Genomic DNA, 57,022 nt, shown 5'->3' on the forward strand with positions numbered 1-57,022 from the left:
TCGATCCTGCATTCGATCTGGCTGAACGAGATCCGCTCCCGCCGGGTGCGGCAGGGCCAGGGTTTCGTCGATGCCGGGGAGACGCTGACCTTCGACGGCGCACACGACACCGAAACGCATGTGATGGCCCATCAGGTACTGAAACAGGTGAATGCGCTGCCCGAGGCGCAGAGGACGGTGGTTTTCCTCGCCTATGTGGAAGGACTTTCCTATCGCGAGGTTGCAGGCATACTGGATATCCCGATCGGAACCGTGATGAGCCGGCTGGCTGCTGCCCGCGCCAAGCTCTCCGGCGCCGGACCGGAAGGGGGACGGCAATGAACACGAAACACACCATTCCCTCCGACGAAGAGCTGACCGCCTTCATCGACGGCGAACTGACGGCCGAAGAGGCCGCGCGCATTCAAACCGTGATGGAGGAAGACGAGAGCGTCGCCGAACGGCTGGAATTCCTGGCGCGCGCCAGCCTGCCGTTCAAGCAGGCCTTCGCCCCGCTGCTGTCGGAAGCCCCGCGCGAGAAGCTGGAGACGATGCTTGCCGTCATCCCGGCGCAGCCGAGCGCAAGGCCCGCCTCCACGCCCGCATTCGCTAGCCGTCGCCGCTTCCTCGGCGCGCTCGCCGCCTCGCTAATCGCCGGCATCGCGATCGACCGCGCCGTCATCGGCATCGGCAAAGGCTTCGCGGCAAAGGACGAAAACAGCGAATGGCGCGCCGTGGTCGCCGATTATATCTCGCTCTATACCGCGGAGACCCTGGCCGGCCCCGTTCCTGGCAGGGAGGACCAGGCCGCGCAGCTCGGCCCACTTGACGAAAAGCTCGGCCTCTCGCTCTCCCCCGAAGCCGTCTCGCTCCCGGGGATCGATTTCAAGCGCGCTTTGCTGCTGCAATATGACGGCAAGCCGCTTGCCCAGGTCGCCTATCTCGACCCCGAGACCGGCCCGATGGCGCTCTGCATCGTCCGTTCCGATGCCGGTCCCAAATCGCCGGATCTCGAAAGCCGCAAGGGCATGAACGTCGTCTACTGGTCGAACGGCACGCACGCCTTCATGCTGATTGGCCATGCTGCGGCGGATCGGATGACGGCAATTGCGGAAGGGGCGCGGGGGAAAGTGGCGGTCTGACCTGCTATTGGCCCGGCCCGAAATCGGGGCTTGATAAATCCTGCTATCGATTTCGTTTCACGAACTGACCGAGGCGGTTCACAAGCTTCGATGCCCAGAACATGAGGGTCGAGGCCCTTAAGCCGTGGTCGGCAAGGGCACGCAGCACTTCCTTGTTCTGACGCGATATGTTCTGAATGTTTTTGTTTGTAGCGCCCCCCAAGCGCATCCTCACCAACACGCGGGGGATATAAAGGCTCCTGATGCGCGCGACTTCCAGAAATCGCATCATAAGTTCGACGTCGGCTGCCAGCCGATAACGCAGATCGAACGTCCCAAACCGTTCATAGATGCGACGCCGAACATAGAATGTAGGATGTGGCGGACACCAGCCGCGTCCAAAAGTACCGGGTTCAAACGCACAGGATTTCCAATAACGGACCTTGCGATCGGGATGCTGGTTGGAAACATAGATGAGATCGCCATAGCAGCCATCATAGGCTTCATCGTCCAGCGCGGCCGCCACGGTTTCGAGGGAGTCACTGCTCTCGAAAGTGTCGTCCGCATTCAAGAAGCCGATGATGTCGCCGCTCGCAAGACCAATCCCCTTGTTCATGGCCTCATAGATACCTCCGTCCCGTCCCGAAAGTACGCGGCGGTTGTCCGCCGGCGCCAAAGCGATGATGGCGAGCGTCGAATCACTTGAGCCACCGTCAATGATGATGTGCTCGAAATCACGGTAGGTTTGCGTGTCGATGGACCGCAGCGTCTCGGCAATGGTCCGCTCGGCGTTCCAGCAAACAGTGATGAGGCTTATCCGGGGAGTATGTCGATCGGCAGTGTTTGCGGCCATTTTGACGAGTGTCTTGCTTCCATTCTAAGGGGCGAAATCTGGCCAACCCGTAGCAGACGGAAAGGCGGCGCCGCAATCCAGTACTGCAGATTATCCTTGATCAATGCTGGAGGTCCCTTGTCTTCGAAGAAAAAGCTGCGCAAGGGCATCTTGCTAGCCAGGGCTCGAGCACCGGCTCCTTCCTGAGCCCCTCGACATTTCGAAGCAACCTCTTCCGGTTCTTGACACGCCATACCTCATTGTATCCAGGCCTTGCGGCGTGATCTTGAACTGCACCCGCGCCCGCATATCCGCTCCTATGCAGTTGGAGCGTTCCGTTGAATTCTCCTACGTGCGATCGCCTGACCTTGCGGGAGAGCGGGCCGGAATTTCTAGATCGGCCTTAGCACGAAGAGAAGGCTGTCGCCCTTGCCCGCGGCATCCAGAATTCGATTGCCCAATCCCATCACCATCCCGACCCCACGTGCGCCACGCGATAGGGCTACGTTCTTCAGCCGAATGAAGAACGGTGGCCTGACTTGGATTGCATCAGCATTGTGCGTCCAGGTGGATGATGACTTGCCCTCCTGCTTCCGCTCGCGTGCGGTGCGTAATTGCAGGACCGACCAGAGATTAGGCGTAACCGTTCTGACGTTCTCGACCTTGTAACCAAACTTGCCGGCGAGTTTTGTAAAAGAGGTGCGGTTGAAATGATTTTGGTGATAGGGAATGTGCCAATTGATCCAGCGGTCTTTCCAGATCTTGTGATGAAACGAGCCCGTATTGGGGAACGCCATGATCACGCGACCTTGGGGGGTGAGACGTTCTCTTACCGCCTGCAGCATGGCCGAGGGATCCGGGACATGTTCGAGCACCTGATTCAATACAATAAGGTCGAACTTCATGTCGGGAAAAGGCAGATCGTAAATTTTGCCGATATGGACTTGCAAGCCGAAGTGATCGGCAATCGTCCGTACATTCGGATCGGCCTCAATCCCCCAGCTTTCGATACCTTTGTTCTTCATTTCGAGCAGCGAAATGCATGAGCCGCAACCGACATCCAGTACTTTCTCACCAGGCTGCGCCAGATAGTGGCCTTGATGATCGGTGCCGGCCATCCAACGATTGAAAGCGGCGAAAGGCTTGTTTACCAGCGCAGCTTCTCGCTCTATGGCGGAGAAATCAACTTCCCGGCGTGGATAATACGTACTGTAAAGCCCAGGTAGGTCCTCTTCCGTCAGCGGCGGTGTCGTCGTCATATGACCGCAAGACACGCATCTCTCGATCGAATAGACACCGGGGCAGCCGTATCGATCGTCGGATATGCGCTCGATAAATGTTTCCATATTCGAACCGCAGGCAATACACTGCATCTGATGATCGCTCTTCATCGCGTCGTTATTGTCCTTTTTCATTTCTTCGCTCGCAGAGCATGGGCCGTCCGGATAATCATGAAGGCCCCCATGCGCAATGGCGCTGTCATCCGTTGCAAGGGTGTGCCGATCAAAGAATAGAACGCGACCCGCTGAAATACATTGTGGGGCGAGCGCCGGCCAAAATGTTTCTTCCACGAAGACGTATTCGACACGTGAGCGCCGTAGACGGGCGGTGAATAAACTATGGCTTCGCTGGAAACAAGCAGTTGTACGCCCGTTCGCGCGAAGCGCATGGATATTTCGTAATCGGCCATATAATGCGGCAGGAAACGCGGACGCATGGTTCCATGCCGTTTGAACAGTTCCGCGGGAAACAACGTTCCGCGACCGCTGAGCGCATCCGCCTGATAGAGCGGCTTAGGATTCCGGCGCTCCCCTTCGCTCAACTCGGCGAGAATGTCCCATACTGCAATGCGATTTATGTTCAAGCGCGGTCCAACGCCCGTCAAAGGCGGGTCGCTCTCCTCCTCGTGAACGACGCTGCCGACAATAGCATCCCGATTTTCGCGTGAACACCGTATCAATGTCTCGACATAGGTCGGGCCAAACCACGTGTCATTGTTGACGAACAGGATGTAGTCTTCGGGGCCGCAGTCGGGCAGAACCCGCTTCAGGCCGACTTCTATGGCTCCGCCCCACCACAGATTGCCGTCGCCTCTTATGCTCGTCACGTCAGGCTGCGTCGCGAGGAACTCAGCCGTTTCATCGGTGGAGCCGTCATCGATGATAACAATTCGAATATTGTCGACAACCGTTTGGGCCCTCAAGGCCGCGATGACTTTGCGAGTGTGCTCAAGTCGGTTGAAGACCGGAATTAGGACGTTTACACGCATCAAATATTGTCGTCTTTCGTTACGAACCAACAGAAATCTGGCCGTTGCACAAAAGACACATCGGTGACAGCGAACCGCGCGTTTGTTCTATCAACCAGTATTGACGCAGGATGAAGGCGCTTCATTCTTCGAACCAAGCCTGGAAAGGCCGCCTCTCAAATTCGTCCAGTGCTCCGCCGGGTGTGGAATTGACGATGCGGATACCATTCGATTTGGCAATATTTGAGATGGCTCGATACTGCCGCCACAGTCGCGCCAGCTGTTGGAACTCATCGTGAAGGGTCCTCGTCAAGGTGCCGTCCGCATTTACGGTGAAGTCTTTTCCCTTTTGCACCTTGAGGTCGAACGCGTATCTATAGGTTGACGACAGGAAACGATCGTGGTCGACGCCGAGCAGGATGATCTCTTTGAAACCAAGATACATCGCTATCATCAAGGCCATCACCGGCACCGACTCGACACGAGGGACCGGTTGAGAGATATCGACGATTTCCTCTGATGTTCTTTCGTCGAAGCTTTCACCGAGCACGAGATACCGAACCGTTCGCCCTGAAAACAGATTGTGTTTTCGAACCAGCTCCGCTTCAGTGGAACTGAGAAACAGTTCCGCGGCGCCCAAGTGCGAATGCATCTCTTTAAACCAGTCGATCACATCCTCCGATGTCATCGATACGTAGGTAATTTGCGGAACACAATGATAACGAGACTGGAACTTGTCGAAATCGGAGTGCAGGTAACCATTGGAAACGGTTATAACGGTTTCGCCCTGAAGTTGCGACAGATCCAGGCCCTTGACGCTCGGGCCATTGCCTAAAATAAAACAGCGCTGCCCCGCGTGCAGACCAGCAAGCTGTCTATTTTCTGCCAGCGAACTCGCGACATCAGCAGAGAGATTGTGACGATTTTTTAGCCTGCGCTTCAGCTCATGCACACCATAGGGGAGCAGCATGGAGCCAAAGGTCAAAATCTTCCTCAAAGCTGCAGCCACTTTACCACCTCAAAAACCTCCGCGTATTTTACACCGATGCGCTGGCCGGCATTCTCGGCTTCGTTGCGGAAGAAGCTCACCCATTTCCGCCCCGTGCGCTCCATCTCGGATTCATGGGCAAGGATCGCCTTCTCCTTCTGGTCCCAATGGGAGGTGATGTCGACGTAGAAATTCCCCCTGAAATCGACGGTCGAATGATACCAGTTGCTGCGGTACATCAGGAGGCGGGGCACATGGCGGCAGCTGTGCAGTGACGCCCGCGACAAGGCCAGATGGTCATGGTGGATGTCTCCGACCCAGTGGGTGTAAACCATATCGATCTTCAGATCCTGGACGAGCTTGAGGATCTCGATATTCAGCGGGTCGACGAATTCGATCTGGAGCGTTTTGAACTCGCCGCAGAACATTTTGTGGACGCCGAGAATTTCCATCGCGGCATCCGCTTCCGCTCTGGCGACCTGGCTGCTGCGCACGGACTGATCATACTGGTTTGAAAAGCCGGATACGGTCGCGACATAGACATACACCGTGTCGCCGTTTACAGCATGACGTGCCAGTGCACCGCCACAGCCCAGTTCCACGTCGTCAAAATGGGCACCGATCGCGAGAATATTCATTTGCAACTCCAGAGCAGGTCACGCGTGCCTGCAATACCACAATTCAGCAGTGTGTCGAGAATGCTGAGATAGGGCATGAACTCGCCGAAGGGCTGCGGATAGACGGGATGGACGAAATGCTGCCATTCGATCTCGATCCCGGCTGCCTCGAACACCTCAGACCGCATGTAGTCGCGCGCGCCCAGACCTGAGAGGTAACGCGTTGCTCCGACTTTCCGCAGCAGTTCGACAAGCAACTCATTCTTATGCCCCTCAGGGCTTAACGTGCTCGCCCGCACCGTCGGCATGGTTATCTCAAGCATCTCCAGAATGCCTTCGAGGAAATGCATGTTAAAATCGGCCAACAGCTCGAACCGCTTGCCGTAGAGGGCCTCGATACGGGGAAAGACCTCGCTCCAACCGGCAGACTTGCGATAATTTTCGCGAAGCAGGGAAAGGTTTTGGTCTATCCAGCCGGTGCCGGGCGCCAGTTCCACGGCATTGATCGCAGTGCCGAGACTTGGCTTTCTGATGCCAACGGTGAGCCACCGATCGCCCTGCGCCGTCTTTATCTTATCCCGATGCGTCCAGCTTTTGCTCGTGCCATGGACAAACTGAACGTGATCCAGAACGATATAGAGGTCGGCGTTCAGAAAACGCTGGAAAAAGCCGAGATATGAAGCGAAGTCTGGTTGATGGATAACCGCTGTAATGGTCATGCAGCCAATCTTTCCAGCAAGTCGGCAACGCGGCCGACCCCGCCAAGGTCGACCTTGGTCATAGCAGTCTCGCTCATGCTCCGGATGGGGATCGGCGTTTCCAGGATGCCGAGATCGAACGCCGAGTGATGCCCGGCAAAGAACGCCACTCCCAGATCTTCGAGCGCCCGCCCGACCGGGATTTCAAAAGGTTCGTTGGCGATCACCACACACGGCAGGCCCGCCGCACAGGCTTCGAATGGGGTAACACCGCCGCCGGTAATCGCCAGATCGTGCCCATGCATCTCTGCCGCAAGCGATGGCACCTGGTTGAGCAGTTTGAACTGACCCGGTGCAGCGGTCGCGACGACCTCTTCAAGCTCCCTCATGTGTTGGAAGCTCGGGCCAGTGACGATGGTGACGGGAAAAGACTTGCTGCTCAGCCATTTGGCAACGCGGACGGTCACTCCGTAGGTATCGGCGCCGCCGAGCGTGACAAGGATCGATGCAAGGCTTTGCCGACGTCTGCGATAGCTAGCGATTTCAGGATTGAGTATCATATACTCCACCCCCAGCCGAACATCCTTGCCCTTGAGACCCTCGGTCTCTTCGAACAGGAGAGCGCAGATATTCATGTCGGCAAGCTCCGCGCCATCACCACGATCATCAAAGGTAACGAGCTTTGCGCCCAAACGCTTAATCGCCTCGCTGTGGGATCGCTGCGTGTTCAGGCGGTCATTAATCCAGACTGAAGATGATGCATCGGGTTCAATAAAGCCATTCTCCCATCCGGTCACGGAGGCGAGATCATAAAGCGCCACATCAAAGCCGCGCTCTCGGATGACCCTCAACGAATTCGGATGATCGTTCGCTAAAAATAGGACCGGATGACCGCGTGAACGCAGTTCGGTGGCGAGCGTCAACGACCGAAACAGATGCCCCATGCCGCGTGCATGTGAACTTTCTATGCAGAAGACGAACATAGTCTGATCGCTTCTTCTGTCCCAACCCAGTTCCCACCCCCCCGCGCTGCCAGAGCACAAGCACGTCTCCAGTCTTCCTCAGTATCTACCGTCAGGCGCAGATTTGGGGATATTTTGGCTGGAGGCACATCGAGCTGGCCAATCTTGAACAACTCCGGCCGATCCGTGAAGTATTCATTCACGTGCTCGCGATGGTGCGGCAGCATCCCCTCTCGATGACTGCGTGAGAGCGCTTCGAACGTAAATATCTCGGCGCCGACACCGATGGGCAACTGACCGAACGCGTGCGTGTAGTCGAATCCCTGCTTTTGGTGCAGGTCGATCAGCCTCTCCAACTCCTCGATATCAGTGAAGGGATTGTCCGCCGTCAATCGCACGATATCCGACATCCCAAGCGATCTCGCACATTCGAAATAGCGATCGAGAACATCGGCCTCGTCGCCGCGAAAGCAGCTGACGCCGTGCTTGAGGCACCAAGTTTCGATAATGTCGTTCTCGCCGGCCGATGATGTCGCGACGACGATCTTGGCCGGCCGCTTCAGCATCTGAAGCCTGCCAAGGACATGTGCGAGAAGCGGCTTGCCGGAAATGTCGCGAAGCACCTTTCCCGGCAATCGGGTGGATCCCATTCGCGCTTGGATGATGATTCCAAGCCTCACGCCAGATCGCTCCACTGGAGGACGGCATCGCCATCGAGATCCCTTATCAATCGTCGCCCGGCGAGAGTGTCGAGATGCTTAGGCTCGATTCCCGTCCCCGGCCGCTTAACCGAAATGTCGCCGGGGGAGATGAATTCACCGGCTTTGAGCGGTCGATTGAGAACGACGCTCTTGCGGTTATTCAATCTGGTTGTCGCCTCGCTTGCAGCCGGTTCCTTGCGACCACTGCCTTTCATGACCTCGAACGCACGTATCGCATCCACAAGCCATTTCATTTCTGCCGGATCGGCCGAGAGCATGTGGTCGGGACCATCGGCGGCCTTGTCGTAGGTGAAATGCCGCTCGATGACCCGGGCGCCCATCGCGACCGCACAAAGGCTCGCGACAGGGTTCAATGTATGGTCGGAATAGCCAACGTCGAGATCCGGAAACGCCTCCATCATCGTTTGCATTGCACGCAGGTTCACATTTTCCGGATGCGTCGGATAGCTTGTGATGGCGTGCAACAGGATGAGCTTCTGATTACCCGCCTCCTTGATTGCGGCAACGGATTCCCGAACCTCTTCGAGCGTCGACATCCCCGTCGACAGGATTATCGGCTTGCCCGTTTTTGCCAGATAGCGAAGAAAGGGAATGTTGACTGCATCGTCCGAACCCACCTTGTGGGCACCAACCCCGCACTTCTCCAGCAGATCGACATCCGTTTCGTGTGAGGGCGACGAAAACCAGTCCAGCCCGTGCTCCTCGGCATAGCGGAAAACCGCTTCGTGAAGCTCGTGACCGATTTCATATTTGCGGAAAAGCTCGAATTGCGAGGTAACGCCGGTGTTTTCCATATCGAACATGGCGTTGCGGCTCGACAGGGTCTCTGCCCGATAAGTCTGGAGCTTGACAGCGTCTACGCCGGACGACTTTGCCTCGTCGATCAGCCGTCTTGCCTGGTCAAAAGTCGTAAAATTCCCGCCGATTTCGGCGATAATATAACACCGGTCAGGTCGGTAGTTCCGGAACATCTGCTACTCCCGCAATTCACTATACAGCCGGCGTTCCAATAGCGGTAACACAGCTCAGTTCAGCTCTGTGCGATGTCATCCCGCACACGACCGGTATACAACTCCCGGCTGCTTCTCTATTTTCCGATTTCCTGAGCCCGATCCACGTAATTTCGGACAACCACTTTCCGGCCGCAGATTTCGGTCGGCTCGTCATCCGTCAGGCGAGGCAGGTAGCATCGCCGGCATACTTCGCTTTTCAAGAAGCCCTGCGGTTCTTTGTGCAAGGCGCGGACTGCATTCATTTTTTCGCCGTGCCAAATCTGGTGGACCGTCTCCGTCGTCGCGTCACCAATGACTTCGCGATTCTCCTCGTCGTTCGAGCACTTCATCACAAGCCCGTCGGCCCCGATAACGAGGCGCTGGTATTGCTGTGGGCAGGTGAAATTATCCAGATATTGAACGTCAGAATCGTTTCCGAGGTAGTCGATCAGCGGATTGAAGGCGACAAGATCCACGTGAGGCGCAAAGGTTTCATAATAGAGATCCGGATTTTCCCTGATTGCTGGCCAGATGCCCTGCACCTTAATGACCGGACGGTGGAGCCCGCGCTCGTCTTTGTACTTCTTGATGTCCTTGATCTTGTCGAGTAGCGCCTCGAACTTGATCGGCTTGCGGATCTTTTCGTAGGTCTCACCGGTGCCGTCGATCGAAACGGTGATCCAGTCGATGCCGGCATCGACGAGCTGAGCGAAATAGTCTCTGTTGAGCTTGAAGCCGTGCGTCAGGGTCGAGACTTCCTTGATCCCACGGTCCTTGGCATAGCGCACACAGTCGGCGAAGCGCTTGTGCAATGTGGCCTCGCCCCGCAGCGACAGACGGATCGCAGGAACCTTGCCGCCGATCTCATCGATGATACGGCAGTAGAGATCCCAGTCCATCCTCGTCGTGTTCACACTTTTCTTGAACTCGTCGCTGATCGTATAGCACATCGGGCAGCGCAGATTGCAGATCGACGCCAGCTCGAGATCGACCAGCAGCGGATAGTCCGAAACCTGCTGGTTCAGGGCATATTCCGACCATTTGCGACGGTAATCCGCGTATTCTGCTTCCCACCCTTCGCCCCGGAATTTGTCGAACGCGGCTTCGCGCTCGTCCGTGTCCATCGAGTAGTTGCCCTTGTTGATCGGAACGTAACGTTCGTTCAATTTACGACTCCTTCATCATCGCGCGCATCCCGGCCGGCAGATCCCATTCCGGCCGCCATCCGAGAACCGTGCGAGCCCGCGTGATATCGGCCCGCACGTCAGGTATTTCATTCCGCCGAACTGTGCAAGATGACACCACAGGTAGAGCAGTGCCGGCAGCTTCTTGCAAGATGTCGATTATTTCCTGCACCGAATACGACATTCCGGAGCCGATATTGATACAATGGTAGCCTTCCGCGACGTCCATGGCCTTGGTAAAGGCGCTCAGGACATCTTCAACAAAGATATAGTCACGCCGGGGACTGAGATCCAGGACCTGTATTTCCTGCTTGGTTCGTATCTGGTTCAGAAGCGTCGGTATCAGAAATTCGGGGCGCTGCCCTGCGCCGTATATATTGAAAAGACGCAATACCACCACCGGTATCTGCTCGTGCGTGGCGGCGAACTCACAAAGCTGTTCGGCAAGATGTTTGGAAAGAGCATAAGGGTTGTTCGGCCTGACCAGATCGCTTTCACGGATCGGCAGCCGGTCAGGCACTCCGTAAACATAGGCGCTTGCGAACACGAGTTTGGCCTTGTGCCGCTTGCACCAGTTCAAAGCATGGTGCGTTCCGAGGACGTTGGCGGCCGTGAAACTCGGTCCTTGGCTCCAGCTATCTGGAACAAATGTCCTGCCGGCAAGGTGAAACAGCGTGCGCGCCGGGGGAAGCTCCTGCCAAACCTTTTCTTCGCTTATATCACCATGCGTTCGGTCAAGCGCAAGCACGTCAAAACCAGCCTGCTCAAGCCGTCTGACCAGACGACTCCCGAGAAAACCGCCAGCACCGGTGACGATGGCATCAACCATTCAGGAACCTGGAGCGCATGGATTCGAACTGCTCGATCGCCAAGGCATAATCGTCAGGCCGTCCGATATCGAGCCAATAGCCGCCAAAATCTCGAACCGTGGCCGGCTTGCCGGCCGCAAGAAGTTCAAGCATCAACTGATCAAAGCCATAGGCGCCACCTTGTGGTATGTGCTCGACGGCCCTCGAAGACACCATGTAGACGCCCATGCTGACTTTGTATTCGGCCGTCGGTTTCTCTCGAAAACCGGTCAGCAGCCCGGCCTCGCCGGTGTCCAGAACGCCATAGTCTATGCGATGCTGGCGCGTCTTGGATGAGATCGTGAATATATTCCCGTCGCGGACGTGCGCATCATGAAAATCGGCATAGTTGAGATCCGTCAGAATGTCGCCGTTCATCACCAGGAAATTCTCCGGCAGATCCTTTATCAGCCGCAGCGGCCCCATGGTGCCGAGAGGCTCGTCCTCGAGCGAATAGTCGATGCGGATACCCCACTTGTCGCCATCCTGGAAGAAAGCCTTGATCAGCTCGGCCTGGTGGTTGACGGCAAGTGTTATATGCTGAAATCCGCCTGATATCAGCTGACGAATGATCACCTCAAGAATAGGATAGTCGCCGATCGGCATCAGAGGCTTCGGAAGCACGACGGTATAGGGCCGCAACCGCGTTCCCATCCCGCCCGCCAGAATGACTGCGCGCCTAGACATTGAAGATATCCGCCTTGTATCTCGCCAGATTCTGCGGCTGACGCAGCCAGTCGATCGTCGCTTTCAGACCATCTTCCAAGCTGTAACGCGGCGAAAATCCTGTCAGAGACTTGATCAGGCTGTTGTCGCAGCACAGACGCTCCACTTCGCTATTTGCCGGACGCAAACGCTGTTCGTCGCATTCGATCTCCACGCTGACGCCGATGATGTCGGCGATCAGGCGAACGGTATCGCCGATCGATATCTCGCTGCCCGAGCCGATATTGACCGTCTGTCCGATGGCTTCGTCGCAGGCCGCGAGCGCCAGAAAGCCGTCGCATGTATCCTGGACGAAATTGAAATCCCTGGTGGGCGAGAGCGCACCAAGCTTCAGCGTCGTTCGTCCACTCAGAAGCTGTGAAATCACAGTCGGAATAACCGCCCTTGCAGATTGTCGCGGGCCGAAAGTGTTGAAGGGCCGTGCGATCGTCACCGGTAGGTCAAAACTCGAATGATAACTGTATGCCATCGCGTCAGCACCGATTTTTGACGCCGAATAGGGCGACTGTGCCTGCAGCGGATGACTTTCGCTGATTGGGACAAAGCGAGCGGTTCCGTAGACCTCGCTGGTCGAGGTCTGAATGACGCGGCCAACGCTGGCATCGAGAGCGCCCTGAAGTACATTCAACGTGCCATTAATGTTGGTGTCCACATAGCTGGACGGCGCCTGATAGGAATAGGGAATAGCGATGAGAGCGGCCAGATGAAATATCGTGTCAACGCCTTTTGCGATGGCACGCATTTGCGCCGGGTCGCGAACGTCGCCAAGAATGACCTCGAACTCGCCGCGATATTCAGACTGGTCCAGCCAGCCCCAGCTGGAAAACGAGTTGTACTGGCAAAGGGCGCGGACTTCGACGCCTGCCCTTGTCAGGGTTTCAACGAGATGGGAGCCGATGAAGCCGTCCGCGCCGGTCACAAGTACTTTCTTCATTTCAATAAGCCCTCAGAATCGCGGCGGTAGAGCATCTTTACATCCCAGGGGAGCTGGATTGCCGAAATTGATGGTTTTCGTTGCTGGCCCAGCATCTGGATGATCCCGACATTGTCTTCGACTTCGAACCGAATACCCTCAACCACCGAATAGATCGAAAAACGGCTGGAAATGCCGGCGCGGAGATAAAAGGTTCCGGTGTTCAACAAGCCAGCCGGAATGATTACTCGCGCCCGATAATAACCTGGAGGCCGGGTGTCGAGGCGGCTTACGTCGAGTTCCGGATCGGACAGGCTGATGATCGGGGAATAACCATCCTCCATCATGATCTGCAGCCCGACGGAAAGCCCTGTCAGTGGCTCGCGCAGTTCATACTCCATCTCGACGATAAAATTCTTCGTGAGTTCAACGGTTTGTGCTAGCTCGCCGTCTTCGTTTCGGATGGAAAGGCGAGAGATCACCGCCTTGCCGTCGACATCCTGTGGGTCGATTTCAAAATCTATCTTCCCGCTCAGTTCAGGCCGGTCGAGATAGGCGCGAATGACATCGGACGTACTGCCCACCGCAGCAACGCGACCGTCGGACAACAGAATGGATCGAGGGCAAAGACTGCTTACAGCCGTCATATTATGGCTGACGAACATGATTGTTCGGCCCGCCTTGGTCACCTCCCGCATTCGGCCCATACATTTGTTCTGGAAGTTGACGTCGCCAACTGCCAGAACCTCATCGACAAGAAGTATTTCGGGTTCCAGATGTGCCGCAACGGAAAAGGCAAGTCGAACATACATGCCTGAAGAGTAACGTTTGACTGGGGTGTCGATGAATTCGCCGATTTCTGCGAACTCGACAATTTCATCGAACTTCGTGCGAACTTCGGAGTGTGTCATTCCAAGAATGGCACCGTTTAAGTAAACGTTTTCGCGGCCCGTGAGTTCGGGGTGGAAGCCGGTTCCGACTTCCAAGAGGCTCGCAATCCTGCCTCGAATGCCAATATAGCCCGAGGTTGGACGCGTTATGCGAGACATCAGCTTCAGAAGGGTCGACTTGCCTGCCCCATTGCGACCGATGACGCCAACGATATCGCCGCGGGAAATCTCGAAGGAGACATCATCCAGGGCGTGAAAAATATCGTTCTTAAGCCGAGCCTTGTTCTGTCTGTCGGAAGCGTAATCCGAGACGGAGGCGTTGGGGTCCGGCAGATTGCGGAACCGCGCCCACCAGCTTTGGAGGTCACGGTACAAGGTGCCGTGATTGATGATACCCAAGCGATAGTGTTTGCTGACATTCTCGGCGTGTATAACGATATCATTCATCAAACGGTATCCATAGCGGTTGCCTCAGCCCGCGCAAAAAGTATCAAGCCGCCAATTATAATAGTCAGAGTGGCCGCGACATTCGCCAGGCAAATGCTCAGAGGAAGCGGCGACGCGTCGAAAAGTGCCCAACGGAATACCTGAACCGGAGTCGTCATCGGGTTGAGGTAGTAAAACCATTGATATCGTTCGGGAACCTGGCTGAAAGCATAGACGACGGGTGTCGCATACATCCAAAGCTGCGTAACGAAACCGACGGCATAAACCAGGTCACGATATCGAACTGTTAGCGCGGAAACCAAGAGTCCCATTCCCACACCAAGCGTTGCAACGTATAGCAAAATCAATGGTGTCGCGAAAACGAAACGCAGGCTGATCACTATAGCATCCTGGCTAAGCCAGAGAACAAACGAGATCGTAAGCAGAAGCGTGAATTGGATGGCAAATGCGACCAGGCCGCTCATCGCGACTGCGAGTGGTACGACTAGCCGGGGGAAATACACTTTTCCAAACAAGTTCGAGTTTTTCGAAAATGTTTCTGAGTTATTGGTGAGGCAAGCTGAGAAATAATTCCAGATAATGGTGCCGGACATATAAAAGACAAGCGGGGAAATTCCATCGGTGGAGAGATTGGCAATCTTTCCGAAGACGACGTAATAGGTGATCGTCGTCAGTATCGGTTGTATGAGATACCAAACCGGTCCAAGCACGGTTTGCTTGTAGAATGTCGTGAAATCTCTTTTGAAGAACATCCAGATAAGTTCACGATATTTCCACGCAGTCGTCAGCCCGACGCTGATGGTGCCGGACGGCTTGATGACTATATCCCAGGGTTCGGTGCCGCTTTCCCTTTCCTGTTTTGTCACGTGACCTGTCATATTAATGCGCTCAAACTCTCCGTTAGCCGTTGCTCGTGCCATATTTTCTAGGGCCTGAGGGGACCGCATGGACCGACGCCATGTATCACGCGACTCGATCGAGGACACGCCCCAAAATTTCTCTCAGACGGTGGTCGAAATCTTCTTGCTTCCACAAGGAGGCTCTTTCAAGCCCCTTTTTGATCAAAGAGGAACGTAGGTCTTCATCTTCCCACAGGCGGCTCATTGCCCCTTGTATTTCCTCGACGGATTGCGGCGAGAAATAAAGCGCTGCGTCACCGCACTGTTCCCGCATACCATACTTGTCTGATATCAAGACGGGACAACCGCACACCATCGCTTCAAGGGGCGGAATGTTTGTCGGGCCAAAAAAAGTCGGCATGACCAACCCTAAGGCACGACGATAAAACCCAGCCAGATCCGAATCCGGCACATAGCCGACGAAGTGAACCGCTTGGGATAGCCCGAGCTCGCTTGCCATCGTTTTGGCGGCCGCATATTCGCGCTTTGTGTTGCCCGCCAAGACCAGTTCCATGTCCGGATGCGTCCTGCGCGCGGCTGCCAGCGCTTGTATGAGCCGCAAGTGATTCTTGTGAGGCCAGAATTGCGCCGGATAAAAATAGAATTTTTCCGGAAGTCGGTAGCGTTCGGCGAAGGCGGACCTCTCGACCGAATCTGTAAGATAGATCGGAGCGATATAAGGCAGCGGATATATGTGATCTTCTGGCGTGCCGTAGCTTTCCATGACATGCCGCCGCCCGGTTTCGGAATCGACGAGCACGGCAGCGCTCTGGTTCGCAAGGTGACGGAACCGGCTTTCTCTCAGTTGAAAGCGCAACCAGCTTCCGGCTTCTGGAAAGCTGCGTTCATATCTATGCATCAAATCGTGAACGGTTGCGATCGAGGGCTGCTTGATCTGCCAGGTCAGGGCGTCTTGAGCCGGAAAAATCCACAGATCACATTGGAGAGATGCCAATTCCCGCACGATTGGGTTCACCCATCTCGCGACGACGCGCGCTACGGACCCAGGCAGAACCATGAACAGCTTGGCAAGTGTCTCGCCCCGCTTCCAGTGCTGCAGCGGGACGGCCTTCAGCGGGCTGGCATCAAGTTCAGAGCGCCAGGCTTCGTCCCCATAGGCAACGATGACCTCCACTTCCGTGCCGTCGATTGAAGACAGGGCCTGCACGAGGCTTTGCGCGTACTGGAACATACCACCGGCATGGCGGCTTACTCCGAGATAGAAGCCAATCCTCTTCCGACGCAAGGTAATTCGGCTGTCCAAATGTATCGCCAACAGTCAGCCCGCGTTCTTGCGCGCTACGACACAGACGCCCCAGGTTTCGGTCCCCGGTGTCGAACTGGACATCCACTCTTCGGCAATCACACGGCTCATCCCAGCATTCGTCAGGAGGCGATCTATCTCGTTCAGGAAGAGGTAGCGCATGCGGTGGGTTTCGCAAACCATTTCGGTCTTGGCGCTCAGCTTCTCCGTCGCGAAGATCGTGTAATTGACATCCACGATATTCTCGGCGTCATGCACCACCGACTCTGCGACGCGAACGACGGAAATCTCGTCGTTTTCCAAGCGTTTGACGCGCGTACTCGGCCGCTGCCAAAGGACTGCTGGTCCGTACCAGAAGTCGAATATGAAAATTCCGCCATCTTCGAGATGGTGGGAGACAGTCTCCATCATCGCTTCGAGATCGGCATCGGACGTCTGATAGCTCAGAACATGAAAAAGGGAGATGACCGCCTGGAATCGCCGATCCGTCCGGAATGTGCGTGCATCGCCCAGCGTGAAATTAAGTTTGCCGCCCGACTGTGCCGCCTTCGGCATGGCCGCCGCAAGCATGGTTTCCGACAGCTCTACCCCCAGCACCCCATATCCGGCTTCTGCGATCTTCTCGGCGTGAATGCCGGTGCCGGAGCCTAGCTCCAGAATCTGCGAGATCGGGCCGGTGGCATAACGCCCCAGCAGAGCTTTCACATAAGCTGTTTCGCCCTCGTAATCCTTGTCCTTATAGAGAAGGTCGTAATACTGGGAGTACAATCCGAAACTGGTCGTCAACGGATGACCTCCGCTACGATACCCGCGACTTCGCGAATTTGATCTTCCCTCAACGCCATGCCGCTTGGAATATAGAAGCCGCGGCGCGCAAGCTTTGCGGCGATGGGAAGACCTGCATCCTTGAAGAAGCCCATCTTCTGCAGAACGGGCTGCTCGTGCATCGGCCAGAAAAACGGACGGCTGCCTACGCCTTTAGCCGCCAATCGCTTCATCGCTTCGGCTGCGTCGAAATCGATCTCGTCCTTCAGAACGATGCCATAGACCCAATAGATATTCCGGGCATAGCTTGTTTCGGGCAACGGCAGTTGAATGCCGGGCAGGTCCTGAAGCAGATCGGTATACAGTTTGCCCATCGCACGTTTGCGCTCGACGAATTCCGCAAGGCGCTCAAGCTGCGCGCAACCCAGAGCCGCCTGCATATTCGTCATACGCATATTCCAGCCCAGTTCCTCGTGAACGAAGCGGCGGGCAGGCAGGAAGCAGAGATTTCGCAGGCTCCGAGATCTGTCGGCAAGGGCGTCGGAATCGGTGACGATCATGCCACCTTCGCCCGTGGTAATGTGCTTATTGGGATAGAAGCTGAAAATGCTGACATCGCCGAAACTGCCGCAAGGCTGGCCGTTATATGTCTGTCCATGCATTTCTGCAGCGTCTTCGATGATCTTGAGGTCGTGGCGGCGGGCGATCTCGTTGATCGCGGTCATATCGCAGGGCAGGCCGTAGATATGTACCACCATGATGGCGCGCGTCTTCGGCGTAATAGCTGCTTCGATCTTCGTCGGATCGATATTCCAGGTGAGGGGATCCGAGTCCACCGCAACCGGCACACAACCGGCTCTCACGATGGCTGCGGCACAGGAAATGATCGTGAAGGACGGCATGATGACCTCAGTGCCTTCCTCCAGGCCAAGCGCCATCATGCCAGCGTCGAGAGCCATCGAACCATTCGCAACGGCGATTGCGTGCTTGCGGCCGACAGTCGCGGCAAACTCACGCTCAAAGCGTGTGATGAAGGGGCCCTCGGAGGAAATCCAACCGGTCTCGATGCATTCCAGCAGATACTTACTCTCGTTACCGTTCAGCAGCGGCTCATTAACCGGAATCATTCGGCATCCTTTATCTTCAGTTCGCGCACTGACGGTACAAATCGCGTCTTGTCGGATTCCCCGGCATAAGGCCCCTGCTTGACTTCGATGATTTCAGCTTCTTCGATAATTTCAAAACCATGTCCGCCGAAGGCGAGCAGTATGACGTCGCCTGCGCGCAGTATGGCGCTTTCGTAATATTCCTGCGCGTCGGAATAGAAGTCCACGCGGACTACGCCCGACTTTATAAGCAGGACTTCCTTCGTGTAGAGAACCTCGCGCGCGACGGCGTTGTGAACATGGGGTTGGATGACATAGCCCGTCGGTCGCTTCATATAGGCGAGTTGCTGCGAAAATTCGTCCGGCGTGAAGAATTGGATGCCATCGAACGTGTAGTTCGACCGCAATATCATGGCCTGCAGTTCGCCACCGTTCGTGATCTTTTCTATCATGTTTCTCTTTCCCAAATCGACCGATGCGTCAGGATGCCGCCAAACCGACTACTTTGCGTATGCGCTTGACCCCGGCCGAGAATACAAGCTTGTAAAAATCATTCATCCGCCGGCGGCGCATCTTTGCGAAAAAGCCCAACACGCGCAGTCGCATTTGTTCGTTAACTTCAACATCGATCTTTTGCAATTTCCCCGGCGCATGCCCGAGGTTGCCCGCGTAATAATCGACATCGCTGCAGTGGACTCCGCTGTCGTCAAACCCTGAGTTCTCCACAAGGCTCTGGCGAGGATAGAGGGTCAGCATATTGTCCAGATAAGCGCTGGCATGCCACCTGATCGCCCAAGATTGATTCTTGCCTTTGACTTGATTGCGCAGCATCGCGATGAAAAAGGCGTTCCCACCGTAGTCGAAAGCTTTGGCAAGGCCTTTCTCTTTCAGGCCCATCAGAAGCTTAGCCCCATTGGGTTCGAAATGTTTCCATGCCCGGGCCCACGTGGCCCATCCCCAACAGTCCGCCCCACGTAGGAAATAGCTCTCTGGAGCATCGTCATTGGGGACTGGATAGGCGTAACCGTGAATGCTGGCGACGCGCTCCTCATCCGCATAAAGATCCAGCCCCTGGTTCATATAGCGCAAGAAGTCAGGCGAGGTTATCAGGTCATCCTCGACGACGATGACGCGGCCATATTGTTCGCACAGACGGCCCACGCCATCGATGATAGAACCTGCAAGGCCATAGTTTCTTTCACGTTCGACGAGGGTGACCGACTTGAAACCCGTTACCGTCTTTGCCTGTTCACGGACTTGGCGCACACGCTCCGCTTCTTTTTCATTGCGCTGACCGTCGCAAAAAATGAACAGCGGCGTCTGTTCCGCCAATTCGTTTGCCTGCAATGCAGCGACGGTCCGCGCCATATGCATGGGACGATTGAAGACAAAAAGTATGACTGGTGCGCATTCCATGATTATTCCCAGCATTTCCTGCGTTGCGCAAATTGCTCGAGTCTATGTACGAATAGGGTCTCGGCTTCGAGCCGCTCCGTGTCGATCGCCTTTAGCTGCTTACGCCCTTTTTCGATCAGATCAACTGCCACCGCAGGATCCCGAATGCGCAACATTGCTTCGGCCCACTGCTCTGCGTCATTAGCGTCGGCAAACAACGCCGCATCGCCGACCTGTTCATTGAGATGCGCCGAATAGATCAACGGGCGGCCGACTGCCCAGGCTTCCAACGGCGGTAGATTGGTCGGGCCAAAATAAGTCGACATCACGACGGCCAGAGCGCCTTCGTAAAGCGCGCGCATGTGATCAACCGGCACAAAGCCGAGAAACGTCACATTGTCAGAGACGCCTAACCGCTGCGCTTGCTGCTTGATCCGGGCCAAATTACCGCTGTCCGCACCCGAAAAGACCACGCGTATGTCGGAATTAACGGCCGCCTTTTTCTTTAACAACGAGACCGCTTCAAGAATGCGTATATGGTTCTTATGAGGCCAGAATTGCGCCGGATAGAAATAATAGCCATCCCTCAGCCCGTAATTGCCGAGCACGGCAGTCCGATCGATCGAATGCGCTTCACTTAAGAACGGAGAGGGCTCGAACGGCATCGCAATCATGCGCTCTTCGTCAATTCCGTAGCGAACGACGATTCTCTTCAGTAGCTGATGTGATGCCACCATGACGGCGACGGCACGTGGCAGGCATGTGGAAAAGTGCCGCTCTCGTTCTTCGAATCTGCCATCGGAGCTCACTTCTGGAAATTCGAGATCGTCCCGATGACAGAGATCAAGGACGGTCGTGATGTAGTTGAGCTTGCGGAAATAGTTCGGAGTTGAGGAATGGGTAACGAAATACGCTAGATCCATGCCTACTTTCAGCAGCGCATTTTCGATTTTGCTTGCCATCCACGCTTTGCCAATTTCCTTGCGGCTCAAGCGGCGCAAAACGGCGAGTGCAATTCGAGATAGCCTTCCGGCGGCAGGCAGGTATTCTGCGGGAACTTCAAGCCGCTTGAGATGCTGCAGATTGGCTTTGATCGTCGTGAAAGCCACGACCTCATGCTGTTTTCCGATGATACGCTGGAGTTGTACGATCGCATTGATTGCTTGATTGAATCCGCCACCGACCTGAATCGGGTTTTCTAACAAGATGCCAATTTTCATGCTTTGACTAACCTCGGCGTCTGCGCCGGCAGACGGCTACTTCACATTTCGATCAGGCCGGAGAACCGCGTCGTTTTTTCACAGATAATCTGACACTGCGGATCTCGCTCCTCAATTTCTCGTCCCCATTGTAAGAGGGTCACAGCCAGCGGATGCTGTCACGAATTGATCGTCAGGGAGATCCGCAAAACGGCGCTCTCACCAATTGGCGCGAGGGGGCATCCGCGTCATCCATTCAGTTGCACCTAATTAATTCCTGGTATTCGCCTTAGCATATCCTGCGATCACGACAACACCCACAACGGCCCGGTCACAAGCAAAGTTGGACCTGTGTGGAGGGTGTCGTTGCAATCTTGAGACGGTGATCGACAATTTCTTCTATGGTGCTTGAATGGCCATCAAAATCTGGAGCGGGAAAGCAAACTGAAGGGCAAGGTGACCTCTTGCCCGATGTGTGCCAACCTCACGTCAACCGCGGAGATTGACGATACTCATTTCGCCGGCCTGGCCGCAGTTACATGGGGGTTGCACTCGTTCGGCCGTTTCCATAAACACGACCCGAAGATTGTATCGAAAGACGATGTGAAAAAATGACAAAAACCGCGCTTATTACTGGGGTGACCGGTCAGGATGGTGCCTATTTGGCCGAATTGCTTCTGAGCAAGGGCTATACGGTGCACGGTATCAAGCGGCGGTCATCGTCTTTTAATACCGGCCGCATCGAACATATCTATCAGGATCCGCATGAGACACATCCTCGTTTCATCCTCCACTATGGCGACATGATCGACTCGACCAACCTGCTGCGGATCGTCCAGCAGACGCAGCCCGATGAAATCTACAATCTTGCCGCACAAAGCCATGTAGGTGTCAGCTTCGAAACGCCTGAATATACGGCGGATGCCGATGGCGTCGGGACGTTGAGGTTGCTCGAAGCGATCCGTATCCTGGGCCTCGAGAAAAAGACCCGGTTCTACCAGGCATCGACTTCGGAACTCTACGGTCTTGTGCAGGAAGTGCCGCAGAACGAGAAGACGCCCTTTTACCCGCGTTCTCCTTATGCCGCAGCCAAGCTCTATGCCTACTGGATCGTCGTGAATTATCGCGAGGCCTACGGCATGCATGCGTCGAACGGCATTCTTTTCAATCACGAAAGCCCGCTTCGCGGCGAAACCTTCGTCACGCGCAAGATCACGATGGCGGTGGCTGCCATCCACCTGGGGCGGCAGGATAAGCTTTTCCTCGGCAATCTCGACGCCAAGCGTGACTGGGGCCACGCGCGTGAATATGTCGAGGGCATGTGGCGCATGCTGCAGCAGGACAAGCCGGATGACTACGTCTTGGCGACCGGTGAGACGACGAGTGTCCGCCAGTTTGTGGAGTGGGCTTTTGCCGACGTAGGCATTGCTTTGGAATGGAAGGGGTCCGGCGTCGATGAAAAGGGCTATGACGCCGCGTCCGGTGCGTGCCTTGTAGAAATCGATCCTCGATATTTCCGCCCGACAGAAGTCGATCTTCTGCTTGGCGACCCGACCAAGGCACGTCAGAAACTCGGCTGGCAGCACAAGACGCCGGTTCGCGAGCTCGCCGCTGAAATGGTACGGGAGGATGTCAAGCACTGGAAGGCTCAAAACAGCCGGAAAGAGATCTGAGTGTACGACCTGTCCAACAAGAAAATCTGGGTTGCCGGCCATCGCGGTATGGTCGGCAGTGCTCTTGTGCGTCGGCTTCAATCCGAAGATTGCAATGTCATCACGGCCACGCGCCGGGAGGTCGATTTGACGCGGCAGGAGGAGGTCGAGAAATTTGCTGAAGCAACCCGGCCTGACGCGATCATTCTCGCTGCGGCCAAGGTTGGCGGTATCCTCGCGAATGACAGCTATCCCGCAGAATTTATCTATGACAATCTGATTATCGAAGCGAACATCTTCGAAGCCGCCCACCGGGCGGGAGTGGACCGGCTGCTGTTCCTGGGTTCAAGCTGCATTTATCCCAAGCTCGCTCCGCAGCCCATTCCCGAAGAGGCTCTGTTGACCGGTCCGCTTGAGCCGACCAACGAATGGTACGCGATTGCCAAGATCACCGGTATCAAGCTCGCGGAAGCATACCGGAAGCAATACGGCCACGATTACATTTCCGCCATGCCCACCAACCTATATGGCCCAGGCGATAATTTCGACCTGAATTCCAGTCACGTGCTGCCTGCGCTTATCCGCAAGGCGCATGCCGCGAAACTTCGCAATGACCCGCATATGGTGGTCTGGGGCACAGGAACCCCGCGCCGAGAATTCCTTCACGTCGACGACTGCGCCGACGCGTTGGTGTTTCTCCTCAAAACCTATTCGGGCTCGCAGCACGTCAATGTCGGCTCGGGCACAGATCTCGAAATTATCGAATTGACGCGTTTGGTATGCCGCGTTGTCGGTTACGAAGGTGAGATCATTCATGATCTTTCCAAGCCTGATGGCACGCCGCGAAAGTTGATGAGCAATCAAAAGCTGCAGGACATGGGCTGGAAACCGCGCATTTCGCTTGAGGATGGCATCCGCGCTACTTACGCTTGGTTCCTTGAGTTCGAAAGCAGATCTGATCCAGCGGTCTGATACCAGGTCGGTGATGACCGGCATTCCCTGTTCTAGGCTATCCCGCAGACCCGCACGGCAGCCGGAGCGAGGAATGCAGCGAAGGACTTTCCGTTTTGTCGTAACGGGTGGCGATGCGCCGAAATTGCTTGAGCCGGCTGAACAGAAGCCATCCGGGCTTGCCCGCCGGAATGGTCAGCAGGTCCGGAACGGCCTTGTAGCCTGAAGCTCCACCAGCCGTCAGGATAAAGCCGAGAGGGCGGTTCGATCTGCAGTTTGCCGACGAGGAAGAGCAACTCGAGTCGCGGCGGTCGGCAGGACAGTTCCGCCATTGAGGCGGGAGAGCCCGATAGGGCTAGCGCGGTAAGTATTGTGGAATATGCGAATATGCGCATATTCTGCGACTGGCGCTGCCAGACAAGACCGGTCGCGGGCCTCTGGGGGGATCCCATGGAAACAATCGTCGAGGACGCCCATGCTGGCGTCGTGTCGCCCGAACTCGTGGTCGATGCACTGTTTGCATGCCGGAAGACGGCAGCGATCAGGGCGGCCATCGAACTTGATCTTTTTACTCATATCGGCGAGGGCAAAACGGCCGCATTGCTGGCGTCGGCAATAAGCGCCTCGGAGCGAGGGGTGCGCATTCTGTGCGACTACCTCGTGGTCCACGGTTTCCTGACAAAGGAGAGCGGACAGTACCGAATGACGCCCTCGACCAGAATGTTCCTCGATCGCAATTCGCCAGCCTATATGGGCTCTGCCGTCGAGTTCGTCGCTGCACCCGAAATACTCGATAATTTTCTGCGCGATCCGGCCGCCGTCGTGCGAAACGGCGGTTCGGCCGGACTTGCAAACATTTCGGCGGACAACCCTGTCTGGCTGAAGTTTGCGCGTGGCATGGGCTCCTTCACGGGTCTCAGCGCCAAAATACTCGCTGACGAAATCTCCGGCTGGCCGAGCGCTCCCAAAAAGGTGTTGGACATCGCTGCAGGTCCAGGCGTCTTCGGGATCGAAATCGCCAAAGCCTTTCCATCGGCGGACATCATCGCCGTCGACTGGGGCGCTGTCCTGGAGCTGTCGAGGCAGAATGCGGAAAAATCAGGCGTGGCGGACCGCTATCGGACGATCGCCGGCAGTGCCTTCGACGTCGACTGGGGCGCCGGTTATGATCTCGTTCTGCTTCCGAATTTTCTGCACCACTTCGATTTGCAAACATGTGCCCAACTGTTACGAAAGATCGTCGCGAGCCTTGCAGAGGGTGGTCGGATCGTCGCGGTGGATTTCGTACCGAACGAAGATGGCGTGTCGCCGCCCTTTCCTGCGGCGTTCTCTTGGGAGATGCTCGCCAGCACGCCGTCGGGCCAGGCTTATACGCAAAGTGAGCTGACTGAGATGGCAGGACTGGCCGGTCTTGCCGGCGTCATCGTCAAACCCTTGCCGCCAACTCCGGCAAGCCTCATCCTGTTTGAATAGCAGCAAGAGGTTGGCGCTCCCATCGTCCTCTATTACACGGGTGTGCCGTCAGGGCTGGCAGATGAACGTCATTAACGCGATCCCGGGCTTCTACCCCGCTGACGCTCAGGTACCTGCTACAGGGCAACTATGCGACCGCTATCGGATCGAAGGTGACCCAAATGCACGCCGGCTCGATCGAGTTCAGCGACGTCTGGTATGAGGACGGGAAGTGGAAGGCGCTCATCGTCTGCTTCCAGTTCATGCGCGATGACAACCAGCTCATCGAGACGATGGCGCAGTTCACCGTCTTTCCCGGCGTCTGGCCGCTTAATCTGATGGAGAGGTGGAAGACGTTCGACCAGCGTTCGGCTGAGAACTTGCAGTTCGTTCGGATTGCCTGACGTGCGGCAGTACCAGGAAATTGAGGAGACCGCCCCCCCGTAGGTCGGCGCTTCTCTTTTCCAAAATGTCACCAATCAAGGTCGTCAGAAATTCTGCCGTCAGATGGGTCCAGTCTGTCATAAACGGAACACCCCCGCCGCTGGTGAGGCATTTCTCCTTGTCGTAGTCGCAGTGAAGCTTGATGATATCGACGTAGTTGAATGCAAGATCAGAAGGGAAAAATGGCAGTTGCGCTATGGTCTGGTTAGCTGGCGGATAGGTCGCCAATCGCAGGCACGTAGAGGCATCAGATTTTGTCTGAAGCATTAGCCCCAGGCACGAGTGCAAGTCGTCTAGCTGGAAATAATCTCCGAAGACGTAAATTCGCGCGTCATCCGAGTGGCTTTTCATCCAGGAAAGAAGCTCAAACCTAAACGGGTTGACAGTGTACTCGAAAGGCCGATGACTCGTGAGGAAAATCGCTTTCGTTCGGCTGAGCAATGACTTGTCGTTGATATATTTTTCAAAGGGAATGCAGTATTTGTCGTAAATGCTGGCGCGAGAGGGGGCCTTAACAATATCGTTCTTGATCTCCACCATGCAGTTTAAGTAGCTTATTGCCACGACTTGATATCGGTCGGCATCGATGTAATTTTTCAGCGCGACTGACCAGTTTCTGGCGTAAGAGTCCCCAATTATGAAGATAACGGGCTTCCCGGCTTGAATGTTGTTGTTCAAGCCTAGAAAAGTGCTTTCGAGTCGTGCTTCGTTCATCTGCGCGAAAGATGGATAGACTTGATCCAACCTGTGAGGAAAACCGGCCATAGAGACTGCTGACACAACAGCAGCCGTGATGGCTACAACTGATGAGCTTAGGTAGATCCAGAGAGCGCGGCTTCTCCTGGTGCGGCGAAGGGGCTTTTCGATAACGACAAAGCTGACGACCGCGACCAAGACCGTCGCTGCGATGGCAAGAACCTTATCGCTATTGTTGAAATTCAAGCTTGTCAGCCGCGCGAAGGCGAAGACCGGGTAATGCCACAAATATAAAGAGTAGGATACCAATCCGGTGAGCGCCGCAGGTCGAGAAGCCAACAGGCGCCCGACCGCGTCCTGCTGACTGGTGAATGCGAGCACCAGACAGGTCCCAATGACAGGGATCACAGTTACCAGGCCAGGATGAGCCGTGTCCTTTCTAAACAAGATGAGCGAACCAAGAACGAGGACAAGCCCGGCCGCCGCGAGCAACGGCCGAGGGCGAGTTCGTCCACGCCTCACCTCGTGATAGGCGAGAAGTGTTCCGGCCAGCAGTTCCCACGCCCGGGTGAGTGGCGAGTAGAAGGCTTGTTGCTGATCATACCGTACCGTTACGACACACAATACAAAGCTAAGGGATGCCACCAGCAACACGCATGGCAAAAACCTTGACTTCAGGTATCGGCGCACGATCAACAATAAGAGCGGAAACCCGATATAAAATTGCTCTTCGACGCTCAACGACCAGGTGTGAAGAAAAGGCTTGAGAAGGGTGTTGGGCTCCCCGTACTGGGCCGCAGTAAAATAGAAATAGATATTCGATCCAAATAGGAGCGACGAACCTATGGAATTCGCGAAATCAAGAAGTTCCGATGGTAATAAAAGGTAGTATGCGAAGGGAATTGTCGCGAAAACGACCGCAAACAACGCAGGTAGAATTCTCCGCGCGCGCCGAGCATAGAATTTAAGGAAATCAATACGCCCCGTTGCTTCGATTTCTTTCAGCAGAATTTGGGAGATCAGAAAGCCACTGATCACAAAAAACACATCGACGCCGATGTATCCGCCCTGCAGCAACGTGTGGCCGGCAACCGTGAACTCGGCGTGATACAGAATAACCGCGATCACCGATATGGCTCTTAAGCCATCGATCTCTGGTCTGTAAACCTTCAAAGCTAGCCCTGCCTTCGATATCTGTGCGTAACGTTGTCGCGCCCAACATTGGCGCTTTTGGGCTGCCTAACACAGAGATCTTGGAGGGAGAACAGTATAGCCTGATAAAAGATTTGCGGGCGCGGCCGATTTCAATCTTTATTTTCGGTGCTGTTGTAAATCAGCATTCCGGAACCTCATTGGTTTGCATGTGTTTTCCAATCGCTGACCACTTTTGTCTATCGGCCGTTCCAGAAGCGAGAGACGTCAGGCCGACGCCAATAGCGCCTACCATCGCTGCCCACCACCGCGCGCCCGAAATCAGCAAAAATCGAAATGGCGCGTGTAATGCGTAGATGCTCGCCCGAGCTGCGATGTCGGATTCGCTGACAGCCCGCGCCCGTCGATCCAAGTGATCAGGGGCAGCGAAAAGGAAGCAGGCATTGGAGGGGACGGGAGGGTAGGCAAAAGCAAGCCCGTTTGCCGTAAAATCAATCGCTTAGTGAAATATTGGCTGGGGAACCTGGATTCGAACCAAGATTAACGGAGTCAGAGTCCGTCGTTCTACCATTGAACTATTCCCCAGCATAAGCGAACCGGCGGGCGGTCGGCTGGTGTGCGGCGCTTATAACCAAAAGCCGGGGAATTGCAAATAGCTGTTTTGAAAAAAATCGGTGCTGCCGGGGAAAGGTGAAACCGCTGCAAATCCCCTGTCCAAAAAAGAATTTGGCGATTTCGGCGGGCGCTGATATTCTTGCCACAACGCAAAAATCGAATGAGCGCCTGCTGCATATCTCAAGACTTGCGCGGCGTGATGGAAAAATAACGTGGAAGACCCCGAAGGCGGCGTAAAGCCGCAATTTGACGGGGCGTCGGCGGCAGGGCGCAAGGACGGCAAGAAGTCCAGGCGCCGCAAGGGCAAACGTGGCGGGCAATCCCGCAACGCGGCTCATCCCGCTTCGCATGAGCCCTCCGGCGGTGCCGGACAGCCTGCGCGCCCGATGGAAGATGCAGCCGGCAATCCGGCTCGCAAGCGCAAGCGTCGCCGTCGTGGCGGCCATGGTGCTGCGCAGGACGGTTCACCTCAACCTCATGTGTTGGAACAGGCCGGAGCGGCAGATCATGCCGCCCGGTCCGATGGCGATTCGGCGCCGAGCCGTCGCAACCGCCGCAAGCATCGCGGCAAGCGCGGTCTGCAGGGCCGGCCGCTGACATCGGCAAAACCAGCAGGTGCCCCGCAGCAGGAAAGCCGCGCGGAAGAGACGGCGCGCGTCGCCGTCCCGCGCGAAACCCAGAACGGCGCGGCCGCCAGCCGCAAGGGCCGCCAGGACAGCCATATCAATCCCGGTTATCAGGGTGATCGCCAGGGCGGCGAGTATGTGTGGCCGGAGGAGCTCTACGCTGCTCTCGATCTCGGCACCAATAATTGCCGTCTCCTCATTGCCCAGCCGACCCGTCCTGGTCAGTTCCGTGTCGTCGACGCTTTTTCCCGCATCGTACGCCTCGGCGAAGGCCTTGCGGCCAGCGGCCGTCTGTCCGACGAGGCGATGGAGCGGGCGATCGAGGCATTGAGGATCTGCGCCTCCAAGCTCAGGAACCGAGAGATCCGCCGCATGCGGCTGATCGCCACCGAAGCCTGCCGCCAGGCCGTCAATGGCGAGGACTTCCTCAACCGGGTCGTTGCCGAAACCGGCCTCGAGCTCGAAATCATCGATCGGGAGACCGAGGCGCGGCTTGCCGTCTCCGGCTGCTCGTCGCTGGTCGGTCGCGAGACGCGCTCCGTCGTGCTCTTCGATATCGGCGGTGGCTCGTCGGAGATTGCCGTCATCCGCATCGGCGACAATCGCTTCAGCCGTCTTGCCAATCACATCACCCACTGGACCTCGCTGCCGGTCGGCGTCGTGACGCTGTCGGAGCGCCATGGTGGGCACGACGTCACGCCGGAGGCTTTCGAAGGCATGGTGCGCGAAGTCGAAGGCATGCTTGGACGCTTCGATTGCCCGGAGATCGAGGTCGCCCAGACCGGCGACTTCCACCTGATCGGCACATCGGGCACGGTGACGACGCTTGCCGGCGTGCATCTCGACCTGCCGCGTTATGACCGGCGCAAGGTCGATGGCATCTGGCTGTCCGATGACGAGGTCTCCGCCATGCAGGCAAAGCTGCTCTCCTGGGATTTCGCAAGCCGCGCCGCCAATCCCTGCATCGGGCCGGACCGGGCCGATCTGGTGCTGGCTGGCTGCGCCATTCTCGAGGCGATCCGCCGCCGGTGGCCGAGCCCGCGCATGCGGGTTGCCGATCGCGGCTTGAGGGAAGGCCTGCTCACCGACATGATGGCCGATGACGGCGTGTGGCGGCGCAATCGCAACCGCCGCGGCCAGCGCGTGAGATCGCAAGATAAGGAATAGCCATGACCAAGGCACCGATCGCGGGAAACCGCACCGGCCGCAAGCTCGGCCAGCGCGTCAAGAACAAGAAGATGAAGGCCTCCTCCCGCCAATGGCTGCAGCGCCACATCAACGATCCCTATGTGCAGCGCGCCCAGCTTGAAGGCTATCGCGCCCGTGCCGCCTTCAAGCTGCTGGAGATCGACGAGAAACATCACATCCTGCGCGGCGCCAAGCGCATCATCGACCTCGGCGCTGCCCCCGGCAGCTGGTCGCAGATCGCTGCCAAGGTCACCGGCTCGACGGATGAGGACATCCGTGTGGCCGCAATCGATTTCCTTGAAATGACCCAGCTTCCGGGCGTCAAGATCCTGCAGCTCGATTTCCTCGATCCGACCGCGCCGGAAAAGCTGCTGGAGGCGGTCGGCGGCACGCCCGACCTTGTCATATCAGACATGGCAGCACCCACCACCGGCCACCACCGCACCGACCATCTGCGCACCATGCATCTCTGCGAAGTGGCAGCGCATTTCGCCGTCGAAGTGCTGGGGGAAGGCGGGCACTTCCTTACCAAGACCTTCCAGGGCGGAACCGAGCGTGAACTGCTCGCCATGCTGAAGCAGAATTTCCGCCAGGTCGTTCATGTCAAGCCGAACTCGTCGCGCGCCGAATCGGTCGAGATGTTCCTGCTGGCCAAAGGGTTCAAGGGGCGCAAGGCCGAAGGCCAAGCAGAAGAAGCTTGATCTTTAAGCCGGTCCTGACGGATGATGGCGATCGGCTGCATAATTTCTTAAATCGGGATCGATTTAAGGATAAGGTAGGCAGCAATGGAAAGCATTGCCGCGTCCTTTGCGTGTCCGAAAGGACGCGCGGCGCTGTGAGGATTTGAACCGCTGATCCCATGCTTCTTTACGTCACGCTCGGAACCAACGACCTTTATCGCGCAGGGCATTTTTATGATGCCGTGCTGTCTCCCCTCGGCTATCGCCGCCAGCGCTCTTCCGAAGAGGAAATCGGCTATTCCGCCGAGGGCGATACGCGCTGCCGCTTTTGGGTGGTGACGCCGTTCAATCACCGCCGGGCGACCTCGGGCAATGGCGCCATGGTCGCGCTGGCGGCCGAAACGCGGGCGGATGTCGATGCCTTCCATACCGCGGCGATTGCGGCAGGCGCCGTGGATGAGGGCGAGCCCGGCCTGCGCTCCTATCATGCCCATTTCTATGCCGCCTATATCCGTGATCTCGACGGCAACAAGCTCTCTGCTGTCTGCGAAAACCCGGAGTAGCGGCTGCCTATTTAACCGCCTGCTGTTCGGCTTCGACAGTTGCTGCCGTCATCGCCTTGGAGCGGTGGCCGGAAACAAGTGCGCCGGCATTGCGGTCCATTCTGACGAAGGGAATGGTCGCAATGACGGTCAGTCCGGCGATGATGTAGAAGGCAAGGTGGAAATCGGCCACATCAAGCGCCTCGCCGCTGATATAGATCGAGCTCTCCAGGATGGCGGCGGCGACCGCAACGCCGAGCGCCAGGCTGACCTGCTGCATCACCGAGCTCATCGATGTCGCTTGGCTGGCTTCGGCATCATCGATATCGGCGAAGGCAAGCGCATTCACCCCGGTAAACATGAAGGAGCGGGAGAAGCCGCCGAGCAGCAGCACGACGATGATGACGAGGTGCGGCGTCGACGGCGTGAACAGGCCGGTGACGACAGTCACCAAGGTCGTTGCCATGGCGGCGCCGAGAAGCGTCGTGCGGAAGCCGGCAGCGGCGAAGACGCGCTTTGCCATGAACTTGGTGGTGATCGCCCCGATCGCTCCGGCAAAGGTGATGAGGCCGGATTGGAACGGCGTCAGCCCGAAGCCGAGCTGCAGCATCAGCGGCGTCAGGAAGGGCATGGCCCCGACGCAAATGCGAAACAGCGTGCCGCCCAAGGTGGAGGCGCGGAACGTCGGGTTCTTGAACAGGTTGAGGTTGAGGATCGGCGCCGGATGCCGCTTGGCATGGCGCACGTAGAGGAAGCCGCAGATGAGGCCGATTACGGTGGCGGTGACGCCAATGATCGGGGGCAGGGCCGGCAGACTGACCACTGACAGACCGAAGACGACGCCCGCAGCCGATAGCGAGGTCAGCACGAAGCCGGCGAAATCGAGCCGCGGCGGCGCAGTTGCTTCCACCTCCGGCAGAAAGATCGTCGCAAGCCAGATGCCGATGATGCCGACCGGTACGTTGATCAGGAAGATCCAGTGCCAGCTGAAATAGGTGGTGATGAAGCCGCCGAGCGGCGGGCCGGTGAGCGGGCCGACAAGCGCGGGGATGGTCAGCAGCGCCATGGCTGAGACCAGATCGCTGCGCTTAGTCGTGCGCACCAGCACGAGCCGGCCGACCGGCGTCATCATCGCGCCGCCCATGCCCTGCAGGAAGCGGGCAAAGACGAATTCCACGAGGTTGGACGAGACGGCACAAAAAATCGAGCCGATGACGAAGACGGAGATGGCAAGGCGGAAGATCTTCTTGGCGCCGAACCTGTCGGCTATCCAGCCGCTGACCGGGATGAACACCGCCAGCGCCACCATGTAGGAGGTCAGCGCCAGCTTCAGCGTGATCGGCCCGACATGCAAATCCGCGGCAATCGCCGGCAGCGCCGTCGCAATGACGGTCGAATCCATCTGTTCCATGAAAAGGGCGACGGCAAGGATCAGCGGGACGATGCGATTCATAGGCGGGAGCCTTGATGGGGCAGCGGATTGGAGCTGGAAAGGCCCGTGCTGTTTAGTCCCAACTGCGGGTTCTGCCAATCCCCAAATCCAGGTCGACGGCACCTTTGCTTCACGTCTGCGTGAGACGGCTTGCGCATCAACGTCGCCTGTCAAGATTGACATATGTTTACACTTGCGGGGCAAGAAATCCGGCCGGAAATGTCATCGGGCCGTGCTGCGAACACCGCGCGTCATGGGAGAATGGATATATGGCAATTTCGACGCGAATGAAGCGGCGCACCGTCTTCGCCGCAGGCTTTGGCTTGCTGGCGGCGCCGCTGCCTTCAAGAATGCCCGCTATCGAGATGATCGCGACCGAAAAGATCGCCTTCCTTGGCTACCACATGCCGTTCCCGGCAGCCGGCTTCGTCGAGAGGCAGGATGGCGGTTATCGCTTCGTCCCGAAGACTTATCAGTTCGACATCTGATCCGAAGCGGTTCAGGCTTTCACGGAAGTGCTGACCGCTATAACATATTGTATTTAAACCATTCCGGACCGAAAAATGCTTAGGGCTTTTCCCGGAATGCTCCTCGCGCATGGCACCCATGACGAACCCGGCAGACATGCCGGGCTTTTTGCTATTTCCTTCCTGTCATAGACGTGTTACCAGCCCTCGCCAACTTCCAAGCAACCCAATGCAGACCGACGGGGCGGACGATTCGTTTCCGGACAGGGTCGCATTTTTATTAAATGAAGGAATTTGGCCATGGCGCGCATCATTGAAACGGCAACCGGCGCAGACGCGCTTACCTTCGACGACGTGCTGCTGCAGCCGGGACATTCCGAGGTCATGCCCGGCCAGACGAATATCTCCACCCGTATCGCTCGGGATTTCGAACTCAACATCCCGATCATCTCATCCGCCATGGATACCGTCACCGAGAGCCGCTTGGCGATCGCCATGGCCCAGGCCGGCGGGCTCGGCGTCATTCATCGCAACCTGACGCCGATCGAGCAGGCCGAGCAGGTCCGGCAGGTGAAGAAGTTTGAAAGCGGAATGGTCGTCAACCCGGTAACGATCGGCCCCGATGCGACGCTTGCCGATGCGCTCGCGCTCATGAAATCCTACAGCATCTCCGGCATCCCTGTCGTCGAGAAGTCCGGCCGCCTCGTCGGCATCCTGACCAACCGCGACGTCCGCTTCGCTTCCGATCCGGAACAGAAGATCCACGAATTGATGACCAAGGACAATCTGGTCACCGTCAAGGAAAACGTCGATCAGCAGGAGGCCAAGCGCCTGCTGCATTCGCATCGCATCGAGAAGCTGCTGGTCGTCGATACCGAGGGCCGCTGCGTCGGCCTCATCACCGTCAAGGACATCGAGAAGTCGCAGCTGAACCCGAACGCTTCCAAGGATGCGCAGGGCAGGCTTCGCGCCGCCGCCGCCATCAGCGTCGGCGATGACGGCTTCGAGCGCGCCGAGCGCCTGATCGAAGCCGGCGTCGACCTTCTGGTCGTCGATACCGCCCATGGCCATTCGCAGCGCGTCCTCGATGCCGTCTCCCGCGTCAAGAAGCTCTCCAACTCGGTGCGCATCATGGCGGGCAACGTCGCCACTTATGACGGCACCAGGGCGCTGATCGATGCCGGTGCGGATGCCGTCAAGGTCGGCATCGGTCCGGGCTCGATCTGCACGACGCGCATTGTCGCCGGTGTCGGCGTGCCGCAGCTTGCCGCCATCATGTCGGCGGTGCAGGCGGCGAATGATCAAGACGTGCCCGTCATCGCCGATGGCGGCATCAAGTTCTCCGGCGATCTTGCCAAGGCGATCGCCGCCGGCGCTTCCGCCGTCATGATCGGATCGCTGCTTGCCGGCACCGATGAAAGCCCGGGCGAGGTCTATCTTTACCAGGGACGCTCCTTCAAGGCCTATCGCGGCATGGGTTCCGTCGGCGCCATGGCCCGTGGCTCCGCTGATCGCTATTTCCAGGCTGAGGTGCGCGACACGCTGAAGCTCGTGCCTGAGGGCATCGAAGGTCAGGTGCCGTACAAGGGGCCGGTCTCGGGCGTCATCCACCAGCTTGCCGGCGGCCTCAAGGCGGCCATGGGCTATGTTGGCGGCAAGGACCTCAAGGAATTCCAGGACCGCGCCACGTTCGTGCGCATCTCAGGTGCCGGTCTTCGCGAAAGCCACGCCCATGACGTGACGATCACCCGCGAGAGCCCGAACTATCCGGGCGCCGGCCTCTGATCATGAAAGCGGGCAGCGGGATTCCTCTCTGGATCGTCGCGCTGCTCGCAGCCCTTTGCCTTGCCGTGCTCGCCTGGACGACCTTCGGCTTCGTCGTTCCCTTCAAGCATGAAACCGGCCAGGCGGTGCTCGATACCTATTTCGCCGGTTACGACGAGTCGGCCGTCTTCCACATGCAGAAGCTGCTCGATGAGAACGAGACAGCGACCAGGCTGCTACGCGCCATGTATTTCGGGCCGGAGCTGATCTTTCCGGCACTGCTGACGGCGCTGCTGTTCTTCGCCTTCCTCAAGCTCGGTCCTGTTGGTTCGTGGTTCGGCCAATCGCTGCATCCGGTCATTGGCAAAGCGGTTTACCTGCTGCCGTTCATCTACGGCATTGCCGACTACGGCGAGAATATCTCGAGCCTCATCGCCTTCGGCAACGGTGCGCCCTCTACTGTTGCAACGCAGCTACTGCCGTGGATGACACGGCTGAAATTCGCAAGCCTCGCCATCTGCTTCATCCTCATCGTCCGGCTTGCCATCGGTCGCTGGCTCTCGCCGCGCCAGGATTGAGGCCGCTTTCAGCCTGAGCGGCGCTGGTGTCCGGTTCTCCTTTCGGCTACTGCATAAGTCCTTAATTCGGAATCGATTTAAGGAGAAAATTATGCAGCAACTCAAAAGTATTACAGCGTCCTTTGCGTGCCTGAAAGACGCGCGGCGCTGTCATACGCGCAACAAATGCGGAAGCAGAAAGGAAGCGGCCATATGACCGGCTATCAAATCTTCTGGCCACTCCTTGCCCATGTGGCCCTGGTCTATGGTCTGTATGCGCTTCTTGGGCTTCGGCGCGCAAAAATGGTCCGCGCCGGCACCATCGCGAAATCGGATTATCGCGAAAACCGCCGCGAGCCGGCCGAAAGCCTTGCCGTCAAGAACTGTCTCGCCAACCAGTTCGAACTGCCGGTTCTCTTCTACGCCTGCTGCATTCTTCTCTATATCACCGAGGCCGACAATCTCGTTTCCGCCGGCCTCGCCTGGGCCTTCGTCGCCCTGCGCTACGCCCACGCCGCCATCCATGTCACCAGCAACGACCTGCGTTATCGCAGCCCGATCTTCGCCGCCGGTTACCTGGTGCTTGCCGCCATGTGGGTCTGGCTCGGCGCATGGATGGTAATGAGCTGAGGCGGCAGGCGCTACCGCCCCATCATTTGCCCGCCACCTGCTACATAATTCCTTAAATCGGGATCGATCTAAGGATAAGATCTGCAGCAATTCAAAGTGCTGCAGCGCGACGACCGAACATGCCGGCATCGGCGGCAAGATGGCCGCCGCACGTTGGGCCATTCCCAAGATCGCAGACAACACACAGCAGCATGGGGCGCAAGCGGCGCTGCCGGTGAAATTCTGACTCGATATGCGTGCGGCGCCGAGCGTCTGTTTCAGTCGTGCACAGGACGCCGTAGCACTTTGAATTGTACGATAGCGCACCGTTTTCACACGCTTTTCCCAGCCGTTAAAATGCGAGTGTTTCCATTTACCGCGGATGAAGGCCTGCATGTCATATCGGCTCGACGCGGTGGTTTGGCACATGCCTTTCGCCGTGAACAAAAAGAGTGGGAACGACATGGGCGCGGAAAGCATGGAACGCATCGGCTTGCGCAGGAAGCCGAAGCAGGAGCGCAGCATCCAGAGGCTGGACCTCATTCTCGCTGCCGCCGCCAAGATCATCGCCGAAAAGGGCGTCAGCGCCATGCGGATGACGGAACTCGCCATTGCCGCCAAGGTGCCGATCGGTTCGGTTTACCAGTATTTCCCGGAGAAGGCGGCAATCGTCAAAGCCCTGTTCGACCAGCACGCCTCGGCGATCCAGGCGAAGATGGCGGCGATGTTTGCCGACGTCCAGTCACTCGACCAGGCGCTGGACCGCGTCTGCGCCATCATCGACTGGTATTACGATTCCTACCACAACGATCCCGTCTATCTCGGCGTCTGGATGGGAACGGAGACCGATCAGGATCTGTTGCAGCTGAATATAGAACATAGCGGTCGCGTCGCCGGTGTCTTTCATGACGCCGTGCGCCAGCTGGCTCCCGACTTTTGCGACGAAGACATGTATGCGCGCACTTACCTGTTCAGCCACCTGATCGGCGCTGTCATCCGGCTAGCCGCCGTGAGCGAGGAGGCCTTGGCGCGGCGCATGCTCGATGAGTGGAAGCGCGTCATCCGCGCCTCCCTTTTTGCCACGACCCTGCCGCGCGCCGCCTGAGAGCTCTTACCAGCTTGGGACCATATTGGCCGCCTTCAGCCGCGGATAAAGGCGCGCCTGGGCGGATTTGACGTCCGCCTCGAGGCTGTCGTCGACGACAGCCGGCGTGATGTTGTCGAGACAGGCGGTGATGTGCGCCGTGATCGCGTTCATCAGCGAGAGCGAAACGCCCGGCCGCTTCATGATGCCGATCTGCACCGGCGGCAGCGCCGGAAAGCCGTCCGCCTGGCTCAGCACCTTCATGCCCGTCCGCAGCGCCGATTCCGGCATCACCGAAACGGCCATGCCGGCAAGCACGGCAGCGGCAACGACGGTACAGGACCAGCTGGTGAACAGGATCTGGTGCTCGCGCCCCACCGCATCGAGCGCCGAGCAGGCGAGCTGGCGCCATTGGCAGTCGCGCCGGCCGACGGCAAGTGGCACCGGTGCGTCGTCGCGGATCGGATGGTTGGCCGAGCCCACCCAGCAGAGCGGCTCGGTTCTCACCACATCGGACATGCGCTCGCGCGGATTGTGGGTGACGAGCGCGATATCGAGCTCGCCCTTATGCATGCGCTCGGCAAGATCCACCGAGGGCTCGCAGACGATATAGAGCTCGACATTCGGATGCGTCTTGGCGAAGCGGCCGATGATTTCGGGCATGTAGCGGTCGGCATAATCGTCCGGCGTGCCGATGCGCAGCATGCCCTCCAGCCTGTTGTCGTCGAAAGCGGCGATCGCTTCGTTATTGAGGCGAATGATGCGCCGGGCATAGTTGAGCAGCTTTTCGCCCTCGACCGTCAGCCGGTTGCCGCGTCCGTCTTTGATGAACAGCTGCTTGCCGATGCGTTCCTCGAGACGGCGCATCTGCATGGAGACGGCCGATTGGGTCTTGTAGACCCTGTCGGCGGCTTTGGTGAAGCTGCCGGAATCGACGATGGCGATGAAAGTCTGCAATTGGTCGAGATCAAGAGGCGCGGACATGTTTTCACCCATAAAGATAGCTGATGATAATCATTAGAAACATTCGTTGGACTGATCAATAGGTCTTTGGCATCTTCGGGATGCAAATCAAGCAAAGTGAAGGACAGGCGCCCTGCCTGTCCGAGCCAATTCAGCCTGCTCCTTCCCGCACGACCTCGCGGGCAGGGTGGGTTGTTGCGCGCCTAAAAGAATTCGAAAGAAAGGAGAGTTCAATGCGCATGATAGACCGAACAATAGAGCTCGACTGCGGCAAGCGGACCCCGACGTTTTCCCAGCGTCTGGCAGCAGGCCTCGCACCGTTGGCCTCCCTCTTTCGCGTGTTCCGCAATCGCATGGAGATCAACGCGCTGCATGATCTGAACGACGCGCAGCTGAGGGATATCGGCCTTAGCAGGGCCGACCTGACCTCTGCGTTCCTGGCCTCGACCTTCTTCGAGGACCCGTCGGAACATCTGACGCGCTCGGCGCGCAATCGCTGGCGCCTGTCGTCGTTCTTGCGCCCCTACGAAGAGCAGGAGCGTTAAGTTTCCCCGCAGGGTGATAGCCAATAGCCCTGCCGCTTGACCCGGTGATCGGCTTTCCCAAGCCATCTCCGGGTTTTTTTACGTGCTAAAGTCCCGCATCCGGGGTTATTCGCTCGTCTTGGGCGGGGGCTTCGGCCGATAGGTTTCGAAGATCGCTTCCAGGTTCCGCTGGTAGTTCTTCTGCACTTCCAGTCCGCTGTCGAACATGGCGTTCAGCATCTCGGTATAGCTGTCGGCATTGACCTTCGCCTCTTCCTTCGGCGCCTCCGGCGTCTTAGTCTGGGCTGCCGGCTGCTGGCCGAGCCCGCCCATCATCTCCTGGAAGGCTTTGGCGAAAGGATTGTCGAGGAAGGGGTTCGGCGTCTGCGTTGGCGCAGGCTTCGGCATCGAAAACATCTGCTGCATCGCCTGCGTAAAGGGATTGTCGAAGACGCTGGGCTCTGGGGCCGGCTTCGGGGCGAAGCCGGTACTCTCAAGCCATTTCTGGATGGTTTCGCCCATCGCCGTGTTGAAGAAGGGATTGACCGGCGACGCCATCTGGCCGGTCGTCTGCTTGAAGAGCCCGCCCATCAGCGTATCGGCCAGCACCGGCAGCATCTGCTTGTAGATATCCTGGCCGATGCCGGTCATTTGTGCGGCCTGGGCGGCGACCGCGCGCGAAACCTCCTTCGAGCCGAAAAGCTGGGCAAGGATGTTGTTGCCGTCGGAAATGCCCTCCGGCGTGAAGGCCCGGTTCATATCCTCGAAATATCGCGCATAGTTGCCGGAGGAGACCGCCTGCATCAGCCCAACGAAATCATAGGGATTGCTGGTGCTGCGCTTCAGCCCGGCGGAAAAGGCCGGCATCAGTGCCGCCATCGCCTTCGTCGCCTGTTCCTGTGCGAGGTTGAACTGCCGGGCGATCGCCTCCATCGCCGCGCCGTTCTGCGCCTGCATCATCATGTCGAAGAGTGGCAGCATGGAAGTCCCTTTCCCCAGGTCGTGACGCATTGTAACGCCACTATAACCGGAAATGGCAATGCGCAAACGGCTTTTTGCCATAAGAACTTAGGGAGGAATTTCGCTAGAGCGTTTGGCTAAGGTTCCAGCGGCAGGTCGCGTGGAGCACCATGCCGCCGGCCTCTACGTCCGTGCTCGGAGACCGTCGACAATAGGGGCTGTCAGAGCGATTCCGGGGAAGCGGAACCGCTTTGTGTCAGGCTCAGTACTGATAGTCCTCGAAGACCGGTTCCACGGAGCCGTGCCAGCGGCCGTGATAGAGTGCCAGCAGATCCTCGGCGAGCGTCGCCTTCTTGGCAAGCACTTCTTCGAGCGGCGCCAGGAAGATGCTCTCGTTCTGGCCTTCCCCGTTGAGCCTGCCGCGCGCCTTGAGGCCGGCCCTCGAAATACCGATCACCTCGCGGGCCATGTCGAAGAGCGGGTGTCCGCGAAACTGAGCCGTCAACCCCTCGGCGGGAACGGCATTGCGCAGTGCCTGGACCTCGGCAAAACTCCAATCCTTCGTCAGTTCGTCGGCGGCATCGAGTGCCGCATCGTCGTAGAGCAGGCCGACCCAGAAGGCCGGCAAGGCACAGATGCGCCGCCACGGGCCGCCGTCGGCACCGCGCATTTCGAGGAAACGCTTCAGCCGCACGTCGGGGAAGAGTGTCGAAAGATGGTTGGTCCAGTCGCCCATGGTCGGCGCCGGATCGGCGACCTCGCCCTTCAATGCGCCGTTCATGAACTGGCGGAAGGTGACATGGGTGCAGTCGTGATAGCGGCCGTCGCGGACGATGAAATACATTGGCACGTCGAGCGCCCACTCGGCATAATCACGGAAACCAAAATCGTCGCGGAAGGTGAAATCGAGCAGGCCCGAGCGCCGGTTGTCGACATCGCGCCAAATATCGCCGCGCCAGGAGAGCAGCCCGTTCGGCTTGCCCTCGGTGAAGGGCGAGGATGCAAAGAGCGCGGTCGCCAGCGATTGCAACTTCATCGAGACGCGCATCTTCTTGCGCATGTCGGCTTCCGACGAGAAATCGAGGTTCACCTGGATCGTGCAGGTGCGGTACATCATGTCGAGACCCTGGGTGCCGACCTTCGGCATATAGCGGGTCATGATCTCGTAGCGTGACTTCGGCATTTGCGGGGTTTCCGCATAGGTCCATTTGGGACTGCCGCCGATGCCAAGGAAGCGGATGCCCATCGGTTCGGCGATTTCGCGCAGCGTCGCCAGATGCTGGTTCGATTCCCGACAGGTCTCATGGATCGTCTCCAGCGGTGCGCCGGAGAGTTCGAACTGGCCGCCGGGCTCGATCGAGATCGCGCCCATGCCGTTCTGCTCGGCAAGCCCGATGATGTTGCCGCCGTCGATGATCGGCTCCCAGCCACTTTTTCTCTGCAAGCCGGTCAACAGGGCCGAAATGCTGGCATCGCCGAAATAGGGAACCGGGCTGTTGTCGGCGCGGAAGAAAGCGAATTTCTCGTGTTCGGTGCCGATCCGGAAGCGCTCCCGCGGCTTGTTGCCCGCGGCGATATAATCGGTCAGATCCTGGACCGAAGAGAGCGGTGTCTGGTCGGTAGTGTCGCGGGCCATGCGGGATACCTGTATTCAAAAAGGCGCCCAGGGGGCCGGGCAATTGGAAGGCTGATTTGGACCCAAGCCACCTATGTTGCAAGTGAAATTCTTTCAACGACGCATCAAAAAAATAGCGCCGGTTTCCATGTCAACCCGTTTTCCAAGTCAGTTCCAGTCGCCGATTGCCGCCTGTACCACCGCCAGGGCCGCGACAGCTGCCGTATCGGCCCGCAGGATGCGCGGTCCGAGCGGAATGGCGGTGACGAAATCGAGGCTTCGAAGCCGTGCCCGTTCTTCCTCCGAAAAGCCGCCTTCCGGCCCGACCAGCAGGGCGAGATGTCTTTCCCGGACCGCCGATAGCACCGGCAGCGGGTTCTGCCCGGCATCGCCCTCGTCGCAATAGATGATGCGGCGCTCGCTCGGCCAGCGGTCGAGCAGGTCGAGAAGCCTCACCGGCTCGGCCACATCGGGAATGCCGAGGATGCCGCATTGCTCCGCCGCTTCGACGACATTGGCGCGCAGCTTGTCGAGATTGGTGATCTTGCCCTGCACGTGTTGGGTCATGACCGGCTGCAGCAGGCCGGCGCCCATTTCGACCGCCTTCTGCACGAGGTAGTCCATGCGGCCGACTTTGAGCGGCGCAAAAAGATAATGCAGGTCGCAAGGCTGCGGCTGCGGCCGCGTCTCTTCGGTTGCCGTCAAAAGGATACGTTTGCGCGTCGGGAAGGAAAGGGCAGCCTTCCACTCGCCGTCGCGGCCGTTGAAGAGCAGGATCTCTGCACCTTCCTCCATCCTCAGGACGTTGGAGAGATAGTTGAACTGATCGGCATTCGCTTCTACGACGGCGCCGCTCGTAAGCGGCGCATCGACGAAAAGCCGTTGCATGCGGAAATTGGCGCGCATTTAAAAAACTCGGGGTTTCAGACGAAGATCGCGAACATAACCCAATAAATCATTGCCGCAAGCGCACCTGAAACCGGCACGGTAACGATCCAGGCGGCGACGATCGTCATGAAATGCGAGCGGCGCACGAGATAGCGCCGGCGCGTCTCATAGATGTTCGGCTCTTCCGGCTCGTCGATATCGAAGCTCTCGGCCTTGCGTCTGATATAGGCGATGCGGGTCTTCGAATGGCGCGTGTACCATTCGCGGAAGAATCCGACGCCGAAGACGGCGCCGACGGCGATATGCGTGGTGCTGACCGGCAGGCCGAGCCAGGAGGCGACGATGACGGTAAAGGCGGTCGACAGCGCGACGCAATAGGCTCGCATCGGATTAAGCTTGGTGATCTCCTCGCCGACGAGGCGAATGAGGCGCGGTCCGAAGAGCAGCAGCCCGACGGAGATGCCGAGGGCGCCGATCAGCATCACCCAGAGCGGCGGATGGCCGACGCCGCCGTTGCCGCCGATACCGACCGATTGGACGATCGCCGAAAGCGGCCCGATCGCGTTCGAAACGTCGTTTGCGCCATGCGCGAAGGATAGCAGCGCCGCGGAGCCGATCAGGGGCAGCCGGGACAGCGTCCGCAATGAGCTGTTGCGGTTTTCGAGATCCTGCGCTTGGGCGAGCACGAGCGGCCGGGCGGCAAGCCAGCTCACCAGCCCGATGCCGATCCCGACGAGGAGGACGGTCAGCGGCTGAAACCTGCCCGGGGGTGACAGTTGCAGCACCATATAAGCCATGAAACCGCCGGCCATCACCGCGACCAGGACCGGCACCCAGCGCCGCGCGGCTGCGAGCTTGTCGTCGCGATAGATAATGAAGGTCTTGACGAAATAAAGCAGCCCGGCGGCGATCAGCCCGCCGATCAGCGGCGAGGTAATCCAGCTCGTTGTGATCTCTAGTATCACACGCCAGTTCACCGGCTCCGGCCCGACGGCTGAGATGCCGGCGCCGATCACCGCCCCGACGATCGCATGGGTGGTGGAAACCGGCGCCTTCATCCAGGTTGCAAGATTGACCCAGAGGGCAGCGGCCGTCAGCGCCGCCATCATGATCCAGCCCGTCATCGCCTGCGGCACATGCACCGTATCGACAAGGTTTGCGGAAATCGTCTTGACGACGTCGCCGCCGGCGACCGTGGCGCCAAGCACCTCGAAAATCGCGGCGATGACCAGCGCCTGGACCATCGTCATGGCGCGCGCGCCGACGGCGGCACCAACATTGTTGGTCACATCATTGGCGCCGATATTCATCGCCATGTAGCCGGCAAGGGCTGCCGCCGCCACCACGAGAACCGCTCCCGGCTGGTCGAACACATAGACACCGGCAAAGAGCATGGCCAGACCGACGAAGATCAATCCGAGACCGGGCGTCACCAGGCGCCGCAAAACATGCTTTGCCGCGTCCTCGACATGGGTGATCTTGTCAAGGTCCTTGTCGAGCGTGCGTTTCGTGAGAACTACGGGACGTGGCGGCATTCTTTTTCCTGAGAATAAAGCTGCTTCTACGCTGCTTTCTTAGCAGCGCAAGATGGCAGGATTCATTCCGCTGGAATTTGCTTCGCCGCCTTGGCCGAAAGCCTGTCGGTCATCCTTTGCTTGAAGGCGAGGAAAAGGTGGCGGAGCTCCGGTTCACGCACGCGCGTCGCCGCCTCATCAAGCGAAACCCATTCAATGCGGCGCTCGCCTTTTTCCTTGAAATTCTTCGCCATCTCGGTGACTTCGAGGGCATAGACCTGCACCTTGCAGATCACCTGCACTCCGTCGCGCAGCACCTTCGGATAGCTATAGGCGCCGAGCGTCTCGGTTTCGACAACGCCGCGGACGCCCGCTTCTTCGAAGGCTTCCTGCATCGCGACCTCATGGGCGCATTTGCCCGTCATCGGCCAGCCCTTGGGAATGACCCAGCGGCCGGTGTCGCGGCTGGTCATCAATAGCACCTCGACCTCGCCGCTCTTCTTCTTTGCCCGATAGCAGAGGGCGCCGTATTGCTGTCGCGGCGGTCGCCGGAACATCAGTTGCACATCGGAAGCCAGTCGGGCCAGAAGAGTCAATGGTCGGGTCACCTTCGCAGTCGTCGTTAGGAATCACTCATATACATATATCACGGAAAGCTTACGCAATCCAAAAGGCCGCAGAACGATTTGCACCGCGATTAACGCCGTTCATAGGGAAATCGAGGCCGGACAGGTCCGGAAAATCCGTCACGCCCTGTCTCGAATGCGTCACATTGCACAGCTGTACAATATGGCGTGATCTTGCCTTTCGTTCAATGGCGAGATCTAGTGGTCAACCGTGATTTTTTGAATGTCGTCCTCATGCGTCTGCCACCGCTCAACGCCATCCGCGCCTTCGAAGCCGTCTGTCGTCACGGCAGCATTCTGAAGGCTGCCGAAGAGCTGAATGTGGTGCGTGGCGCCGTGCGCCAGCAGATCGACACGCTGGAGAATCATTTCGGCCGCAAGCTCTTCACGCGTGACGGCGGCAGGCTGGTCCCGACCTTGCAGGCCAGGGCTTTTGCCGAAGCTTCGAGTGCGGCTTTCGACATTCTGCAGCGCGCCGCTTCGGAACTTGAAGGCGCCGCGCCGAGCCGTATTCGGCTCGGCGTGCCCTCAGCCTTCGCGGTCTGGTGGCTGATGCCGCGTATGGCAGACATGCAGGCGAGCCTCGGCGATACCGTCGACATCGTGCCGATGACGATGGTCGAGCCGCTGCGGGTGCACCCCGAATTGGACGCTGTGATCATGGGCGGCGAATACCGGCCGGCGGCAGGCATTTCGGCCCTGCGGTTCATGGAGGACGAGTTCGGCCCGGTCGCGACGCCTTCGCTTGCCGCGACACTGTCCAAGGACCCAGCGGCGATGAGCGCGCTGACGATGCTCGCCAGCCGCAGCGTTCCGAAGCTCTGGGACGAATGGTTTGCCGAAAGCGGCACGCCGCCGGTCGTCTTTTCCCGCGTCCAGGAATTCGAGGATCTGCTGCTGGCGCTGGGTGCCGCCCGCTCCGGGCTTGGCATCGCGCTTGCGCCACGCGCTTCGATCGAGGACGATCTTCAGCGCGGGTATCTGGTCGCGCCCTATGGCTTCATCTCCCGGCTGCCGGGTTACAGCCTCTGCTGCCGTACGCCGGATGCGAAGCGGCCGGCCTTTGCGGCTTTGTCCGGTTGGCTGCTCCGTTGCGGGATGTCGGGTTGAAGGGGCGTGGCGGTTCGGACCCAATCAAGACCCCTCCCCAACCCCTCCCCACAAGGGGGAGGGGCTTAACCTGCCGCACTCGTTTTTTCCAGATCTGCGACGTTTCGAGTGGAAAGAGGCGGGCGCTCCGGCTTAGTCCCTCCCCCTTGTGGGGAGGGGTTGGGGAGGGGTCTTTCGCAAAGGTGGACGGGGAACGGAGAGGGCGCGGAATGTCCATTCGCCCCGTAAACTGGGGTCCGAAGGACGGGTCGAGACCTGTGGCTCGACCCCGGTCGGTGCCGGCAGGCGGATGAGGGGCACCGACACCGGCCTGAAACGGCAGATTTTCTGCTCCTTCGTCAGAATTACTTCCATATTCGCAGCCCTGTTGCTCCGCTAAAAACAGCACGATACGCAAATAGGAAGAGACAATGGAAAAGACCGCAACCCGCATCGACTGGATCGGCAACGGCTGCCGGCTGCTCAAGGCGACGGCGGCCGAATTCGAGCGGACGCGTCCTTTCGAGGGCCTGTCGATCGGCACCGGCATTCACCTCGAGCCGAAGACGGTGGCGCTGCTGATGACGCTTCGCGCCGGCGGCGCACGTCTCGTCTGCACCGGCAATCTCAACAGCACCCAGCCTTCGACAGTCGAGTTCCTGCGTTCCCAAGGCATCACTGTTTTTGCCACGCAGACGACCGATCCTGCCGCTCATCAGCAGAGCCTCGAAGCAGTCATTGCTGAAAAGCCGGATCTGCTGCTCGACAATGGCGGCGATCTCTTCGCCATCGCGGCGGAAAAACCCTATGCCAATCTCCGCGGCGGTACCGAGGAAACCACCTCGGCCCGCACCCGCCTGCTGCCGCTGCGCGAGCGGTTGAACATGCCGATCCTCGTCATCAACGACAGCCCGATCAAGCAGTTCGCCGAAAACAGGCATGCCGTCGGCCAGAGCCTGTTTGAAAGCTATCTGCGCTTCACCAACCGCTCCACCAACGGGAAGCGCGTGACGGTGTTCGGCTACGGCGCCTGCGGCAAGGGCACGGCCGCCTGTTTCCGCAATGCCTTTTCTACCGTCAGCGTCATCGATATCGATCCGGTGACGACGCTCGAAGCTCATCTCGACGGTTTCACCACACCGCTGCGCGACGCGGCGATCCGCTCGGCCGATATCATCGTCACCGTCACCGGTTTTGCCGGCATCGTGACGGCAGCCGACCTGCCGCTCGTCAAGGACGGCGCGATCCTGATGAATGGCGGCCATTTCCCGCATGAGATCGATGTCGAGGCCTTCCGCCGCCACCCCGATGTCATCGGCATCGATCGCTACGACGCCGATCATATCGAGACCTTCCATCTGAGCGACGGTCGTTCCTTCCACGTGCTCGGTGGCGGCCACATGGCCAATCTCGCCGGCCCGCGGCCGCTCGGCAATACCGTCGAGTCGATGGATCTCGGCTTCACCCTGCAGGCCCGCTGCCTGGAACGCATCGCCAGGGGTGAGGCGGGTCCCCAATCCTGCCTCGTGTCCGTGGCCGCCGATATCGATGCGATGGTTGCGAACGCCTATCTCGATCTGGCGCGTTGATTCCTTCGACCGACCGAGATCAGTCGATCTCGACGACGAGCTTTCCGTCCGCCTTCCGGTCTTCGATCAGCCGATGCGCCTCATCTGTATCGGCAAGGCTGAAGCGGCGCGGGTCGAGCTTCGGCATCACCTTGCCGGCTTCGGCGAGCTTCGTCATCTCACGCATGATTTCACCGTGATGGGCGCGTCCCTCGCCGGTCAGAAGCGGCAGCAGCGTGAAGACGCCGGAATAGCTGGCGGCCTTGAAGGAGAGCGGCGCCAGCGCGTGGCTTCCCCAGCCGAGGCAACTCACGACATGACCGAACCGGCTGACGGCTCGGAATGCCGTATCGAGCCCCTGGCCGCCGACCGTATCGTAGACCAGATCGAAACCCCTGCCGCCGGTGTGTCCTGCGACGTAGGTTTCCACCGTTTCCGCATCGCGATCGATCGGCGTTGCACCAAGGCCGGCGAGATAGTCCGCTTTCGAAGCGCTGTCGACGACATAAACCTCGGCTTCCACAGCCTTGGCGATCTGCGCGACGATATGGCCGACACCGCCGCCGCCAATCACGAGAACCTTCTGGCCGGCCTTGACTGCGGCGCGGTCGACCAGCCCTTCCCAGGCGGTGATCGAGATCAGCGGCAGGGCGGCTGCCTCGCGCATCGACAGATTCTGCGGCTTTGGCGCCAGCAGCGCGGCGTCGACTGCAGCAAATTCGGCAAGCGATCCCTGAATGCCGCCGACCCCGCCGGTCATGCCGTAGATCGCGTCGCCCTGGCGGAAACCGCTGACGCCAGCCCCGATCTCTTCGACGATGCCGGCCATATCGATGCCGACAATGGCGGGAAGCGGATGGCGGGCATGGGCCGCATTGCCGGCCCGGATCTTGAGGTCGAGCGGATTGACGCCGCTTGCCTTGATGCGCACCAGAACCTGGCCTGCGCCGGGAACCGGTTTTGCAATATCGGCGACGCGCAATGGCGAATTCGGCGCTTCAGCCAGCAGCGCTTTCATTGTTGATTGTACAGACATCGAACTCTCCTTCGTTTGCATCGTGGCGTCCGTAGCGCGCCGCAGCAAGTTGTTCTGGAAGAAGATGGTTCATTGAAACACGAATGAAAATGAAAGATAAAGACTGAAGTCCATGCATTTTTGTTTGGCGGATGCTAGAGCCCTTCCGGGTTAGATTGCAGCATTCTGTTGGCTCAAACGGAGTCGGATGGTCGACCGGCCGGCGCGTGTCGTAGCCCAGCCCTACGGCCAAGCTGGCCGGTCGATCAGCCGGCCCGTTTCAGCCAACCTTCCCGCAGATTTGCCTGGCAAATCTGCAAGACTCAGAATCGCCGGGCGCACGTATCGCTTCGCCATGGCGAAGCGGTGCGGCCGGTGGGCCGGGCATCTTTGCGCCAGGATCAAAGGCGATCGGCTCGGACGTACCAAGGGGTATGCCCTTCGCCAATCGCCTCTGCCCTGACGAAAACCTGCTCCGGCAGAATGCTTCAATCTAACCCGGAAAGGCTCTAGCGATGGAATGGAGCGACCTCAAACTGTTTCTGGCGATCGCGCGGTTCGGCACGCTGGGGGCAGCGGCCCGCAGCCTCGGACTGACGCAGCCGACGATGGGCAGGCGGCTGCGTGCCCTTGAAACCTCTCTCGGCCAGACGCTCTTTCAGCGCACGACCGATGGCTTCGTCCTGACGGATGAAGGCGCGGCCGTGTTCGCCGGCGCCGAACGCATCGAAGAGGAGGCGCTCGCCATGGAGCGGAGCCTTGCCGGCGGCAGTCGTCAACTCGATGGTTTTCTGAGGCTATCCTCATCCGACTGGTTCGGCGCGCATGTGCTTTCGCCGGTGCTGGCGGAATTCTCGCAAGTCCATCCGAAGGTGGTGGTCGAATTGTTGACCGACAGCCGGCTTCTCAGCCTGTCACGACGCGAAGCTGACCTCGTCTTCCGCATCCAGCCCTTCGCGGAAGCGGAGGTCATATCGCGCAAGCTCATCCATATCGAATACGGCCTTTATATCAGCCGCGGCGCGCTGCACCCCGAAGCCGGCGACGGAGCGGGCGCCCGCCTCGTCACCATGGACGAGGCTTTCGGCGACATGCCTGATGTCGGCTGGCTGCGTCGCCTGTTGCCGCGGGCCGAGATCGTCATGCGCAGCAACAGCCGCGATGTGCAGGCGGCGCTCTGTGCCAATGGCGCCGGGCTCGCCGTCCTGCCACGGCCGCTCGGCGATTCGCATGCTGCCATCGAACTGGTCGATCTCGGTGAACCGCCGCCCGGCCGCGACACCTGGGTCGGTTATCACCGCGACATGAAGCGCTTAGCACGGCTGCGCGCCCTGCTGGACCTCGTCATCGAGAGGCTGGCGCGCTGAACCGGCGCAGCGATCAGCGCTCCCAATAGGGGACGGGGCCATAAAGCCCTGCCAGATAGTCGATGAACAACCGCACCTTGGCGAGCAGGAATTGCCGGCTGGGATAGACGGCCGACAGCGCGACATTGTGCGAGCTTTCATAGCCCGGCAGTACCTGCACCAGCCGGCCGGCTTTGAGCTCTTCACCGATGTCCCAGGTGGAGCGCAGCGCGATCCCGAGGCCGGCGATCACAGCCTCGCGGATCACCTCGCTGGAATTGGTGATCAGCATGCCTTCCGGCCTGAGACTCAGCGCCCCGTCCGGCCCGTTCAGCCGCCAGGTGTCGTTATTGTGGGCCGGCAGGCAGCGGTGGCGTTTCAGCTCGTCGATATGCTTCGGCTCGCCATGCGCCGCAAGGTAATCCGGCGAAGCGCAGAGCAGCCGGCGCACCGGCGCCAGCCGGCGGGCAACGAGGCTCGAATCGGTGAGTTCGGCGATGCGGATCGCCAGATCGAAACCGCCGCCGACGATGTCGCTGAATTCGTCGGTCAGCACCAGGTTGATCGCCAGCTCCGGATGCGTCTCCATGAAAGCCTTCAGATGCGGCGCGATATGCATGCGCCCGAAGGAGGTCGGGGCCGAGATCTTCAGCGTGCCGTGCATCTGCGCCGAACGGCCGGAAATATAGAATTCCGCCTCCTCCAGCCCGGCGAGAATGCCGAGTACGCGGTCGTAGAAGCCCTGTCCGGCTTCCGTCAGCGAGATTTGTCGCGTCGTGCGCTGTAGAAGCCGCGTGCCGAGCCGATCCTCCAGCCGCTTGATCCGTTTGGAGACGACGGCCGGGGAAAAGCCGAGTGCGCGGCCGGCGAGCGACATGCTGCCTGTCGAAACGACCTTGGCAAAGATTTCGAGATCACCCAGATTGGTCATAAGGTTTGTGACTTTTTCCCCTTTTGGCATAAGTGCTTAGCATTTGCGCCACTTTCGGGAAAGTGCTAAGCCGATCTATCGGCGGCAGGGAGGTTCGCGGCCGGTTTCCGCTGTCATCTTCCCGCTGTCATTCCCCTCGTCAGGGCCAGGGAGAACGCCATGTCCGACGCCATTTCGTTTCTCGAGCCCCGTGCCGATGTCTTGGCACGGCGCGCCCAGATCGTTGCCGATCTGACCGATCTTCTGACGCCGGAATGCCTGGTGCATGAGGCGCGCGAGCTGGTGCCGTTCGAGACCGACGCTTTCGTGTCCTACCGCCGCCTGCCGCTTGCCGTCGCCCTGCCGCGCACCACGGCCGAGGTTTCGGCCATCATGCGCTATTGCAACCGCTACGGCATTCCCGTCGTGCCGCGCGGCGCCGGCACCTCGCTCTCCGGCGGCGCTATTCCGCAGGAAGATGCCGTCGTGCTCGGCCTGTCGAAGATGAACAGCATCCTCGAAATCGATCTGCCGAACCGCGTCGCCGTGGTTCAGGCGGGCGTCACCAATCTCAATATTTCCGAATCCGTCTCCGCGGACGGCTTTTTCTATGCGCCTGATCCGAGTTCGCAGCTCGCCTGCACCATCGGCGGCAATATCGGCATGAATTCCGGCGGCGCCCACTGCCTGAAATACGGCGTCACCACCAACAATCTGCTCGGCGTCAGGATGGTGCTGGTCGACGGCACGGTGATCGAACTCGGCGGCAAGGCGCTGGATTCGGCAGGTTATGATCTGCTTGGCCTCGTCTGCGGCCACGAGGGCCAGCTCGGCATCGTCACCGAGGCGACGGTGCGGCTGATCGCCAAGCCGGAAGGCGCGCGCCCCGTGCTCTTCGGCTTCGAGAGTTCGGAAGAGGCCGGCGCCTGCGTTGCCGATGTCATCGCCGCCGGCATCATCCCGGTCGCGATCGAATTCATGGACAAGCCGGCGATCGAGATCTGCGAGGCCTTCGCCCATGCCGGATACCCCCTCGATGTCGGCGCGCTTTTGATCGTCGAGGTCGAGGGGTCGGAAGCGGAGATGGACGCGACGCTGAAGGACATCGTCGAGATCGCCCGCCGGCATGCTGTCAAGACCGTACGCGAATGCCAGTCGGCGACCGAGGCGGCTTTGATCTGGAAGGGCCGCAAATCCGCGTTCGGCGCCACCGGCCGCATCGCCGACTATATCTGCATGGACGGCACCGTGCCGCTCAGCCAGCTCTCCCACGTGCTGAAGAGGACTGCCGAGATCGTCGATCATTATGGCCTGCGCGTCGCCAATGTCTTCCATGCCGGCGACGGCAATATGCATCCGCTGATCCTCTTCAACGCCAACGATCCCGAAGATGCCGCCCGTGCCGAGGCGGCCGGCAACGATATTCTGAGGCTCTGCGTCGACGCCGGCGGCTGCCTCACCGGCGAACATGGCGTCGGCATCGAGAAGCGCGACCTGATGCGTCATCAATATTCGGAGACCGACCTTGCCCAACAGATGGCGGCGCGTGCCGCCTTCGATCCCGGCTGGCTCCTCAATCCGTCGAAGGTCTTCCCGCTCGAAGGGCGCCCCGCGGCATGATCGACCTGATGCCGACGAGCGAGGAGGAGGCGGCAGCGATCGTCCGCGCCCATGCAGAGACCAGCCGGCCGCTCGCAATCTGCGGCGGCGATAGCCGCTCGGGCTTCGGCAATGCGGTTATCGCCGAAGACCGGCTGCGCTCGACCGGGCTTTCCGGCATCGTCGCTTATAATCCCGGCGAAATGGTCATGACCGTCCGATCCGGCACACCGCTTGCCGAGGTCGAGGCGGCACTTTCGGAGAGCGGCCAGATGCTCGCCTTCGAGCCGATGGATCATCGCCCTCTCATGGGCACATCGGGCGAGCCGACCATCGGCGGCGTCTTCGCTGCCAATGTCTCCGGTCCGCGCCGGCTGATCGCGGGTGCTGCCCGCGACAGCCTGCTCGGTGTGCGCTTCGTCAACGGCAAGGGTGAGATCATCAAGGCCGGCGGCCGGGTGATGAAGAACGTCACCGGCCTCGATCTCGTCAAGCTGATCGCCGGCTCGCACGGCACGCTGGGTTTCCTCACCGAAGTCACCTTCCGCGTGCCGCCGCGCCCGAAGACGGAGCGGACGGTGGTACTATCAGGCCTTAATGACGCCGAAGCGGCGAACGCCATGGCGGCGGCGATGGCCCTCCCGGTCGAAGTCTCGTGCGCGGCGCATCTGCCGCTGACGGTGACCTGGAAATTCCTCGCCGGCAAATTGCCCGAGGGCGAGGCGACGGTTCTGCGCATCGAAGGCTTGCCGGGCTCGGTCGACGTGCGCATTGAAAAGCTTGCCGCGGCAATGTCGGCCTTCGCCATCGTCACGCGGCTGGAGCAGACGGAAAGCCACAGGCTGTGGCAGGAAATACGTGACGTACTGCCCTATGCCGACGGCACGGCGCGGTCGGTCTGGCGTGTCTCGGTCGCCCCCGGCACCGGCCATCAACTGGTCGCAGCCCTCCGCCTCGAGGCCGGCATCGACGCCTTCTATGACTGGCAGGGCGGCCTCGTCTGGATGCGCATGGAGGCCGGCCCCGAAGCCGAGCAGGTCCGACGCTACATCAAGGCGCTCGGCGGCGGCCACGCGACGCTGATCCGTGCATCGGGTGAGGCGAGGGCGGTTACATTGGCCTTCCATCCCGAGCCCGAGGCGGTGGCGATGTTGTCCCGGCGGGTGAAGGAAAAGTTCGATCCGATGGGGATTTTTAGTCCGGGGAAGATGGGTGGCTGAGATGTTGATTTCGAGCTATCTGGGAATATCGGCGTCGAGAGATGGCACTGCGGCTGGACTTGCTCCCTCTTCTCCCCAGCGGGGAGAAGGTGGCCCGAAGGGTCGGATGAGGGGGGCGGCGCGGCAAATGTCATCTTCGCTTGTCGCTCAGATGCTCGCTCCTTTCGTCGCTCGCCCCCTCATCGCCTCACTTTGCTCGGCACTTCTCCCCGCGGGGGAGAAGAGGGAGCAAGTGGCTACCGCGTCGCTCCAACCTTATGAAACCCGGCTGGAGACTACGTGATGCAAACCAACTTCACCCCGACCCAGTTGCTCGATCCTGATGTCGCCGAATCCGAGCAGATCCTGCGCAAATGTGTCCATTGCGGTTTCTGCACCGCCACCTGTCCTACCTATGTGACGCTCGGCAACGAGCTCGACAGCCCGCGCGGCCGCATCTACCTGATCAAGGACATGCTGGAAAACGGCCGGCCCGCCGACGCCGAGGTCGTCACTCATATCGACCGCTGCCTCTCCTGCCTTGCCTGCGTCACCACCTGTCCCTCCGGCGTCGATTACATGCATCTGGTCGATCACGCCCGCGCCCATATCGAAAAGACCTACAAACGGCCGTTCATGAACCGGCTGACGCGCGCCATCCTTGCCGCCGTGCTGCCCTATCCCGGCCGCTTCCGCCTGGCGCTCAATCTCGCCCGCCTCGGTCGGCCCTTCGCCGGCCTGATGCGGGGTGGCGCGCTGAAACCCTTCGCCGCCATGCTGGCGCTTGCGCCGCGCCGCATCCCCGCTGCTTCGCCTTTCGCAAAACCCGGCAGCTACCCGCCCGAGACGGAACGGCGCGGCCGGGTGGCGATCCTTTCCGGCTGCGCCCAGCCGGTGCTCGATCCCGGCATCAACGCGGCGGCGATCCGGCTGTTGACGCGCCTCGGCGTCGAGGTCGTGCTGCCGGAAGGCGAGGTCTGCTGCGGCTCGCTGGTCCATCACATGGGGCGCGCCGAACAGGCGCTCGAAAGCGCCCGTGCCAATGTCGATATCTGGACGCGCGAGATCGACGGGCAGGGCCTTGATGCGATCATCATCACCGCCTCGGGCTGCGGCACGACGATCAAGGATTACGGTCACATGCTGCGCCTCGATCCCGCCTATGCCGAAAAGGCGGCCAGGGTTTCGGCACTGGCCAAGGACGTCACCGAATATCTCGCAACCCTCGACCTGCCGGCACACATGCCGAAGGGCATCACGGTCGCCTATCATTCCGCCTGTTCCATGCAGCACGGCCAGCGGATCACGCTCGCGCCGAAGCAATTGCTGAAAGCGGCGGGCTTTGCCGTGCGCGATCCGGCCGAAGGCCATCTGTGCTGCGGCTCTGCTGGCACCTACAACATCATGCAGCCGGAAATCTCAGCGGCGCTGAAGGCGCGCAAGGTCAAGAACATCGAGGCGACCAAGGCCGATATTATCGCCACCGGCAATATCGGCTGCATCACCCAGATCGCCACCGGCACCGGCATGCCAATCCTCCATACGGTCGAACTTCTCGATTGGGCCTATGGCGGCGCTGTGCCGGAAAAATTAACAGGTTTGCCGTTAGGTTGAAGCTTGCGAAGGCCCGTCGGGCCGGTCTCGGGAGTTTAGACGATGTGGCGGGGAATGATTGTACTTGCGGGACTGCTCGGTGCGGCAGGCACTGCCCATGCCGACAGTCGTTACTTCTGTTCCGCCGATGACAAGGAAGCGCGCTTCACGCTGGAAAGCGGTTTCGAAAGTACCGCCGGCCACAAGCTCAATCATTTCCGCGGCGCGCTCATCGTCAAGGAATCAACCGTATTCGGAAAGCGTGTTTTCGAATCGCAGCACCTGACCAATCACTGGTCGCGCGACGGTGAACTGCTTATGGAGGTCTTTGACGGCGGCGAAGATGATACCGGCGGAGCAACACTGGATCTGGTGGTCGTCGCTGGCGAGCGCGGCAAGCCGGCGGCAAATTTCAGCGGCACCTATTCCCTGACGATAGCAGGCGGCGCAAAGCCCTATGCCGTCGAGGGCAAGGTCAGCTGCGGCACCAAATAGAGCAATTTCAGGAAAAGTGCGAAGCGGTTTTCCGTCCGGAGTTGCGTAACAATAAAAGGTTAGAGCGGTTCTGCGCTTCTATGCGCTGAACCGCTCTAACACCGCAGCCGAAACTTATTCTTACCAGTGGAATGAAACGCCGACGTTGACGGCATTCGTGAAGATGTTGGTCTTCAGGTCGACGCCGCTGTCGATCGGAACGTCGATGCGCGAATAGGTGCCCTTGTATTCGACGAAGGTCGACCAGCGCTCGGTCACCTTGAAGTCGACGCCGGCCTGGGCCTGCAGCGTCACGCCGCCGAATTCATAGGCCCAGGTCTTGCCCTCAGGGCGAATCACTTCGACATGCGGAATGTTCACGCCGATACCGGCGCCGAGATAGGGCGTCCAGCGGCGGGTCGGATCCTGGAAACGGTAGAGACCATTCAGCGTGATCAGGTTCAGGCCGTCGGTGAATTCGAAATGCGACCAGCCGGTCTTGGCCAGCGTATCGTCGTCGGCATAGACCTTGTCATGGGTATAATCGAGCGAGATACCCCAATTCGGTTTGTTGAAGTTCTCGAGCCACCAGGTGACGCGGCCGCCGTAATAGGGCGGGGCGCCGAAGGACTTGCCTTCCCAGCCGGCGGTGAAATGCGTGCCGTCGGAGAGATCGACGCCGCTATGCGGTGCGGTCTGGTAGCCGCCGTAGACGGAGAATTGCAGATCTTCCGCCGAGGCGGTAACTGCCGAACAGATTGTCAAAAACGCGATGCCCGCAAGCAGTGAAGCGGAGGAACGCAGCGCATATGTCATTGAATAGCCCCGATATTGCAAATGTGTCGACTCTTAGGCAGGTTTGCCAGCTTTCGGCCGCAAAGTCTAAGCAAAACAAAAGGCGCGTCAGAATGCGCCTTTCGTTTTTTTTGAGAGTGTTGCTCAGCCGCCAAACATCGTGCGCAGCACGTCGATGCCCCGGTCTTCAAACGCGACCTTGCCCTGCCGGTTGCCGGGGCCGATGACGATCACCTTGGTGCCGACAGGCGCGCGATCGTAGAGATGCGTCACATCCTCGTTCATCATCCGGATGCAGCCCGAAGACATGTTGAGGCCGATCGTCCAGGGCTGATTGGTGCCGTGAATACGGAAGATCGTGTCACGGCCGCCCTGGTAAAGATACATGGCGCGGGCGCCGAGCGGATTGTCCTCGCCGCCTTCCTGGAAAGCAGGAATCATATGTCCCTTGGCGGCTTCGCGGCGACGCATCTCTGCCGGCGGCGTCCAGCCCGGCCATTCGGCCTTGCGGCCGATCTTGACGACCCCCGACCAGCCGAAGCCGTCGCGGCCGACGCCGATGCCGTAGCGGGTGGCGCGGTTGTTGCCTTCGACGAGATAGAGATATTTGTTGTTGGTATCGATGATGACGGTGCCGGCGGCTTCCGTCGTCACCAGCCGCACTTTCTTGCGCTTGAACTGCGGCTTCACGTATTTCGGCATCTGCGCCACGCGCACGATCTGTGCCGGGGCCCGTGCATTGTCGGGCGCGGAGCCGGCAGGCGCTGCAAAGGCGGATGTAGACATCAAGGACAGGACAAGTCCGGCAGCAGCCAGACCCGGCATTAGTTTGATCATGATCGATTCCCCTCAAGCAAATCCGCTCGAAGCTACATGAACTTCTGCCTGATTCAAGATCGGCGTGGCCGGATACAGCAATTTTGGAGAAGGGGAGCCGGCTGTTCTTGCGGCTCCGACTGCATGATTTATCCGCAAATCGAAATCGACTTTAGGAAAAATCATGCAGCAATTTAAAGGTTACATCTGAAAAGACACGTGGCGCTGCAAGTATTGGCCCGCCTTTACATGACGATGACGCGGGTTCCCACACTGACGCGGTCATACAGGTCGACGACGTCTTCGTTGCGCAGGCGAATGCATCCGGAGGAGACGGCGCTGCCGATCGACCAGGGCGCGTTGGTGCCGTGGATGCGGTAAAGCGTCGAGCCAAGATACATGGCGCGGGCGCCGAGCGGGTTTTCTGCGCCACCGTCCATGCGCGCCGGCAGGTAATGGCCCTTGGCGGCCTCGCGGCTGATCATCTCGGAAGGCGGCGTCCAGTCCGGCCATTCGGTCTTGCGGGTGATCTTGTGAGCGCCTGCCCATTCGAAGCCCGGCTTACCGACGCCGACGCCGTAGCGGCGCGCCTTGCCGCCTTGCATCACCAGATAGAGGAAGCGGTTGTTGGTATCGATGACGATCGTGCCGGGCTTTTCCGCGGTGTCGTAGTCAACCATCTGTGGCAGGTATTGCGGTTCGATCGGATGGCGGATCGACGGGATGCCGGGATTGATCGCCGAAACGGTCTGCGGTGACAGCTGCGGCGCCTGGCGCAGCACGCGGCGCTGGAAAAGGCCGCGCTGCTGCGGCTGGATGACC

Annotated in this window: 55 protein-coding genes, 1 tRNA gene and 1 pseudogene (2 of these 57 running past the window's edge); 22 read left to right on the top strand and 35 right to left on the bottom strand. The window is 59.0% G+C overall.

The features are described 5' to 3' along the window. Both N1937_RS02220 and N1937_RS02225 read left to right on the top strand, forming a co-directional pair. Positions 1-321: the 3' portion of an RNA polymerase sigma factor gene (locus N1937_RS02220; RefSeq protein ID WP_260057343.1), read on the top strand. The gene continues 285 nt to the left of window position 1, outside the view; the window shows 321 of its 606 coding nt (coding positions 286-606); the start codon falls outside the window, past its left edge; its stop codon occupies positions 319-321. Beyond that, complete coding sequence (locus N1937_RS02225; protein WP_260057344.1) at positions 318-1,121, top strand: anti-sigma factor family protein; 804 nt, start codon at positions 318-320, stop codon at positions 1,119-1,121. The genes N1937_RS02220 and N1937_RS02225 overlap by 4 nt, the downstream gene beginning before the upstream one ends. A gap of 43 nt (positions 1,122-1,164) precedes the next feature. On the opposite strand, the gene N1937_RS02230 is transcribed toward N1937_RS02225, so the two are convergent. From N1937_RS02230 to N1937_RS02330, 21 genes are all read right to left on the bottom strand, one after another. Continuing rightward, entirely contained in the window at positions 1,165-1,953 is a 789-nt protein-coding gene (locus tag N1937_RS02230; protein ID WP_170262854.1) for a glycosyltransferase family 2 protein, read from the bottom strand. A 371-nt stretch (positions 1,954-2,324) separates the two neighbouring features. Further along, positions 2,325-3,347, bottom strand: coding sequence for a class I SAM-dependent methyltransferase (locus N1937_RS02235; protein WP_260057345.1), 1,023 nt, complete (start codon positions 3,345-3,347; stop codon positions 2,325-2,327). Further along, positions 3,344-4,201 (bottom strand): glycosyltransferase family 2 protein, encoded by an 858-nt coding sequence (locus N1937_RS02240; RefSeq protein WP_222294933.1) that lies wholly within the window; start codon positions 4,199-4,201, stop codon positions 3,344-3,346. Before N1937_RS02240 ends, N1937_RS02235 begins: the two co-directional genes overlap by 4 nt. 121 nt (positions 4,202-4,322) lie before the next feature. After that, positions 4,323-5,189, bottom strand: a complete 867-nt coding sequence (locus N1937_RS02245) for a hypothetical protein (protein ID WP_260057346.1) — start codon at positions 5,187-5,189, stop codon at positions 4,323-4,325. Then, positions 5,174-5,806, bottom strand: a complete 633-nt coding sequence (locus tag N1937_RS02250) for a PIG-L deacetylase family protein (RefSeq protein WP_260057347.1) — start codon at positions 5,804-5,806, stop codon at positions 5,174-5,176. Before N1937_RS02250 ends, N1937_RS02245 begins: the two co-directional genes overlap by 16 nt. Then, entirely contained in the window at positions 5,803-6,504 is a 702-nt protein-coding gene (locus N1937_RS02255) for a WbqC family protein (protein WP_170263164.1), read from the bottom strand. Before N1937_RS02255 ends, N1937_RS02250 begins: the two co-directional genes overlap by 4 nt. Further along, positions 6,501-7,466: a PseG/SpsG family protein gene (locus N1937_RS02260; RefSeq protein ID WP_170263163.1), complete on the bottom strand. Its 966-nt coding sequence runs from the start codon at positions 7,464-7,466 to the stop codon at positions 6,501-6,503. The genes N1937_RS02255 and N1937_RS02260 overlap by 4 nt, the downstream gene beginning before the upstream one ends. Next, entirely contained in the window at positions 7,448-8,125 is a 678-nt protein-coding gene (locus tag N1937_RS02265; protein ID WP_222294928.1) for a glycosyltransferase family protein, read from the bottom strand. The genes N1937_RS02260 and N1937_RS02265 overlap by 19 nt, the downstream gene beginning before the upstream one ends. After that, positions 8,122-9,138: an N-acetylneuraminate synthase family protein gene (locus tag N1937_RS02270; protein ID WP_260057348.1), complete on the bottom strand. Its 1,017-nt coding sequence runs from the start codon at positions 9,136-9,138 to the stop codon at positions 8,122-8,124. Before N1937_RS02270 ends, N1937_RS02265 begins: the two co-directional genes overlap by 4 nt. Before the next feature lie 116 nt (positions 9,139-9,254). Continuing rightward, positions 9,255-10,325, bottom strand: a complete 1,071-nt coding sequence (locus N1937_RS02275; RefSeq protein ID WP_170262851.1) for a radical SAM/SPASM domain-containing protein — start codon at positions 10,323-10,325, stop codon at positions 9,255-9,257. A gap of 1 nt (position 10,326) precedes the next feature. Further along, complete coding sequence (locus N1937_RS02280; RefSeq protein WP_260057349.1) at positions 10,327-11,172, bottom strand: NAD-dependent epimerase/dehydratase family protein; 846 nt, start codon at positions 11,170-11,172, stop codon at positions 10,327-10,329. Beyond that, positions 11,165-11,878 (bottom strand): nucleotidyltransferase family protein, encoded by a 714-nt coding sequence (locus tag N1937_RS02285; protein WP_170256235.1) that lies wholly within the window; start codon positions 11,876-11,878, stop codon positions 11,165-11,167. The genes N1937_RS02280 and N1937_RS02285 overlap by 8 nt, the downstream gene beginning before the upstream one ends. Then, positions 11,871-12,851 carry an NAD-dependent 4,6-dehydratase LegB gene (locus N1937_RS02290; protein ID WP_260057350.1) on the bottom strand — a complete coding sequence of 327 codons (981 nt, stop codon included), beginning with the start codon at positions 12,849-12,851 and terminating at the stop codon, positions 11,871-11,873. Before N1937_RS02290 ends, N1937_RS02285 begins: the two co-directional genes overlap by 8 nt. Then, entirely contained in the window at positions 12,848-14,167 is a 1,320-nt protein-coding gene (locus tag N1937_RS02295; protein ID WP_260057351.1) for an ABC transporter ATP-binding protein, read from the bottom strand. Before N1937_RS02295 ends, N1937_RS02290 begins: the two co-directional genes overlap by 4 nt. Next, positions 14,167-15,045 carry an ABC transporter permease gene (locus N1937_RS02300; protein ID WP_311202851.1) on the bottom strand — a complete coding sequence of 293 codons (879 nt, stop codon included), beginning with the start codon at positions 15,043-15,045 and terminating at the stop codon, positions 14,167-14,169. Before N1937_RS02300 ends, N1937_RS02295 begins: the two co-directional genes overlap by 1 nt. A gap of 85 nt (positions 15,046-15,130) precedes the next feature. Further along, positions 15,131-16,330, bottom strand: coding sequence for a glycosyltransferase family 4 protein (locus tag N1937_RS02305; protein ID WP_260057353.1), 1,200 nt, complete (start codon positions 16,328-16,330; stop codon positions 15,131-15,133). 15 nt (positions 16,331-16,345) lie between these two features. Next, positions 16,346-17,116, bottom strand: coding sequence for a class I SAM-dependent DNA methyltransferase (locus N1937_RS02310; protein ID WP_260057354.1), 771 nt, complete (start codon positions 17,114-17,116; stop codon positions 16,346-16,348). Beyond that, on the bottom strand, positions 17,113-18,222 hold the full coding sequence (locus N1937_RS02315) for a DegT/DnrJ/EryC1/StrS family aminotransferase (RefSeq protein ID WP_260057355.1): 1,110 nt from the start codon (positions 18,220-18,222) through the stop codon (positions 17,113-17,115). Before N1937_RS02315 ends, N1937_RS02310 begins: the two co-directional genes overlap by 4 nt. Then, positions 18,219-18,653 (bottom strand): hypothetical protein, encoded by a 435-nt coding sequence (locus N1937_RS02320; protein ID WP_260057356.1) that lies wholly within the window; start codon positions 18,651-18,653, stop codon positions 18,219-18,221. Before N1937_RS02320 ends, N1937_RS02315 begins: the two co-directional genes overlap by 4 nt. 28 nt (positions 18,654-18,681) lie before the next feature. After that, complete coding sequence (locus N1937_RS02325) at positions 18,682-19,617, bottom strand: glycosyltransferase family 2 protein (RefSeq protein ID WP_260057357.1); 936 nt, start codon at positions 19,615-19,617, stop codon at positions 18,682-18,684. Positions 19,618-19,619: 2 nt separating this feature from the next. Further along, complete coding sequence (locus tag N1937_RS02330) at positions 19,620-20,816, bottom strand: glycosyltransferase family 4 protein (protein WP_260057358.1); 1,197 nt, start codon at positions 20,814-20,816, stop codon at positions 19,620-19,622. 590 nt (positions 20,817-21,406) lie between these two features. Between N1937_RS02330 and gmd the strand changes: the two genes are divergently transcribed. The 4 genes from gmd (at position 21,407) to N1937_RS02350 (ending at position 25,254) form a co-directional block, all read left to right on the top strand. Further along, positions 21,407-22,468: a GDP-mannose 4,6-dehydratase gene (gene gmd, locus N1937_RS02335; RefSeq protein ID WP_017967134.1), complete on the top strand. Its 1,062-nt coding sequence runs from the start codon at positions 21,407-21,409 to the stop codon at positions 22,466-22,468. Next, entirely contained in the window at positions 22,469-23,419 is a 951-nt protein-coding gene (gene fcl / locus N1937_RS02340) for a GDP-L-fucose synthase (RefSeq protein ID WP_311202827.1), read from the top strand. A gap of 429 nt (positions 23,420-23,848) precedes the next feature. After that, positions 23,849-24,871 carry a methyltransferase gene (locus N1937_RS02345; RefSeq protein ID WP_260057359.1) on the top strand — a complete coding sequence of 341 codons (1,023 nt, stop codon included), beginning with the start codon at positions 23,849-23,851 and terminating at the stop codon, positions 24,869-24,871. 152 nt (positions 24,872-25,023) lie between these two features. Next, entirely contained in the window at positions 25,024-25,254 is a 231-nt protein-coding gene (locus N1937_RS02350; RefSeq protein WP_260057360.1) for a hypothetical protein, read from the top strand. On the opposite strand, the gene N1937_RS02355 is transcribed toward N1937_RS02350, so the two are convergent. Then, complete coding sequence (locus tag N1937_RS02355; protein WP_311202828.1) at positions 25,181-27,163, bottom strand: acyltransferase family protein; 1,983 nt, start codon at positions 27,161-27,163, stop codon at positions 25,181-25,183. The genes N1937_RS02350 and N1937_RS02355 overlap by 74 nt on opposite strands. A 490-nt stretch (positions 27,164-27,653) precedes the next feature. Next, positions 27,654-27,727: transfer RNA gene (locus tag N1937_RS02360), tRNA-Gln, on the bottom strand. Between the two features lie 242 nt (positions 27,728-27,969). Here N1937_RS02360 and N1937_RS02365 point away from each other — a divergent pair. From N1937_RS02365 to N1937_RS02375, 3 genes are all read left to right on the top strand, one after another. Further along, entirely contained in the window at positions 27,970-29,550 is a 1,581-nt protein-coding gene (locus N1937_RS02365) for a Ppx/GppA phosphatase family protein (protein ID WP_260057362.1), read from the top strand. A 2-nt stretch (positions 29,551-29,552) separates the two neighbouring features. Beyond that, positions 29,553-30,272: an RlmE family RNA methyltransferase gene (locus N1937_RS02370; RefSeq protein WP_170256215.1), complete on the top strand. Its 720-nt coding sequence runs from the start codon at positions 29,553-29,555 to the stop codon at positions 30,270-30,272. A gap of 158 nt (positions 30,273-30,430) precedes the next feature. Beyond that, the gene (locus tag N1937_RS02375; protein WP_260057363.1) at positions 30,431-30,814 is read left to right on the top strand and encodes a VOC family protein; all 384 of its coding nucleotides are present in this window, start codon (positions 30,431-30,433) and stop codon (positions 30,812-30,814) included. A 7-nt stretch (positions 30,815-30,821) separates the two neighbouring features. Here the strand turns inward: N1937_RS02375 and N1937_RS02380 are convergent, their stop codons facing one another. Continuing rightward, a complete protein-coding gene (locus N1937_RS02380) occupies positions 30,822-32,246 on the bottom strand; it encodes a DHA2 family efflux MFS transporter permease subunit (RefSeq protein ID WP_260057364.1) in 1,425 nt (474 codons plus the stop codon). Between the two features lie 341 nt (positions 32,247-32,587). Here N1937_RS02380 and N1937_RS02385 point away from each other — a divergent pair. From N1937_RS02385 to N1937_RS02405, 5 genes and pseudogenes are all read left to right on the top strand, one after another. Then, a pseudogene (locus tag N1937_RS02385) lies at positions 32,588-32,713 on the top strand (MBL fold metallo-hydrolase); the annotation flags it as partial. 279 nt (positions 32,714-32,992) lie between these two features. Next, entirely contained in the window at positions 32,993-34,477 is a 1,485-nt protein-coding gene (guaB, locus tag N1937_RS02390; RefSeq protein ID WP_017967142.1) for an IMP dehydrogenase, read from the top strand. Between the two features lie 2 nt (positions 34,478-34,479). Further along, entirely contained in the window at positions 34,480-35,034 is a 555-nt protein-coding gene (locus tag N1937_RS02395) for a hypothetical protein (RefSeq protein WP_222281641.1), read from the top strand. A gap of 192 nt (positions 35,035-35,226) precedes the next feature. After that, entirely contained in the window at positions 35,227-35,643 is a 417-nt protein-coding gene (locus N1937_RS02400) for an MAPEG family protein (RefSeq protein ID WP_026154447.1), read from the top strand. 442 nt (positions 35,644-36,085) lie between these two features. Next, entirely contained in the window at positions 36,086-36,727 is a 642-nt protein-coding gene (locus tag N1937_RS02405; RefSeq protein WP_246727023.1) for a TetR family transcriptional regulator, read from the top strand. Between the two features lie 6 nt (positions 36,728-36,733). On the opposite strand, the gene N1937_RS02410 is transcribed toward N1937_RS02405, so the two are convergent. Further along, the gene (locus N1937_RS02410; RefSeq protein ID WP_032985245.1) at positions 36,734-37,690 is read right to left on the bottom strand and encodes a LysR substrate-binding domain-containing protein; all 957 of its coding nucleotides are present in this window, start codon (positions 37,688-37,690) and stop codon (positions 36,734-36,736) included. A gap of 212 nt (positions 37,691-37,902) precedes the next feature. On the opposite strand from N1937_RS02410, the gene N1937_RS02415 reads away from it, so the two are divergent. After that, a complete protein-coding gene (locus tag N1937_RS02415) occupies positions 37,903-38,214 on the top strand; it encodes a DUF1127 domain-containing protein (RefSeq protein WP_162119338.1) in 312 nt (103 codons plus the stop codon). Positions 38,215-38,319: 105 nt separating this feature from the next. Here the strand turns inward: N1937_RS02415 and N1937_RS02420 are convergent, their stop codons facing one another. From N1937_RS02420 to N1937_RS02440, 5 genes are all read right to left on the bottom strand, one after another. Further along, positions 38,320-39,174, bottom strand: coding sequence for a DUF937 domain-containing protein (locus tag N1937_RS02420; protein WP_260057365.1), 855 nt, complete (start codon positions 39,172-39,174; stop codon positions 38,320-38,322). A 241-nt stretch (positions 39,175-39,415) separates the two neighbouring features. After that, on the bottom strand, positions 39,416-40,789 hold the full coding sequence (locus N1937_RS02425; RefSeq protein ID WP_260057366.1) for a glutamate--cysteine ligase: 1,374 nt from the start codon (positions 40,787-40,789) through the stop codon (positions 39,416-39,418). A gap of 147 nt (positions 40,790-40,936) precedes the next feature. After that, the gene (locus tag N1937_RS02430; RefSeq protein WP_260057367.1) at positions 40,937-41,674 is read right to left on the bottom strand and encodes a 16S rRNA (uracil(1498)-N(3))-methyltransferase; all 738 of its coding nucleotides are present in this window, start codon (positions 41,672-41,674) and stop codon (positions 40,937-40,939) included. Positions 41,675-41,691: 17 nt separating this feature from the next. Further along, positions 41,692-43,191, bottom strand: a complete 1,500-nt coding sequence (locus N1937_RS02435; RefSeq protein WP_260057368.1) for an inorganic phosphate transporter — start codon at positions 43,189-43,191, stop codon at positions 41,692-41,694. A gap of 62 nt (positions 43,192-43,253) precedes the next feature. Further along, on the bottom strand, positions 43,254-43,766 hold the full coding sequence (locus tag N1937_RS02440) for an NUDIX hydrolase (protein WP_222281647.1): 513 nt from the start codon (positions 43,764-43,766) through the stop codon (positions 43,254-43,256). Between the two features lie 264 nt (positions 43,767-44,030). Between N1937_RS02440 and N1937_RS02445 the strand changes: the two genes are divergently transcribed. Both N1937_RS02445 and N1937_RS02450 read left to right on the top strand, forming a co-directional pair. Next, on the top strand, positions 44,031-44,906 hold the full coding sequence (locus tag N1937_RS02445) for a LysR substrate-binding domain-containing protein (protein WP_441005655.1): 876 nt from the start codon (positions 44,031-44,033) through the stop codon (positions 44,904-44,906). Positions 44,907-45,316: 410 nt separating this feature from the next. Then, positions 45,317-46,474, top strand: a complete 1,158-nt coding sequence (locus N1937_RS02450) for an adenosylhomocysteinase (protein WP_260057370.1) — start codon at positions 45,317-45,319, stop codon at positions 46,472-46,474. A gap of 19 nt (positions 46,475-46,493) precedes the next feature. Here N1937_RS02450 and N1937_RS02455 read toward each other — a convergent pair whose 3' ends face one another. Next, positions 46,494-47,489 carry a zinc-dependent alcohol dehydrogenase family protein gene (locus N1937_RS02455; protein ID WP_260057371.1) on the bottom strand — a complete coding sequence of 332 codons (996 nt, stop codon included), beginning with the start codon at positions 47,487-47,489 and terminating at the stop codon, positions 46,494-46,496. Positions 47,490-47,983: 494 nt separating this feature from the next. Here N1937_RS02455 and N1937_RS02460 point away from each other — a divergent pair, with 494 nt between their 5' ends. Next, positions 47,984-48,835 (top strand): LysR family transcriptional regulator, encoded by an 852-nt coding sequence (locus N1937_RS02460; protein ID WP_260057372.1) that lies wholly within the window; start codon positions 47,984-47,986, stop codon positions 48,833-48,835. Between the two features lie 13 nt (positions 48,836-48,848). On the opposite strand, the gene N1937_RS02465 is transcribed toward N1937_RS02460, so the two are convergent. Continuing rightward, positions 48,849-49,745: a LysR family transcriptional regulator gene (locus N1937_RS02465; RefSeq protein ID WP_260057373.1), complete on the bottom strand. Its 897-nt coding sequence runs from the start codon at positions 49,743-49,745 to the stop codon at positions 48,849-48,851. A gap of 159 nt (positions 49,746-49,904) precedes the next feature. On the opposite strand from N1937_RS02465, the gene N1937_RS02470 reads away from it, so the two are divergent. The 4 genes from N1937_RS02470 (at position 49,905) to N1937_RS02485 (ending at position 54,610) form a co-directional block, all read left to right on the top strand. After that, positions 49,905-51,344: an FAD-linked oxidase C-terminal domain-containing protein gene (locus N1937_RS02470; protein WP_260057374.1), complete on the top strand. Its 1,440-nt coding sequence runs from the start codon at positions 49,905-49,907 to the stop codon at positions 51,342-51,344. Continuing rightward, positions 51,341-52,543, top strand: a complete 1,203-nt coding sequence (locus N1937_RS02475) for an FAD-binding protein (protein ID WP_260057375.1) — start codon at positions 51,341-51,343, stop codon at positions 52,541-52,543. The genes N1937_RS02470 and N1937_RS02475 overlap by 4 nt, the downstream gene beginning before the upstream one ends. Positions 52,544-52,825: 282 nt before the next feature. Further along, positions 52,826-54,136, top strand: a complete 1,311-nt coding sequence (glcF, locus tag N1937_RS02480) for a glycolate oxidase subunit GlcF (RefSeq protein WP_222296587.1) — start codon at positions 52,826-52,828, stop codon at positions 54,134-54,136. Positions 54,137-54,178: 42 nt separating this feature from the next. Further along, complete coding sequence (locus tag N1937_RS02485) at positions 54,179-54,610, top strand: hypothetical protein (RefSeq protein ID WP_017967162.1); 432 nt, start codon at positions 54,179-54,181, stop codon at positions 54,608-54,610. A gap of 120 nt (positions 54,611-54,730) precedes the next feature. Here N1937_RS02485 and N1937_RS02490 read toward each other — a convergent pair whose 3' ends face one another. From N1937_RS02490 to N1937_RS02500, 3 genes are all read right to left on the bottom strand, one after another. Beyond that, on the bottom strand, positions 54,731-55,405 hold the full coding sequence (locus N1937_RS02490) for an outer membrane protein (RefSeq protein WP_017967163.1): 675 nt from the start codon (positions 55,403-55,405) through the stop codon (positions 54,731-54,733). A gap of 123 nt (positions 55,406-55,528) precedes the next feature. Continuing rightward, complete coding sequence (locus N1937_RS02495; protein WP_017967164.1) at positions 55,529-56,221, bottom strand: L,D-transpeptidase; 693 nt, start codon at positions 56,219-56,221, stop codon at positions 55,529-55,531. A 224-nt stretch (positions 56,222-56,445) separates the two neighbouring features. Beyond that, positions 56,446-57,022 carry the 3' portion of a L,D-transpeptidase gene (locus N1937_RS02500; protein ID WP_260057376.1) on the bottom strand. The gene runs 173 nt beyond the window's last position, so 577 of the gene's 750 nt are visible here — the last part of the coding sequence; its start codon lies off the right edge, out of view — the gene reads right to left on this strand; it ends in the stop codon at positions 56,446-56,448.

It is taken from the genome of Rhizobium sp. WSM4643 (assembly GCF_025152745.1).
GTDB lineage: Bacteria > Pseudomonadota > Alphaproteobacteria > Rhizobiales > Rhizobiaceae > Rhizobium > Rhizobium leguminosarum_I.

Bases quoted from the DNA above. Each gene is read 5' to 3' on its own strand.
- N1937_RS02225 (WP_260057344.1), top strand. From the start codon at position 318: ATGAACACGAAACACACCATTCCCTCCGACGAAGAGCTGACCGCCTTC.
- N1937_RS02325 (WP_260057357.1), bottom strand. From the start codon at position 19,617: ATGGAATGCGCACCAGTCATACTTTTTGTCTTCAATCGTCCCATGCAT.
- N1937_RS02285 (WP_170256235.1), bottom strand. From the start codon at position 11,878: ATGTCTAGGCGCGCAGTCATTCTGGCGGGCGGGATGGGAACGCGGTTG.
- N1937_RS02290 (WP_260057350.1), bottom strand. From the start codon at position 12,851: ATGAAGAAAGTACTTGTGACCGGCGCGGACGGCTTCATCGGCTCCCAT.
- N1937_RS02330 (WP_260057358.1), bottom strand. From the start codon at position 20,816: ATGAAAATTGGCATCTTGTTAGAAAACCCGATTCAGGTCGGTGGCGGA.
- N1937_RS02450 (WP_260057370.1), top strand. From the start codon at position 45,317: ATGGAAAAGACCGCAACCCGCATCGACTGGATCGGCAACGGCTGCCGG.
- N1937_RS02255 (WP_170263164.1), bottom strand. From the start codon at position 6,504: ATGACCATTACAGCGGTTATCCATCAACCAGACTTCGCTTCATATCTC.
- N1937_RS02395 (WP_222281641.1), top strand. From the start codon at position 34,480: ATGAAAGCGGGCAGCGGGATTCCTCTCTGGATCGTCGCGCTGCTCGCA.
- N1937_RS02465 (WP_260057373.1), bottom strand. From the start codon at position 49,745: ATGACCAATCTGGGTGATCTCGAAATCTTTGCCAAGGTCGTTTCGACA.
- glcF (WP_222296587.1), top strand. From the start codon at position 52,826: ATGCAAACCAACTTCACCCCGACCCAGTTGCTCGATCCTGATGTCGCC.
- N1937_RS02495 (WP_017967164.1), bottom strand. From the start codon at position 56,221: ATGATCAAACTAATGCCGGGTCTGGCTGCTGCCGGACTTGTCCTGTCC.
- N1937_RS02240 (WP_222294933.1), bottom strand. From the start codon at position 4,201: ATGCGTGTAAACGTCCTAATTCCGGTCTTCAACCGACTTGAGCACACT.
- gmd (WP_017967134.1), top strand. From the start codon at position 21,407: ATGACAAAAACCGCGCTTATTACTGGGGTGACCGGTCAGGATGGTGCC.
- N1937_RS02250 (WP_260057347.1), bottom strand. From the start codon at position 5,806: ATGAATATTCTCGCGATCGGTGCCCATTTTGACGACGTGGAACTGGGC.
- N1937_RS02230 (WP_170262854.1), bottom strand. From the start codon at position 1,953: ATGGCCGCAAACACTGCCGATCGACATACTCCCCGGATAAGCCTCATC.
- N1937_RS02370 (WP_170256215.1), top strand. From the start codon at position 29,553: ATGACCAAGGCACCGATCGCGGGAAACCGCACCGGCCGCAAGCTCGGC.
- N1937_RS02425 (WP_260057366.1), bottom strand. From the start codon at position 40,789: ATGGCCCGCGACACTACCGACCAGACACCGCTCTCTTCGGTCCAGGAT.
- N1937_RS02375 (WP_260057363.1), top strand. From the start codon at position 30,431: ATGCTTCTTTACGTCACGCTCGGAACCAACGACCTTTATCGCGCAGGG.
- N1937_RS02260 (WP_170263163.1), bottom strand. From the start codon at position 7,466: ATGTTCGTCTTCTGCATAGAAAGTTCACATGCACGCGGCATGGGGCAT.
- N1937_RS02415 (WP_162119338.1), top strand. From the start codon at position 37,903: ATGCGCATGATAGACCGAACAATAGAGCTCGACTGCGGCAAGCGGACC.
- N1937_RS02430 (WP_260057367.1), bottom strand. From the start codon at position 41,674: ATGCGCGCCAATTTCCGCATGCAACGGCTTTTCGTCGATGCGCCGCTT.
- N1937_RS02460 (WP_260057372.1), top strand. From the start codon at position 47,984: ATGGAATGGAGCGACCTCAAACTGTTTCTGGCGATCGCGCGGTTCGGC.
- N1937_RS02435 (WP_260057368.1), bottom strand. From the start codon at position 43,191: ATGCCGCCACGTCCCGTAGTTCTCACGAAACGCACGCTCGACAAGGAC.
- N1937_RS02295 (WP_260057351.1), bottom strand. From the start codon at position 14,167: ATGAATGATATCGTTATACACGCCGAGAATGTCAGCAAACACTATCGC.
- N1937_RS02405 (WP_246727023.1), top strand. From the start codon at position 36,086: ATGGGCGCGGAAAGCATGGAACGCATCGGCTTGCGCAGGAAGCCGAAG.
- N1937_RS02470 (WP_260057374.1), top strand. From the start codon at position 49,905: ATGTCCGACGCCATTTCGTTTCTCGAGCCCCGTGCCGATGTCTTGGCA.
- N1937_RS02400 (WP_026154447.1), top strand. From the start codon at position 35,227: ATGACCGGCTATCAAATCTTCTGGCCACTCCTTGCCCATGTGGCCCTG.
- N1937_RS02315 (WP_260057355.1), bottom strand. From the start codon at position 18,222: ATGATTCCGGTTAATGAGCCGCTGCTGAACGGTAACGAGAGTAAGTAT.
- N1937_RS02485 (WP_017967162.1), top strand. From the start codon at position 54,179: ATGTGGCGGGGAATGATTGTACTTGCGGGACTGCTCGGTGCGGCAGGC.
- N1937_RS02445 (WP_441005655.1), top strand. From the start codon at position 44,031: ATGCGTCTGCCACCGCTCAACGCCATCCGCGCCTTCGAAGCCGTCTGT.
- N1937_RS02475 (WP_260057375.1), top strand. From the start codon at position 51,341: ATGATCGACCTGATGCCGACGAGCGAGGAGGAGGCGGCAGCGATCGTC.
- N1937_RS02380 (WP_260057364.1), bottom strand. From the start codon at position 32,246: ATGAATCGCATCGTCCCGCTGATCCTTGCCGTCGCCCTTTTCATGGAA.
- N1937_RS02345 (WP_260057359.1), top strand. From the start codon at position 23,849: ATGGAAACAATCGTCGAGGACGCCCATGCTGGCGTCGTGTCGCCCGAA.
- N1937_RS02455 (WP_260057371.1), bottom strand. From the start codon at position 47,489: ATGTCTGTACAATCAACAATGAAAGCGCTGCTGGCTGAAGCGCCGAAT.
- N1937_RS02490 (WP_017967163.1), bottom strand. From the start codon at position 55,405: ATGACATATGCGCTGCGTTCCTCCGCTTCACTGCTTGCGGGCATCGCG.
- N1937_RS02420 (WP_260057365.1), bottom strand. From the start codon at position 39,174: ATGCTGCCACTCTTCGACATGATGATGCAGGCGCAGAACGGCGCGGCG.
- N1937_RS02270 (WP_260057348.1), bottom strand. From the start codon at position 9,138: ATGTTCCGGAACTACCGACCTGACCGGTGTTATATTATCGCCGAAATC.
- N1937_RS02410 (WP_032985245.1), bottom strand. From the start codon at position 37,690: ATGTCCGCGCCTCTTGATCTCGACCAATTGCAGACTTTCATCGCCATC.
- N1937_RS02235 (WP_260057345.1), bottom strand. From the start codon at position 3,347: ATGAAAAAGGACAATAACGACGCGATGAAGAGCGATCATCAGATGCAG.
- guaB (WP_017967142.1), top strand. From the start codon at position 32,993: ATGGCGCGCATCATTGAAACGGCAACCGGCGCAGACGCGCTTACCTTC.
- N1937_RS02320 (WP_260057356.1), bottom strand. From the start codon at position 18,653: ATGATAGAAAAGATCACGAACGGTGGCGAACTGCAGGCCATGATATTG.
- N1937_RS02300 (WP_311202851.1), bottom strand. From the start codon at position 15,045: ATGACAGGTCACGTGACAAAACAGGAAAGGGAAAGCGGCACCGAACCC.
- N1937_RS02280 (WP_260057349.1), bottom strand. From the start codon at position 11,172: ATGGTTGATGCCATCGTCACCGGTGCTGGCGGTTTTCTCGGGAGTCGT.